Below are 50,796 nucleotides of genomic sequence, written 5' to 3'. Positions count from 1 at the left end.
TCGTGTCCGGATTTTTAGGACCATATCAGGTGGCTCAAGCAGGCAGTCTGGACGTTGAGAAATCCGGTCAATAAGTTGGTCAATTTCTGACATAACTACAATTTTTTCGCCTTAGGGGGGCGTTTCTTCTGTCGACTGAGACCCCCTAAAAGCCCTCATGCCGAGACGTGCGCCCTGTCGCCCGAAGCCCGCAAACGAGCACTACTTTTTCGTTACACCCAACCTCAGCGAGGGCTGATGGAGAGCGAACAAGTTGGCTCAACCGAACGTACTTTAACCTTTACACACTCATCATGTTGGGCTGCTCCTTGCTCACGGGACGTGCAGCCTGTCGCCGGAAAGCCCCCACTTATAACTTATCCATTAACACACCAGAATGATTAAACATCAGATGCAATGTAGCGTGCAAACGAGAGAAATTGGACTCATCAACTTCAAAACCAACCTCTATCCAATCGCAACCCAATCTCGCAACCCCTTCTTTATTGAGTTCAATTCTAAAACCTGTCCGCCTCAATTCAGCACGTTGAATACCGTCATAACAGCCTTGGCTTTGGCCATTTCGTTCACAATAAACCGGCTGGTCCGGTTCTTCAAATAGAGCGCACTGAAGCATAAAGACCTCTGTCGGTTGAATTGCGTCATCGGCAAAAGCCACTATCGCAACTTCATCTTCTTCCTGGACTACAACTGTATTTGCCTGAAACTGAACTTTCATTTAAAACAAGTTTGGCTTGTCGCACTAATGCCTGGACTCAACAAAGGAGGCTACTCACTCACCCGAAAGGTTAGTGGCTGTTGCACAACGTCAAATGATTACATTTTAAACCATTCCTTGAAAGTTTTAGGACGCTTTTCCAGGTAGCTATAAACTAATCCCAGCAGCACATTGAGACTAAGGCCAATGAACCAGCCCGCCCGGCGACCATTAGCATGGGTAGCAAACGCTCCCATAAAGAATGTCCATCCCCAAACAAGGACCATACTGAAAGTCAGTAGTATTTTGGTGAGTTTGATCATCTACTTTGTGAGATTTTATTACTCTTTATAAGTACTGCTTTAAAAGACATATACCTGTCGCCAGAAAGTCAACCTATCTATAAGCCAGAACTACCCTAACCGGGGCGTTTAGAGCATTCCTCGTGTCAAGGGGAGCCGGACCTGGCAACCTCAAAGCTGCGTGTACGAGCCGTAACTTGTGTCAACCGACAACGGCCAACACGCGCGGCTTTTACGCACCACCCAACGAGCGAAAGGGCTGATGGCCCCACGAGTTACTTGCCTGAACAGACGTACCCGCCTGCCTTTACACCCTTTCTTGGTTGGGATGAAAAGCTGTGCGTACCCAAGTGCGTCCTGTCGACCGAGAGCAGCCCCACGCGGAGCGTAACAACCTTTAACCGAGCTTTAGACCCCGCTTGCAAAAGGACCCATTTTCACGTTTTCAAATGGAATATCCTGCTCTAAGGCTTGGTCAATAATCTTGTATTCTGAACTGTGGGCCAGAATTTTATACGCGTCTTCATCTGATAAACTGCTTAATCGTGAACGTAGCACGACAACAATTTGCCGATAAACCTCAAGACTGTCAAGTCGAATGGTTTGGCTATCACCACCTTCCCTTGATTTAAGATACGTTTCAGATAATTTGATAGGCTGTTGCTCAAACCAAATACGTGTTAGCGCAACGGGGATGAAGACGTATAGCTGATTTGTTAATTCTTCATTGCGAACGTGTTCAAAAATCTGGTCGTAGATATAATCGTCTGCGCTTTCCTGGTCAACTTCACCACGATTATACCACTCATCAAAACCTTCAATGAACTTGTCGATAGTAAAAAGAATGGCTTCACTGTAAGAGGTAAGTTGCGGTTTGTCTTTCTTACCGAAAAGGTTTTTGAACATTATTTATAAATTTTTCAGACTTGACTAACTCAGGCGCTCCTCATGTCAACCGAAGCCGCCAAACGTACCGAACCGCTTGACTTTGAGACGCGCTGCCTGTCACCCGCACGCCCGACTTTGAGGCACTCGCTGTTACGTACCACCCAACGACCATGAGGGTTGATGGATGAGAACGCTACGTGCCTGAACACAAACCGCTGCCAACCTTTACACCCTCATTTGGTTGGGCTGCCTCGCTTAACTGCGGGACGTGCTTCCTGTCACAGGTGAGCGCCCTTGATAACTCATCAAAGATTTGCTAACCCTCAAACGGCGTTGTTCCACTACCGCTTTTATAAATAGTGAATGTGTGGCTTAGTTTGTCCAAAGCAAAAAAGCTAAACCACCTATACTTTTTGTCAATTACAAAAAAGCTGGTTTGAGTAGTTGAAGCCAAAGCCGCTAATGCATTGGGCTTGCAATCATAAACCCAATGCTTCGTAGAAGCCGACTCATCAGTAGTGATGACCATCCAGTAGTTCGCATGTGGATCAAGTTTGTCAAGCCAGTTGCTACAATCAGCACTAGGTAGTGAGATGACTTCCGCCTTGTTTTTGATGTTACTACTCCAGTGAACAAATCGTTGGCTTAGCTTATTCAGATCCTCCTGTACGTCTTTTACTTTGATGAATTTTGATTCAATCATCTTCAAAATCCTTGTTGCATCAGTAAAGGGCACTCGAAAGTCCGTTGGAGAAAACTGACGCTTAAGATAGTCGATCTTTTCTTCTAAAAACATTTCTCAGTCATGTCCAGTAAGTTGTTGGAATATAATCTCTGTCGCAGGGAACTCTACGCTAATCACTTTCAGCCTGCCAATCAGTGCATTTCTGGTGTCGACCGAAACCCGATCAACGAGCCAAAACCACCTTGTTACGGGATGTGCCCACTGTCGCACGCCAGCCCACCGCTACGTTACAGTCTGTTCTGTCCACCCAACGCCAACGGGTGTTGATGGTGGGCTCGAAACTTGCCTGAACACACGTAGCTGAACCTTTACACACCCGTTTGGTTGGGCTGAAACCGTCCTCAGGGACGTGCTGCCTGTCGCCCAAGACCTGCCCACGCCGAGCACACAACGACGCACTTCCGCTAAATTACATTTTCATTTTTACCCCTTTAGGTAAAGTAAATGCCGAATCGTCCAATTTCATTGGCTCCACCTTGACGGCTTCAGATTTCCAAGTGTATTGCGGATTTTCCACAATGAAGGCCAAAGGTAATGCACCACCAGAAGCCTGTAAATAGTCAATCCAATTGCCAAACTTGTGTTTAGAAAACGTAGCAATATTTACTTTCATGGATTCATCATAGTAGTACGTCGTCTTGGACGTATTACTTATCAGAACAACACCTTTGCATTTTCGGCCTAAAACGTCAAAAGTCCCATCCAACTTTTCAACTTTGGTAATTTTGCCAGATTCGGTGCTGCCATCAAAGCTTTGCGCTGTGTTGTTCCCATCAACGCTGTAGTATTTGTTTTCATCGCTGCGATAGAGTTGCATGGTCATCATTTGACCATTCATCAGCGATTTGTAATGTTTGGCATTGATGTAGTAATCTTGCTCAGTTCCCATCATCCTGGTAGCTGATGCTGTGACATCCTGACCGTTAGGCAGATAGAAACTGTTTTTGTACAAGATGCGGCCTTCAAAGTTTTGAGCTACCGCGCTGAATGTCAAAAAAGTAAAGGCAATTAGTAAAGCTATTTTTTTCATGTGTGATTGTTTGCATTGAATTTAACCTACTTGGACGGTTGGCCTGTCAGCCACAACCCGGAAATGAAAACCCAAACCTGCCTAACAGGGGCGTTTGCCCTGTCAGCCGGAACGCCAAAATGGAAGCTAAACGCTGCCCTTCGAAACGTGCGTCTTGTCGACCGAAGCCCGCCCTGCAAGCATACCAGGCCAGTTCACCCAACGACCGCGAGGGCTGATGGTGAGCGAATCACTCGACTGAATCCATACGAACTGAACTTTTGTACCCTCGTTTGGTTGGGCTGCAAACTCTCCTTCAAGACGTGCTACCTGTCGCAGGTAACCCGCCTAACCGAAACTTTTCTTACTCAAGTTTTTCAAATTGGTTAGTACCCTCTATTCGCATAAACTCGCTACCAATAGGCGACTCCAAATACGGAATGATGCTTGGGTCATAATTGGCAATTGTATTGACGGAGTAGTAAGCCAAGTTTTGAGCATCGTTAATGTAGTCGTCGGACTCTGTACCCGAGAAGAAACGCCATCCATTATCCTCAGCGATTTCAGGCTCTTCCCGGTACATATAACCAATCACTAAACCTTCAACAACAATCTTGTCGCTGGACAAACAGCCACCTGCAAAATCAGTTAAAGACTTTATATCCTCCTTTTTAAGTTTGTATTCTTTCGTGTTCATAGTTCAAAGTTATTGCCTGTCGGGGCGTTCCCTATCTCACACGGAAGCTGAACAACGAGCCAAGACTTGCCTCTTGGGCGCGCTATCCTGTCGCCGGTAGCCCGCCTTACACGCCCATTTTGTTTGGTTTTACCCCTACCACATTCAATTTAGCACAACAGCTCGATTATAAGTTACTGTACTGTATATCAATTTATAATATTCCCAGACACATTCTAAAAAGTATCTTGTCTAGTAGGCTTTTCTACGTATCCAGCCATTAAGAAATAAAATTGATGCTTTTATTACTTGTTCAGCTTGGCCCACTATCCAAACCAGGGTATTTTTCCCGTATTTTCAGGCTTACTTCAAAATCCCTCTCCCTCCCCCCTACACCTCAATCACCGCTGATTCGCAGATGTACGTCGGGATGATGCCGGTGCTGCGGACGCGGACCTCAACGTCGTCGGCAAGGGTGTTGCCGGTCAGGACGAGGGCGGTGTCGAGGCCGAATTTGTTGCCGCCCAGGATGTCGGTGTGCAGCGTGTCGCCGACCATCAGGATGTCTTTGCGGCCGACCGCCGGATAACTGTTGATGTGCTCATAAGCGAAGATAAACATCTGGGCATCGGGCTTCCCAAAGCGCATAAACTGCTTGCCCACAATGGTTTCAATCATTTTGGCCACCCCGCCGATGGCAATCGCAATCTGGTTTTTCGAGACCGGATACGTGTTGTCGGTGTTGGCCACAATCACCGGAATGTTCCGGCGACGGAGCAGATTCACGGTCTTGTTCAGGTCGGTGTTCCAGTCGAACCCCTCGTCGTCCAGAAACACCAGGGCATTTACCTCGTCAATGTCGTTGAGATCAAGTTCGCGGATCGACAGCGTTTTCAGACCCGCCGTTTCAATGTAATGCGCTGACTTTTCGGTGCCCAGATAGGCCACCGTCCCGTGGCTGACCTTCAGCTGCAGGTACTCCCGGGCCAACATTCCCGACGAGATAATGCACTCGGGCACAATGTCGTACATCTCCAGCTTGTGGTACGACTGCGCCAGCGCCTCGGGACTCCGCGACGCATCGTTCGTCAGCACATAAAATTCCTTTTTAGTTTCTTTCAGGTAGGCAAATGTTTTCTCAATTCCCGGAATCAATCCGTTGGAGTTTTTCAGCACGCCGAAGGCGTCGAAGAAAATTACTTTGTACTGGTCAACAACATCTTTAAACGACTCGAACTGCGACATATGGAGGTAGAATTCGGTAACTACGGCTTATTTTTCGGGGATATACAGGTAGGCTGGCGGGTGAAATGTTCACCCGCCAGGATCAGATTTTCAGCGCTTTCAGGATTTTATCGGCATCGAAGAGCTTATCGATTGATGGCAGATAAATATCATAGGCTTCGCGTTGCAGCTTCGTGGCATAGGTCCGGTGAAAGAAATACCGCCCGTACTTGACCACGTAGTTCAGGATAAAGAACCGGTAGGCTTCTTTCATAAACCGCACCTCGTTTTCGGTCAGCGGATACACCTTGTGGTATTCCTCCAGAAACATCAGAAAACGCTCTTCCATCATCGGCCCGATCAGGTAGCTGAACACGGTACGGTCGCCCGCATCCGACACCACGCGGCTGAAAAAGTAGAAGTCCATGACGCGGTAGCTGATCCGGAACCAGTCATAGTCCCAGCGCGAGTACAGCTTCAGATCGTCGGTCACCGAAAAATTGCCGATGTTCCAGTCCACGAATACGGGCATGGTCTCCACCGACCCGTGCACCAGTTTCTGGCGGTTTTTCAGGAACGTTTCACACTGCTTTTTCAGGTAATCGACTTGATTCCGGTGTTCATACTGACCGGCTTCGGTATCCAGGATATCCATAAAGCTCTGGATATCGCTCCGCAGCGTTTTCGACGACTTCGGCAGCACGTTGGCCACCCGCGAGCACGCCTTATGAAAACGCCCGATCTCGCCGCCCAGCTTCCGGATATGCTCCTCGTCGAGGCGGCGCGGCATCCGGTGCATCGTCCGGATCGGGTTATAAAACACAACCCACGTATCAATAAACTCGTCTTTGAACCGGTACGTAAAGACCTGATTATTCTTCAGCAGCGACTTAGCCAGCACATTCTCAAACGGATAGAGCAGGTTATTGGCCAGGGCATGAATAATCCGGTGATCTTCCTTAAAGTGTTCGTATTTACCAAAGTAAGACAGCTTGGCAATGACAATATCGTCGTTATCGAACCGCACGCGGAACACGTGGTTGGTCGATACCTTTGCGCTGATATCTTCAATGGTATGAATGGTTTGCGAGGCATCAAAAGCCGCCCAGGCCTGTCGGATAATGGCCGGGTAATCAATCATTCGCATGAATATGTTTTGTTGTACTAGATGATTTCGAAATAACGCCGCAGTTCCCAGTCGCTTACCTGACGGGCATATTGCCGCCATTCCCATTCGCGCGTCTGCGTAAAATGGTCAACAAAGCCTTCGCCAAACAGTTCCGCCGCCACCGGTGATTGTTTCATCACGCGGGTGGCCTCCCACAAATTCGCCGGAATTACCCCGTTTGTTTTGTTGGCATACCCGTTGCCGACCGTAGCCGGGATGTCCAGCGTCAGCCGGTGGCGGATGCCGTACAGCCCCGAAGCCAGCGAGGCCGCAATGGCCAGATACGGGTTGGTATCCGAGCCCGACACCCGCTGCTCCAGCCGCGTGTAGGCTTCGGCATGGTTAAGCACCCGCAGGGCCGTCGTCCGGTTGTCGACGGACCAGGTCACCGTTGTCGGGGCCCATGCCCCTTCGACCAGCCGCTTGTAGCTGTTGACGGTCGGGGCCAGCATCGGCAGGATGTGCGGCAGGCAATACAGCTGCCCGGCCAGATACTGGCGGAACAGCTCGCTCATGTTATCGGGTTGGCCCGGGTCGTAGAACAGGTTCTTCGACCCGTCGGGTGTCCAGAGGCTTTGGTGGATGTGGCCGCTGCATCCCGGCAGGTCGGCGTTCCACTTTGCCATGAAGGTGGCCATGATGCCGTGTTTGTAGGCAATTTCCTTTACGGCCGTTTTAAACAAGGTCGCTTTATCGGCAGCCCGTACCACTTCGTCGTGGTGAATGGCGGCCTCGTAAACGCCCGGGCCGGTCTCGGTGTGCAGGCCTTCGAGCGGTACGTCAAATTCGGTGAGCAGGTCGAAGAGGTCGTGGTAAAACGCCGTTTCGAGCGACGGCCGCAGGATGGAGTATCCGAACATGCCGGGCGTCAGCGGCTCCGGATTCCGGAAATCCTTTTCGTGCAGTGACTGCGGTGTTTCGCGGAAATTAAACCACTCAAACTCCTGGGCAATTTCGGCCCGGAACCCCATTTCTTCGCTTTGCCGGGCGATGCGTTTCAGCAGGCTGCGGGGGCAGGCTACCAGATCGTTGCCGTCTTCGTGGCTGAAATCGGCGATAAAAAACGGCAGGTTATCCTCCCACGGAATCCGCCGGAAGGTCGAAAGGTCGATGCGGGTGGGGGTGTCAGGATAGCCAGAGTGCCAGCCCGTGAGTTTTACCTCGTCGTAAGGGTTGTCGGCACTGTCCCAGCCAAAAACGACGTTGCAGAAGCCGTAACCGGACTTGAGGCCCGCCTCAAACTTCCGGCGGCTGATGACTTTGCCCCGCAACACCCCGTCGATGTCGGCAAAGGCAAACTTTACTTTCTGTATGCTATGTTGATCGAAGTATTCCCTAATCTCGTGCTGCTCCATAACTGTAGCGGTATGCAATGAGCAGCAATCTACTACATTTACCCAAACCGCAGCCACCGGATCAACAGATTTCTTTCGACAGGATGACGGGACCCTTACAGAACGTCCTGCAAGTACGTCATCCTGTCGAAAGCGCGCTATATTCCGAACTTACGCAGGTTATAGGTAAAACTCAGCAGAAAGTAGCGGCGCAGGATACGGTTCTGCACATCCTCTACGTAGGTATCCGTTACGTTCCGGATGATGCTCTTGTTCTGATTCAGCAGATCATAGACCTGTAGTTTCAGTTCACCCTGCTTGTTTTTGAAGAACTGACGGGCCAGACCGGCGTTCCAGAGCGTAACATTCTGGTTATACCCCGCCGACCGGCCGGTGTTGTTCAGGTACAGCACATCCGTGGTCAGCACAAACCGGAACGGCAACTGCCAGTGAATGTTCGCATCGGCCATGTTGGTAAAAAACGCGTTGTTCTGCGCCGATTGCAGCGAGTAGGTCGCCCGTTGGTAGGTCACGTTGCCCATCAGGCCGAACTCAAACTTCCCGTTGAACGCCGAATTCAGGCTCAGTCCCTGCCCCAGTGTCATGTTGCGTGAATAGTTGGTCTGCCCGTTTACGAAGCCGATACCGCGCGAGAAACCCAGATTTGTACTCAGGTTCAGGTTGATTTTCCACGGCATCAGCCGGCGGCCGAACGACACGTAGCTGTTGACGGCATAATAGCCGTCGGCGTTCACCGGCTGTGTGGTCTGTACACCCGAGGCATTAAAGCTTGTCGAGTTTACAATCCGGTCGTTTACCTGATTGACGTTCATCATGGCAAAAAAGCTCTGTGATCCTGCCGACCGGTAGGTATTGTAGCTCAGAGACAGCGTGTTGTAGTATTCAGGCCGCAACCCCGTATTCCCCAGCCGGATCTGCAACGGATTGGTATTGTCCGGTACCGGCTGTAACTGACTTACCGACGGCGCATTGATCCGGGTCCGGTAGTTGATCCGGAGCGTGCGGTTGCGGGTCCAGTTGTAGTTAAACATCGCTACCGGCAGCAGGTTGGTAAAGCTGCGGCTCAGGGTTGTGTCGGTGGTCCGGTTGTTGCCCTGCAACGAGGCCTGCTGCACGTCGAAACCCAGTGAGTAGGTGTACCGTAACCGGCGGTTTTGCAGCGTTGTTCCAACCCGGTGCGTCTGGTATTCGTTGCGGAAGTTGTTGCTCAGCAACGCATTCCGGCGCGAATAAAGCCCCGTCGCTTCGTCGAAGTCGTCTACTTCGCGGCGGGACAGGTTCAGGTTATTGGCAAAGTTATACCGAAGTTCCAGCTTCTTGCTCAGCGACAGCGGTTCGGTAAACGACAGCATCAGGTTATGGGCCCATACTTTGTTGCCCTGCCCGTTTTGCTGATTGATGCGCGTCGTCCGGTCGCCGGTTGTACCACCAACGAACATGTTCGTTGCCTGGTTGATGCCACGGGTATCCTGCTGGTTCAGTACCGTATTCAGGTTCGCCGAGAATGTCCGGCCTTCCTTCCTGAATTTCCGCATCAACAGGATGTTACTCATACCATTCAGCCCGTTGCCGGTCATGCCGTAATCGGTATTGTTCCGGCTCAGCGCCGCCCCCGACTGGTTCTGTACCTCCTGATTGGTCAGGCTGTTGAACCGCGAACCATTATACGACACATTGGGTGTAAACCGCAGGCTGGTCAGGCTGTCGAGTTTCCAGTCGAGGCGCATGTTGAACCGGTGGTTGGTATTCCGGCTGGTCGATGTAAGGGCCTGATTGGTCAGAAACGACCGGTTGGCGGTAGCCTCTCCTCCCACCGATTGCGCCGGCAGGACATTTTGCCGGCGGCTGGTCTGTTCCGTCCGGACACTGACATTATTGATAAAATAACTGGCCGCCACTTCGGCTTTTTTGCCCAGTCCGTCGCGGAAATTCATCCCGGCCGCCTTTGAACTGGTGATGTTGGTTGGTTGCTGATTGCCGCCGCTTCTTCCGCCACCGTCACTGCTGGCCATAAACGTTCCGCCACCGGCAAGCCCGCCGCCGGCGTTAATGCCCGCGCCGTCCTGCGCCGTAAAGCCCTGATTGTTCAGGTTATTGCCCATCCCCACCAGCGACATCTGTCGGCCGTTGTTAAACCGGTTCAGGTTGAGGTTAGCCTGATAGCGGTCGTTGGTACCGCCACCCAGTGAATTGCGGCCAAAATAGCCTTTGCGCTTATCCCGTTTGGTGGTCAGGTTGATAGTCCGTTCGCGGTTGCCGTCGTCAATCCCCGAAAACGACGACTGATCGGATTGCTGGTCATACATCTGCACTTTGTCAATGACATCGGCGGGCAGGTTGCGGGTAGCCATTTTCGGGTCGTTGCCGAAAAACGGTTTGCCGTCGACCAATACCTTGTTCACCGTTTGCCCCTGTGCCTTGATCGTACCGTCGCGGCTGACTTCAACACCCGGCAGTTTTTTCAATAAGTCCTCAACGGCGGCGTTGGGCTGGGTTTTAAACGAATTGGCGTTAAACTCAAGGGTATCCTGCTTAACGGTAATGGGTGCCCGCTCCTGCACGACCGTGACCTCGTTGAGGGTTGTCATTTTCTGGTTCATCCGGATGGTACCCGCCTCGGTCGCAGCCCCTTCTGCCGTTACCGGAAGCGAGCCGTTTTCATAACCGACGAAGGTCACCAGCAGCCGGTAACGGCCCGGCGCCACGTTCCGGAGCAGAAAGTTGCCATCGCCGTCACTGATCGTATAGGCGATGTAGGCCGAATCGCGGGCCTGAAGCAACGATACCGATGCTTCGCGGAGTGGCTTCCCCGTTACCGAGTCGATGACCATCCCGCGAATAACGCCTTTACCAGCCTTACTTAGCGGTGTTTGCTGCCCGTGAACGGCTCCGGCCGCACCCATAAGCATCAGAAAAATGTACAAGTAGCGCATCCCTGACTATGATTTACTATGATTGAATGATTTAATGACTACTATGATTAAAGGATTTAGTGATTAGTATGATTATTGTTTACTGTAATTCCTGGCTGCTACAATAAATGCGCTATGAAAAACCAGACTATTGACCTGAACGACTAAGTGATAACACCAAGATATTCAATCACTTAACAACAAAATCAAATAAATCATAGTACGCATTTAATCACATTAATCATTTAATCATACGAATCATAGTCCTAGTTATTCCGTTCAAACATCCGGGCGCGGAAGTCAGCCATGGCCTTTTCCCGCAGCTCTTTCATTTCTTCCGGCGATACAGCTTTAGCGGATGCAGAAGGCAACACATCCTGCTCCGAAACCGACGCTTTCAGATCTACCTTTATGGCTTTATAGGCTTCTTTACTGCCCTCAACAGCCAAAACAACCCCTTTTTCCGGCATCAGGTCGCGTACGGGCGAGTAGGTCATAGGTAGCTCGGTTGTGTACCAAACCGTATAGTTCTCATTTTTATAGGGTACGGTCGCCTTTTGACACACGTAACCAGCAATTTTTTTCGTCTGATCGGTCACTTGCCAGCCAGCCGGTTTTTTAAATGGCGTCTCTGACTTATAAACTTTTGCATCGGCCTCTTTGCCGACGGTAAGGACCGTGATGAGTTTCTGACCGGCCAGGTCGAGGTAGTTTTTTTCGCTGAACGGTGGCTCTATACGCATTGTCTGCCCGGGGGCACCCTCCCCTCCGCCGGGGCCATCAAATGTTCGCCGGATCATGGTAGCGCCACCGGCCCCTTCGCGCTCTTCTTTCGCATTTGAGCCGTTATAGCTGGTTTTGATCTCAAAGGTGCGGGTATCCGGAATCTCGGCCGGAAACCCCGGATCGCCCGGCTTCATGTCCTGGCCGTTGATGTTGATCCGCATTTTCGACAGATCGACTTTAACCATCGCTTCGTATGAAATCCGGCCGCTGTTCTGGGCTTGTGTTGTTAGTCCGGCAATCAGTAAGGTAGCGGCAATCAGTAGTTTTTTCATGGAATGTCAGTGCTTGATTTATGTGCAGCAAAGGTCAGCGGAAGTACTGTAAAGAACCGTTATGTAGTGTTAAACAGTGTTAAGATGACCAAACAAGCCTATGTAGTAGAAAGTGACCTCTTTCGGGTTTTGGTAGAAATAAACCCGTTATGAACGCCCGCAACCTTTTTGTCAGCAGCCTTTTAGCGCTTTGTCTTTCATTTACTCTGGCTATTGCCCAGACCGACCACCTGCAATCGGTTCCTGCACCCGGCAGTCACCCGCGTCTGCTCCTGCCCGCCCGCGATGAAGCGGCGATACGGCAGGTTGTTGGTACCGACCAGACCTGGGGAAAGGTACACAAGGCCATGCTGACCGAATGCGATGCCCTGCTCAACACCCCGCCCGTCGAACGGATTCAGATCGGCCGCCGGTTGCTGGATAAGTCGCGGGAAGCGCTGCGGCGGTTATTCCTGCTTTCCTACGCGTGGCGGATGACCCGTCAGGACACCTACCGGCAGCGCGCCGAAAAGGAAATGCTGGCCATCGCCGCGTTCAGCGACTGGAACCCGTCGCACTTTCTGGATGTGGCCGAAATGACTATGGCCGTTGCCATCGGGTACGACTGGCTTTACAATGATCTTTCGCCGCAATCGCGGGCAACCATTAAGGAAGCGATCCTGAAAAAAGGCATCGAACCCTCCCTCGACCCCAAAAACAACAGCTGGTTGAAGGCTTCCCACAACTGGAATCAGGTCTGTAACGCCGGCATGACTTTCGGTGCGCTGGCCATCTACGAAGACGAGCCTGTACTGGCCAAACAGATTATCAACCGTGCCATCGACACCATCGTACTGTCGATGGGCGACTACGGACCGGACGGGGCCTATCCCGAGGGCTATGGCTACTGGGGCTACGGAACCAGCTTTAATGTCATGTTTATCAGTGCCATGGAAAAAGCCTACGGGCAGGATTTCGGTCTGAGTAAACAACCGGGCTTTCTGCAAACCGCAGCCTACATGGAAAATATGACGGGGCCATCCGGCCGTTCATTCAATTATTCTGACGCCGGAACCGGCAGCGAACTGCAGCCGGCCATGTTCTGGTTTGCCAACAAAACCAACAACCCGTCCCTGCTTTGGATTGAACGCGAACGGCTGCAAACAAACGAAGGCAAATCGTTCGTCAAGAACCGGTTGCTACCGGCCATTATGGTCTGGAACGGGGGCCTCAGCCTTGATAAAATCACGGCTCCTCAAGCCCTGGCATGGACCGGAAACGGCAAAAACCCGTTAACGCTGATGCGCACTTCCTGGACCGATCCGAATGCCATTTTTGTAGGAGCCAAAGGCGGCTCTCCGTCAGTAAATCACGCCCACATGGATGCCGGTTCGTTTGTAATGGATGCCAACGGCGTCCGCTGGGCCATGGATTTCGGTATGCAGGATTACAATTCCCTTGAATCTAAAGGTGTCAAAATCTGGGATAAAGGCCAGAACGCCCAGCGCTGGGAAGTGTTCCGCTATGGCAACGCTGTCCATAATACCCTGACTGTCAACGACGGCCTGCAACGGGTAGACGGTTTTGCGCCCATCAAACGCCACGGCAGTTCACCCGATTTTATGCAGACGACCATCGACCTGACCGACATTTACAAAGGGTCTCTGGCAGAAGCGACAAGGGGCATTGCCATTGTAAAAAAAGCATACGTTGCCGTGCGGGATGAACTGAAAGCGGGAACTACTGACGCCACCGTGCGGTGGACCTTGCTCACACCGGCAACGGTTAACATCCTCGGGCCAAACCGCGCCGAACTGGTGAAAGACGGTAAGAAACTGCTGCTACAGGTGCAGGAACCTGCTACCATTACCCTGCAAACCTGGCCGACTACGCCAACACACGATTACGATGCGCCCAATCCGGGCTCTGTCCGCGTCGGTTTTGAGGTTAAACTACCGGCCAATACGTCGGGGAATCTGACAGTTTTGCTGATCCCGGAAGGCAAAACAACCGGTAATCCGGCAGTTGTCCCGCCCCTGCGCCAGTGGCCGTAGATTCGCTGCGGTTAAGCTTCGTTATATAGTGTTAAGCAGTGTTAACGTCCTGCGGATTGTGTCAGAACGTGCGTTACTTTTGTGTTGTAGAGCGTAGGGCAGCGTGCTTAGGGGAATTTTCTATGTTTTATACATTAGGCACGTTGCTCCCTGCTCTCTGCCCTACGCGCAAACATGAAAACACGAATCCGATCTATATTCTGGCTGATGACCGTCTGTATCCTGGGCATAAACCTGTTCCAGGCCTACTGGCTGTTTCAGACCTACCAGCTGACGCTGGAGCAGTTTAAACGGGCCGTACGCGAGGCGCTGTTTGAAAGCTTCCAGAATAACCAGTTATCGGCGGTTGAGAAACTGGTTGGCCAGCGGCATAAGGGACAAGTTACCACCCGCGTCACGTACCAAGCTTTGTCCGATAAGGACTCCGCCGGTCCTAAAGCCTTTTTTTACAGCGAGCAACATAGCGAAGCCTCCCCCTCCCGCCTGAAACACGAACTGGATACGGGCAAAAGCATCCGCCGTATTGTTATAAACCTGAACAGCAAGTCGGCCAAACCATCCAAAAATGCGGATACACTGGCCCGTAAGCTCTCCGACCTGTTTATTTACCGCTGGTCGGGAAAGGATCAGTTTAACCTCAGCCAGTTTACCAAACAATACGAAGCCGAACTCGCTAACTGGGGCATTACCGACCCCGATTTTGTGCTGGATACGCTCTCGCGGCGGGCACGGTTTATCCAGACATCCGACCAGCCGGCCATTCAGCGGCCGGGGTATCGCGTACAGACGCCGCTCGTTCCGATCAATCCGGTGCGGGGGCAGTTTATCCAGGCATCGTTCAAAACGCCTACCGTCTATATCCTGCGGCGTATGGGCTGGTTGCTGGCGACATCGGTCCTGTTACTGATTCTGACAACGGGCTGCTTTCTGTTTATGCTGTCGACTATTCTACGCCAGAAAAAGCTCTCGGACATCAAAAACGATTTTATCAACAACATGACCCACGAACTGAAGACGCCCATTGCCACGGTGTCGGCGGCGGTGGAAGCCATGCAACATTTCGGAGCGCTGAACGACCCGAAGAAAACCCAGACCTACCTGACGATCTCGCAGAACGAGCTGCGCCGGTTGTCAGACCTGGTTGAGAAGGTGCTGAACATGGCGGTGGAAGAGCAGAAAGAGATGGTGCTGCAACCCGACTGGATTGATCCGGCCGGACTGGTGCAGGAACTGGTTCAGCGGCATCAGCTCAAAGCCCCGAAACCGGTAACCTTTCAGGTGGACATTGAGCCGGAGATGATCAAAGCCGATCCGATGCACTTATCCAATGTAATCAATAACCTGATCGACAATGCCATCAAGTATTCGGCCGATGAAGTAACCATCCGGATCAGCGGCGTATCAACGCCGGATGGCTGGCAGCTGACCGTTGCCGACAACGGACCGGGTATTCCGAAAGGCTATCAGGAGGCTATTTTTGACCGGTTTTTCCGCGTTCCGACTGGTAATCTGCATCCGGTAAAAGGTTTCGGGCTGGGATTGTACTATGTCCGTCAGGTGATTGAACGGCATGGCGGTACCATCCACGTACAAAGCGAAACCGGCGCCTCTGACCGGCGTGGCAGCGAATTTTTTATCTGGCTTCCCCTTTAACATGGCAACCGTACTTTTAATCGAAGATGAACAGGCCCTCGGGATGATCGTGAAAGACAGTCTGGAGGTGCGTGGCTTTACCGTAAACTATGCCTGCGACGGCGAAGAAGGGCTGGCACTTTTCCGGCAGCAGCCGCCGGATATTATCGTAGCAGACATTATGATGCCCAAACTCGACGGGTTCAGCCTTGCCGAACGTATCCGGCAGGAGAATGCTCACATTCCGATTATCTTTCTGACCGCCCGTTCGCAGACTGCCGATGTGGTGCGGGGCTTCGAACTCGGCGGCAATGATTACCTGAAAAAACCCTTTAGCATGGACGAGCTGATTGTCCGGATGAAGGCCCTCCTCAACCGCCAGTACACGACACTTGTCCCGACGGGCGACCGGGTCAGCATCGGGCGTTACGAGTTCGATTATCCCAAACAGAAGCTTATTTTCGACGGGCAGGAAACCACCCTCTCCCACCGCGAATCGGAGTTGTTGAAGCGCCTGTATGAGCAGCGGAACCAGGTGCTGGAGCGCACCACGGTGTTACTGGAGCTTTGGGGCGACGACAGCTTTTTCAACGGCCGCAGCCTCGACGTATTCATCACCCACCTGCGCCGGTATCTTAAGCACGATACGCAGGTTCAGATTGTTAATGTGCGGGGTGTGGGGTACAAGCTGATTGTGTGAAATAACTGGCTATTTACCTACTGATTGATACTATTTAACTTGCATTATCTTTTGATTTTCTCATACGTCAAAGCAACACTTCTTCGGCCCTGATTGACCAACCCCGTGCTTGAGCGCGGGGATTCCAGTGAATAACACATTAAAACAGGCATAGCGCTGATTTAGGCACAGTAACGTGGTACTTCCAGTCAACACAAAAATTAGTTCAGGCCGGTTTAAGGAGTTTACTTCAGGCCCCAAACTGAAGTTTGGGGTTAAAAAAGGCCTGCTAGTCTTGTGTCACCATCACCTTAATTACAGATTTATCCCCCCGTCCACAACGGAATTAAAATCAAAATTCTTACTTACCTGTTGCGGCGGGAATTTTCGTTCAAGATCAGCAAGCTGCTGTAAAACCGGGTGTACAGATTGTGTTTCCTGTATGCTATTAACTGCCCGTCTGGTTTGCTCAGGTATATGTTCCTCACGTACATTGAGACCAAGTTTTTTAGCAAATGCCTTAACTTGCTCCAATGCAGTGTCATTTTGCGTTTCTATTGTGATGATATGTACCATAGCATATTGACACGTGTTACATTACGCACAGCTAATCTGCCTTCTTGCTGTTGCATTGTCTATCAAATATAAGACATCTGTTATTTTCATTCAACGCTTTTAATCGAATGCAAATTCCTTGTTGTTCAAATTATCGCTTATACTGTACATATCGATATTACTATTTTCAAATCACCAGCCCCAGCACCAGACCGCCGATAATCAGGATATAGGGCGGCATTTTGGTAAATTCGAGCAGCAGGATGGTGGCAACAATCACCAGCAGCATCTGCCAGTCAAGCGCCATTGGTTCAAAAAGCACAACGGCCGCCGCTGCCGTCAGACCGGAACTGGCCGCATTGATGCCTTCCAGCGATGCCCGGACGGCCCGATAACGCTTCAACTGATCCCAGAAATGAAAGACAAAGAAGATGAGAAATGTGCCCGGCAAAAAAATGCCGAGAGTCGAGGCCATACTGCCCAGCAGCTGACCGTGAAAGCCCTCCTGCCGCATTGACAGTGCACCGATGTAGGACGCAAACGAAAACACCGGCCCGGGTATGGCCTGGACAAGACCCAGTCCCGACAAAAACTCTTCCGGGGACAGATACTGCTTAAACTCTACAAACTCGTTATACAGCATGGGCGTTAAGACCTGCCCACCCCCAAACACCAGACTGCCATTCCGGTAAAAGTTCTCAAACAGGCGGATGGGCAACCAGTTCGTCAATGCACCCAAAATCGCGGCAACGACCAGCACCCCGATCCAGAGAATGAAATTTGACCACTCGATATGAATCGGCTTTTTGTCCATTACCTGCTGCTTTTCGTAGGTAAACGCCGTTGTAATCCCCCCGACCAGCAACACTACGGGGGTCATATACGGCGACCGGAAAACATAGGCTGCGACCGCCGCCAGCACCAGCAGGACCAGATCAACGCGGTTTTTGACGACCTTCTTCCCGATACGGTAGCCGGCCGATACCAGAAACCCGACGGCCATCGGCTGAATAAACCGTGTAAAGGCTAACGACAGGTTATGCCGCTCCAGGTAGTAGACACCCATCGCCGCGATCGTCATTACGGTTACGCCGGGCAACGCCCAAATGAAAAGCGACAGATAGGCCAGATTCGGGCCGCCGATCCGGAAACCCAGCGCGGTTATGGTCTGCGTTGACGTCGGGCCGGGCAGAATCTGGCAAAGTGCATTAAGCTCAAGTAACTCATCTTCAGTGAGGTAATGTCGCTTTTTAACAAATCGCTCGTACATCATGACCAGATGCACCTGCGGACCGCCAAACGTGGTTAACGCCAGAATCAGCACATCTTTCAGAAAGATGAGATACCGGATTTTGCGTACGGGCTTGACGTGAGGTAAGTAATTGGCCATTAATGAAAAAAAAAGAGGGTCAGAACCCTCACTTATGGCCACAAAAGTGCCAAAAAGCCGAGTTCTAACCCCACGAAGTAACAAAAATATTACGGAACTACGCTTTCTTCAGGCCCAGTTCCCGTAAACGCTCATCCAGAAACTCACCGGCCGTCATGTCGGTATATAATTTAGGATGCTCAGTATCAACGCAGCTCGCCAACGACGTCAGATCCATGCTGCCACGCGGATGCATGAAAAACGGGATTGAGAAACGGGATGTATTCATTTTCTCCCGCGGCGGATTCACAACGCGGTGAATGGTAGACTTCAGTTTGTGGTTGGTTAACCGGTCCAGCATATCACCTACGTTCACGACTACCTGATCCGGCAGGGCCGTAATCGGAATCCAGACACCGTCGCGGCGCAACACTTCAAGGCCGTCGGCGCTGGCGCCCATCAGTAGCGTAATCAGGTTAATGTCGCCGTGAGCGGCCGCCCGTACGGCTCCTTCCGGAACCGTATTCGGGTCAAGCGGGAAATAGTGAATCGCGCGCAGGATACTGTCGCCGCTTTTCACCTTATCCTCAAAGTAATCTTCCGGTAATTCCAGATAAATAGCGATGGCACGCAGCAGATTTTTCCCGGCAGCTTCAAGCGTCTGGTAGGCCGTCAGTGTATTTTCTTTAAAATCCGGGTATTCGTCCGGAAATACGTTGTCGGGCATATCACCAACCGGCTCCGGCTGACCAACGTGGTAAAATTCCTTTAAGTCAGCCACTTTAAAGCCCTTGGCCGTTTCCCGCCCTTTACCAACGTAACCGCGCTGACCGTTCAGCTCTAGGTGTTCGTATTTGCGTTTTACCGCATCCGGCGCTTTAAAAAACTCCGTTACCGAACCGTACAGCTTATCCGTCAGATCATTGGTCAGGCCGTGGTTGCGGATAGCCACAAAGCCGATATTGTTGAATGCGCTGCCGAGTGCCTCGACAAACGCCTGTTTACGGGCCGGATCGCCCGATGTGAAATCCGCCAGATCGAGCGACGGGATTTCATCATATAACACTTGTTCTGCCATAGTAGTCTTGTTTCAGGAGACTTCGCCGGGGATGAAGACCCGCTTGTCCCGTGCATCACACCAGTTGATAGACGAAGTTACGACAAGGAAAGCCCCCTTTGCAAATTATCGGGTAGTTTGGTTATCTTACGATTGCGGTTCACCCGGACAACCTGCTTACTAATACGCTCATCTGTAACTTATTAACAAAACGGGGCATCACCCTGCCGGATGACGCCCCGTTTTGACTTATTCGGCAATCCGTTTATTTGAAATTCTGACCGATTTTGTTCCAGTCGAATACATTCCAGGCCGCCGCTACATAGTCGGGGCGTTTGTTCTGGTACTTCAGGTAATAGGCATGTTCCCATACATCGAGGCCCATGATCGGTGTACCCGGCTTCTCGGCCAGTTTCATCAGCGGGTTGTCCTGATTCGGGGTTGATACGATTTCGATGTCGTTGCCACTTTTAATCAGCCATACCCAGCCCGAGCCAAAGCGGCCGGTAGCTGCCTTCGCCCATTCTTCCTTGAATTTATCGAACGAGCCGAATTTCTTGTTAATTGCGTCAGCCAGCGCTCCTTTCGGCGCACCACCACCGTTGGGGCCTAAAATGCTCCAGAAAAATGTGTGGTTCCAGTGACCACCCGCATTGTTGCGTACGGCCGCCGGTGTTTTGCTGTCGACGCTGCGTACGAGGTCTTCAATCGACATTTTGGCCATATCCGTACCGGCAACCGCCTTGTTCAGATTGTCGACATAGGCTTTATGATGCTTACCGTGGTGAATCTCCATCGTCAGTTTGTCGATATGAGGTTCGAGGGCACCCGCGTCAAAGGGCAGCGGTGCTAATGTAAATGGCCCGCCGGCCTGACTTGTTGATGATGCAAATGAACGCAGGGCGCTCATACCTACCGTTATGCCAAACGTAAGCTTCAGAAATTCTGAGCGATTCATACGCGTGAGATGGTTAGAGTAAAAAGTCTTTTTTGTAAGAACGGCCAATACTACACATTGTTTCGCTTTCCGGCAACCTAAACGGGCAGAACAAGGCAAATTCGGGCGTTTTCTTACTTGTGTCCCCTATTCATATTTCCGCATAATCTGCCTCAGCGCCGGTTCAACAGCCAGTGCGTGCCCATGCCCGAAAGTGACCATCACCCGGTCATGCTGCGCCAGAGCAGCATCAATTTTTGTTAACAACACACTGTCCCGTACCATTTTCGACGCCCTGCCCACAGCACAATAGTAGCATTGATCATTGATGTAATCAAACTTCTCAACGTCATCAGTCAGGGCGATCTGTAGCGGATGACCCAACTTCCGGCGGTAAAGCTGCTGATAAAAGGCAAACGATTGTTCCTCTTCTGGTATACGTAAACCCTTTTTGACAAACCATTCCGGCAGTTTTTGGTCATAGAATGTATTAAACGGAATCTTTCCGTAAGCTCCGTACAGATACGGAATTACCATCCGCTCCATCACATAATATAGCAACAGGTCATGCACCGGGTATTTTTGCTGCATCAGCACAAACTCCAGACTATCTGTCAGGTCACCGTTCATCATAGGAATACCGGCCCGGTCGCAGGCGAATTTCAGGCAGCCGGTTTCTCCGTTGTCCAGAATAGCTTCCTTACGCGACGGGTATCGACGGCTTACCTGTCCGCCTTCATTAAAGGCAAGCTGCGGCTTTAAACCGGCAAATAGTTGGTCAATCAGTGTAAACTGCCGGTGTGTTGTATCCTGTGTGTGCTCGCATCCGACGAAAATCAGCTGTTTGTTTTTTGCCTGGAGATCAATTATATAGGGTGTCTCTGTGGAATCCATTCGCTTACCGACAGCTACATAATTAACCGTATCCCAATGATTTATAGTCGTTTCTTTCTCTTTTGTGCACGCCTGACCGGCAATCAGAAACAGACCCAGCACGCACACATAACTGTGGATTTTAGTCATTCAGGTATAGGATTTACATTAAGCGCTCTAACATACAACAATATTTCGGGTCTGCCGGAACTTAACATGCTACAAAAAAGTTAACACTGTTATAAAGACTAACACACATCAATCATGGGCGTATTAGAACGAAAACAACGGCAGAAAGAAGAGGTACGAAACAGTATTCTGACAGCAGCCTGGAGCATTATCCAGACCGAGGGCTGGCAGGCTATTTCGATCCGGAAAATTGCCGACGCCATTGAATATAGTGTGCCGGTCATTTACAATCATTTCGAGAGCAAGGAAGCCATCATGCTGGAGTTCGTTAAAGAAGGATTCCGGCAGCTGAGAGACCACATCCAGGCACAGCTCAGCGACGAAGACCGGTCGTGTCAGCAACTGGAAATTGCCGGAAAAGCCTATTGGCAGTTCGCCTTTGCCAACCAGGCAACCTATCAGCTGATGTTCGGTATGGGCCTTCCGCCCTGCGAACGTGCCCGGCAGGTGCCTGAAATTCAGTCGTTTTCGGCCATGCTGGTGTCACTGATCCAAAAGGTTATTGACCATAGCAAACAACCCGATACGAACGCGTTTCTGAAATTCCATACCTTCTGGTCAATCCTGCACGGGCTGGTTTCGATTCAGATGATTAACCGTAGTGCAACACCCGATGAACTCAGTGAACTGGTACTGGAAGATGCGATCTATGGGTTCATTAAGGCGCTGGCCGTCTAATTTTTTTGCCTGTAAGTTAACAGTGTTATTTTTTGTAACAACGATATAAATCAATAAACTCAAGCGATATGGCAGCCATGGAAGTAGAAATCTGGAGCGACGTTATGTGCCCCTTTTGCTACATCGGTAAACGTAAATTTGAGCAGGCGCTCAGCCAGTTTCCGCAGCGTGACCAGGTTAAAATTACCTGGAAAAGTTTTCTGCTGAATCCGGACATGCAGACAGATCCGGACAAAACCATTCACGAATACCTGGCCGAAAACAAAGGTTGGAGCGTGGATCAGGCCAAAGCCATCGGCGCGCAGGTGACCGAAATGGCCCGCGAAGTCGGCCTGACCTATGATTTTGACCGCGCCGTAGTGGCCAATGCCATCAATGCGCACCGAGTCATTCAATTGGCGAAAACCAACGGCCTGGGCGACGCCATTGAAGAACGCCTGTTCCGCGCCTATTTCACCGAAGGCCGTAATATCGACGACTTTGACACCCTTATTGAGCTGGCGACCGAAATTGGCCTGGCGAAGGACGACGTCGAGGCGGTATTAACCTCTGACCGCTTTATGGAAGAGGTTCAACGTGAAGTCTATGAAGCACAACAGGTTGGTGCGCGTGGGGTACCGTTTTTCGTCCTGAACCGCCGCTATGCGGTTTCGGGCGCACAACAGACCCCTACGTTTCTGAACGCTTTGCAGACCGCCTGGTCGGAATGGGAAAAGACGCAGCCGAAGCCCGTTATCCTGAACGATGACGCCTCCACCTGCACCCCCGAAGACGGATGTGCTATTTAAATGAATAATGGATAATGTAAAATGGATAATGCATTGGCTTGATACTGTGAGCATAGTAGCTATTCACCATTGTTCATTAACCATTAACCATTGTTCATTAACCATTCACCATTGTTCATTAACCATTGCTCATTATTCATTAACCATTATACATTAATCCCACGCCCCCCCATAATTCATATTACCTGGAAAACATTTTAAGAACTCATGGAATTAATTGACGCATTAAACTGGCGGTATGCTGCCAAAAAAATGACCGGTGAACGCGTACCGGACGAAAAAATCAACACCATTCTGGAAGCCATCCGGCTCTCCGCTTCATCCATTGGCCTTCAGCCTTATAATGTGATTGTGATCGACAATCCGGAACTGAAAGGCTTAATCCACGAAAAAGCGTGCCCGCAGCCGCAAATTGTTGAAGGCTCGCACGTGCTGGTTTTTGCGGCATGGACTACGCTGGAAGAAAAACAGATTGACGATTATATTCAGTTGATCGCTGATACCCGCCATCAGGACCCTGAAAAACTGGCTCCTTTTGCGACATCGATCAAAGGAAACATCCTGAACCGCACGCCGGAGCAGAATGCCGACTGGATGGCCCGTCAGTCTTACATCGCTTTAGGGACTGGCCTGGTTGCTGCGGCAACCGAAGGTGTTGACGCTACCCCGATGGAAGGCTTCAACAACGCCGCCCTTGACGACGTTCTGGGCCTGCCGGCCAAAGGCCTTCGCAGCGTGTCAATTCTGGTATTAGGTTACCGCGACACTGAACGCGATTTTCTGGCAAGTGCCCCTAAGGTACGCCGTCCGGCCGAAGAATTGTTCATTGCCGCATAACGTAGAGCCGCAATATCTTGCGGCTCTTTTTTTTGATACCATTGTAGTGCCGCAATATCTTGCGGCTTTTTTTGTGCCGTTTCAACAGACATAAGCCACAAGCTATTGACAATGTTATTTCTGCATCCTACCGGCATCTGAGCCGCAAGATATTGCGGCTCTACGATACACATTACCGCCGTCCTGACCGCACCGCGCATAGGCAACCGTCAAATTGACACATTTCATCGCAAGAAACCGCTATTTCTGGTCAAATTGTCAGCAAAACACCCCTGGCCTGAGATTTGTTTGTATAGCTGTAACAAACAACAAATCCATAAAAATTAAGGATACCCAAGGCCATGAACTTTAATAACTATACGATAAAAGCCCAGGAAATTATCCAGCAGGCGGCACAGATTGCGCAGGGGAACCAGCAGCAGGCCGTTGAACCCGGGCATGTACTGAAAGCGATACTGGACGAAGATCCGAACACCATTGGTTACCTTGCCAAAAAAACAGGTATTACACCGAACCGGTTAACGCTGGCGCTGGATGCCATCATTAACGGCTATCCGAAAGTGTCGGTCGGTGCCGGCGGCGGATCAAACACTATTTATCTGGGCAACGACCTGAACGCCGCCCTGCAGCGCGCAACCGGTTTAACCAAAGAATTCGGCGACGATTATGTCAGTGTCGAGGTTCTGCTGGTCGGGCTGGCAGGCGGAAAAGATTCCGTTGCTACGCTGATGAAAGATGCCGGATTCAGCGAAAAAGCGATCAAAGAAGCGATCAAAGAACTTAGAGGTAAAAATAACCCTGTGAAAGACCAAAATGCAGAAGCTAAGTATCGCTCACTCGAACGATACAGCAAGAACTTAAACGAACTGGCGAAAGCAGGTAAAATTGACCCTGTTATTGGCCGGGACGAAGAAATCCGCCGGGTACTCCAGATCCTGAGCCGCCGGACCAAAAATAACCCGATGCTCATCGGTGAGCCGGGTGTCGGTAAAACGGCGATTGTGGAAGGCCTGGCTCAGCGGATTGTACAGGGCGACGTGCCGGAGAATCTGAAATCGAAAATCATTGTTTCCCTCGACATGGGCTTGCTCGTGGCCGGGGCAAAATATAAAGGTGAGTTTGAAGAACGGCTGAAAGCCGTTATTAAGGAAGTCACTGATTCAGAAGGCGAAATCGTCCTTTTCATTGATGAGATTCACACCCTGATTGGTGCCGGAGCCGGTGGCGGTGATGGCGCTATGGACGCAGCCAACCTCCTGAAACCGGCCCTCGCCCGTGGCAAACTGCACACAATTGGTGCCACTACGCTGAAGGAGTACCAGAAATATATTGAGAAAGATAAAGCCCTGGAGCGCCGTTTCCAAACCGTACTGGTTGATGAACCGGATGTAGCAGACGCCATCTCGATTCTGCGGGGCATCAAGGAAAAATACGAGCTCCACCACGGGGTCAGGATTAAAGATGATGCTGTCATTGCCGCCGTCGAACTATCGAACCGGTATATTTCCGACCGTTTTCTGCCCGACAAGGCCATTGACCTCATGGACGAAGCCGCAGCTAAAATGCGGCTCGAAATTGACTCGGTACCCGAAGAGCTGGACGAGCTGAACCGCCGGATCATGCAGCTCGAAATTGAGCGCGAAGCCATCCGCCGCGAACATGACGTAGACAAGGAAACCGTTCTGAATAAGCAGATTGCCGATCTGAACGAACAACGGAATAGCCTTAAAGCCCGCTGGGAAACAGAAAAAGAGTCGGTCAACGAAGTACGTTCGCTGAAGGAACAACTGGATCAGCTGCGTCTGGAAGCCGAGCAGGCTGAGCGTTCGGGTGATTACGGCAAAGTGGCTGAAATTCGGTACGGTCGTTTGCCGGAGGTACAGACCCGGCTGGACAACCTGACGAAGCAGGATAAAGATACAGATGCCAAAACCCTGCTTCAAGAAGAGGTAACGGCCGACGATATTGCCGAGGTCGTTGCCAAATGGACCGGTATTCCGGTGAGCCGGATGATGCAGAGCGAGCGTGAGAAACTGCTGCATCTGGAAGATGAACTTGGCAAACGCGTTGCCGGTCAGGAAGAAGCCATTCAGGTAGTGGCCGACGCTGTCCGCCGGAGCCGTGCCGGTATGCAGGATCCGAAACGCCCGATTGGTTCATTTATCTTCCTCGGAACAACCGGGGTTGGTAAAACTGAATTAGCCAAGGCGCTGGCCGAATTCCTGTTCAACGACGACAACGCCCTCGTGCGGATTGATATGTCGGAGTATCAGGAGCGCCACGCCGTAAGCCGGCTGATTGGTGCGCCTCCGGGCTACGTGGGTTACGACGAAGGCGGTCAGCTGACCGAAGCCGTTCGCCGGAAACCATACAGCGTCATTCTGCTGGACGAAATTGAAAAAGCCCACCCCGACGTGTTCAACATCCTGTTACAGGTACTGGACGACGGCCGTCTGACAGACAACAAGGGCCGGGTGGCAAACTTTAAAAATACAATTATCATCATGACCTCGAACATTGGTTCACACATCATCCGCGATCAATTCGCCAAGATAGATGCCCACAACCAGGATCAGGTCGTTGAACAGGCGAAAGACGAGGTGTTTGAGTTGTTGAAACAAACCATCCGTCCTGAATTCCTGAACCGGATCGACGAAATTGTGATGTTCCAGCCACTGACCCGGAAGGAGATCCGAAAAATTGTCGGTATCCAGTTCAAACAGATTCAGCAGCGCCTGGCCGAACAAGGCATTGCGATTGAGGCCGACAACGAAGTACTCGATTTTATCGGTAAAGAAGGGTTCGATCAGCAGTATGGGGCACGTCCGCTGAAACGGGTGCTGCAACGCCGCATCCTGAATGCCCTATCGAAAGAGATTCTGGCAGGCCGGATTCAGAAAGACGCCGTGGTAGGCATGATGATGAACGAAGACGAAAACGGCAACCCCGATATCATTTTCTACAATCTCAATAAAATAGTACCGGAATTAAGTTAGTATTTGTTGTTTGTGTTCTATAAAACCCGCTCCGCCATCCGGCAGGGCGGGCTTTTTCAGGCTACATGGCCTGAAACACAACAACGCCGTTATGACCGCCAAACCCGAATGCATTGCTCATGGCCGTTCTGACTTTTGCAGTACGGGCTTCGCCCAGCACAATCGCCTGTTTATTGGGCAGTTGCGGGTCTATCTCAGTCGTATTCATGGTCGGTGGAATCACCTGATCACGGATCGCCAGCAGACAGACGATGGCTTCAATAGCACCCGCAGCGGCCATCAGATGGCCGGTTGTCGATTTGGTCGCACTGATCCGGCAGCGGGTTTCCCTCCCCCCCGTCAGCCGGGCGAGAGCGTTCATTTCTGACAGGTCACCAACCGGCGTCGACGTGGCGTGGGCGTTGAGGTAATCCAGCTGATCAATGGATAGTCCGGCTTCGCGCAGGGCCAGTTCCATGCCTTTAGCCGCCCCCGCCCCATCCGGATGCGAGGCCGTCATATGGTATGCGTCGGATGTCATGGCAGCCCCTGTCATTTCGGCATAGATGGTGGCTCCCCGCTTCACCGCGTGTTCGTATTCCTCCAGAATCAGCGCTCCGGCTCCTTCGCCCATCACAAAACCATCGCGGTGTATGTCGAACGGACGCGAAGCCGAGGCCGGATCATCATTGCGGGTCGACAAGGCTTTGAGTACGCTGAAGCCGCCGAACGATGCCGGTGTAACCGGTGCTTCGGACCCGCCAGCCACAATCACCGTTGCCTTGCCCAGACGGATGTAATTAAACGCATCCATCAACGCCGTATTCGACGAGGCACAGGCCGAAACGGTGGTGTAATTAATCCCTTGAAAACCATGCCGGATCGAAATCATACCCGACGCCATGTTCGGAATAAACTTAGGAATCAGAAACGGGCTGTAGCGTGGCGGTCCGCCCCCTTTTGTGTGTTCAACTACCTGCTCTTCAAACGTTTCCATCCCTCCCTGGCCATTTCCCCAGATCACACCCACTTCATACGGGTCCATGTTGTTGAGGTCGAAACCGGCATCGTTGATGGCCTCTTCAGCCGCTACCAGCGCATACTGCGTAAACAAATCCGTCCGCTTACTATCCGGGCGTCCCAGCCGCTCAACGGCATTGAACTCTTTAACTTCGGCGGCAAACTGCGTTTTGTATAGCGACGCATCAAAATGTGTAATCGGCCCGAATCCGTTGCGCCCTTCAACCACATTTTGCCAGAATACCGGTACGTTATTGCCTACGGGTGTGATAGCCCCAATTCCCGTAATCACTACTCTATGTAACATTGTATCTATCCTCTACCTGCGTTTTACCAGCCTGTCTGAATTGTACAGGCTAAAAATGGGCGTAAAAGTAGGAAATAAAAATACCAATCAGTATTTTTAACGCATGAAAAATGAAATTTCTAAAGCAGAGCGCACCCGTCAGCTGATTATTGAGAAGACGGCCGGTATCTTTAACACGAAAGGATACGCCGGCACGTCCTTATCCGATCTGACCGATGCTACCGGACTGACGAAAGGAAGTATCTACGGAAATTTCGAAAACAAGGAAGAGGTAGCCCTCGCCTGTTTTGACTATAATCTGGCAAAAATCAATACGGCTGTTCAGCAGCTCATTTCTGAAGCCGGTAGCTTTACGGATAAACTGTTAGTATATACCCGGGCCTATCACAGCATGACCGGGATAGAGTTTCCGGAAGGCGGGTGTCCGATACTGAATACGGCCGTTGACGCCGACGACACCAACAACCTCCTGAAAGACCGCGTGGCCAAAGCCATTCTGGCCTGGAAAAAGCGGCTCATTGACCTCATTAAAGGTGGTATCGAAGCCGGTGAGTTTACGGCTGATACACACCCCGAACAACTGGCTCTTTCCCTTATTGCACTCATTGAAGGCGGGATCATGATTGCCAAAGCCACCAACTCCCCCAACAGCCTGAATAAAGTGCTGAAAACGGTTGAGTTTTTGATCCGTCATCAGAAAAGTTAAAAAAATTTGAACTAAAATATACCGATCGGTATTTTATTGAAAAACAAGAACAATTCCCATGAACACGACACAGCATACCATCCTGATTACCGGCGGCAGTGCCGGCATTGGCTTTGCCTTTGCGAAAGCCTTTGATGAACAAGGCCATAACGTAATTATCACCGGCCGTGATGAAGCCCGCCTGCAACAAGCGGCAGCGCAGCTCAAAAACGCGACGGCCATTGTCGGCGATGTTACGAAGGAAGACGATGTAGCTCATTTGGTAGCCCGGATTGAGCAGGCATTTCCGCAGCTTGACGTGCTGATCAACAACGCCGGGAAAGCGTTTGCCTACAATCTGGACAGCCAGCCGGATGCCTATACCAAAGCAGGTGAGGAAATGTTGACCAACTACCTGTCAACGATCCGGCTGACCGAGAAACTGTTACCCCTCCTGAAGCAGCAGCCGGAAGCGGCCGTGGTCAATGTCTCGTCCATTGCGGCCTTTGTCCCCATTAGTCAGCTATCGACCTATTCGGCCAGTAAAGCGGCGCTGCATTCCTACACGCAGTCGCTCCGGTTTGCGCTCGGGCGTACATCGGCTGTTAAGGTGTTTGAAGTAATGCCGCCACTCGTAAACACGGAGTTTTCACAGGATATTGGCGGCGAGAAAGGTATTTCGCCGGCTGTGGTGGCACAGGAACTGCTCAACGCCCTCGCCAGCGACACCTATGAGGTGCACATCGGCGACACGGCTGCCGTATATGCCCTGTCGCGGTCGGCGCCTGCCCAGGCCTTCGCCGCGCTGAATGCGTAAGTAGTATAGTGGTGGCACGACTGTCTGTCGTGCCACCACTGATCACCTCAATGCAGCATCGACAGACTGGCCTCGTCGAGGTCCATCTGGGCTTCCTGTTTGCGGATTACTTCATCGTCGAGCTCAGTGCGTTTACGCATTTTGTAGAGCTCACGGCGCTGGATTTTCAGCAGATCCGCGTGAATTTCGCGGTACCGGCTTACAGCCTCCTTCTGCTCAGGAATACAGGTTACAGCGGCCAGATAGCCTTCGGCGTGGCTGTGATCGGCGACCATACGGCGGCGCAGGTTTTTTACCCATTCGTTGCTTGCCATGTCGTCGGCATACTGTGATTCCAGCGCCTCAATGGCCACCTTTACCAGCCGCACCCGGATTTCGGCCTCCTGCTCTTCTTCCGGTGCCATATCCTGTTCTTTTAGATTCACAAAGTTGATGATCGCCGGCAAGGTCAGCCCCTGCACAACCAACGTCAGCAGAATAACCACAAACGTGATAAACAGAATCAGGTTTCGTTGCGGAAACGGCTGCCCATTGTCGAGCAAGGGCGGAATAGAGAGCGCCGAAGCCAGCGACACCACACCCCGCATACCGGCCCAGCCAATTACCAGCGGGTATTTCCAGCCGGGATTCGCATCGTTCACCCAGATAAAACGGCTCATGAACCGCGTAAACAGCGACGTGCCCATCGCCACCGCCATGCGGGTCACAATCAGAATGCCCGTAATCAGCACCCCATAGCCGATTGCCTCCCATTTCGAATATTCGCCCAGTTCATCCACGATAACCGGCAGTTCAAGGCCAATCAGGATAAATACGGTCCCATTGAGGACAAACCCCAGGGTAGCCCACAGGCTGTAGGACTGCATCCGGGTCTGATACGAAAAAATCTCATGGTTGCGGTACGACAGGAATAACCCGCCGCTGACCACCGCCATCACCCCTGAAAAATGAAATTCTTCCGCCACCAGATACATCAGGTAAGGCGCAATCACTGTCAGGGCGGTATCAATGCTGGGCGTAGTCGGCAGCCAGCGGTGTATCACATAAAACACATGGGCGATAGCTACCCCGATAATAATTCCGACGCCCGTCACCAGCACAAAGTCGGCAGCCGCCTTTTCCCAGATAAACGTTCCGGACAGCACCGCCGCCAGCGCAAACCGGAAGATAATCAGGCTGGACGCGTCGTTGACCAGACTCTCGCCTTCCAGTATTGTCACAACCCGCTTCGGTACTTTCAGTCCTTTAGTCACCGATGTTGCGGCCACCGCATCGGGCGGTGAGACAATCCCGCCCAGCAGAAAGCCCAGCGCCAGCGTAAAGCCCGGCAAAAAGGCCTGTGCCGCGAAGGCAACCACACAGGACGTGAGCAAGACCAGAATAAAGGCATTCGTCGAAATAACCCGACGCCACTTCCAGAAGGCTTTCCAGGACGTAAACCAGGCCGCTTCATAGAGTAATGGCGGCAAAAAAATCAGAAAGATTAACTCATGGTCAACTTTGATGACCGGAACCCCCGGGATAAAGCTGATCAGCAATCCGCCCAGCACTAAAAAAATGGGGTAAGACACCCGCAGGCGCTGGGCCAGCATAACCAGCACCATCACTAATAACAGGAGCGATAAACAGAGCAGTAATGTTTCGTGCATACGTGCGTGGGAATCAACTTTCTACAACAGTGGCCTTTGACAACCCCGAAGATACCGCTTTAGCGGCAAAAAAGCAGTATCCCCAATCGGTTTGTCACTTAACGACCCGTTGAAGTATCTTCTTCAGCTCGTCAAATTTACTGCCGTAATGCCAGGCGACAATTGTTCCGTTCTTATCAATAACGGCAAAAGCCGGAAAGGTGGTCAGGTGCATTTTCTGATGAAATCCGGTCCCGTCCGGCACCGGAATAAATGAAAACGTTTCGGTTTCCATGGCTTTGCTAATCTCGTCTTTTCCATCCAGCAGGATACCCAGCGAAAGAAAGTCCGTATTCGCCAGAAACGGACCAACGGCTTCTGTAAACTTCTGGTTATTTACCGGTGACCAAAACGGTTTTTGCGTGGAAAGCCAGAAACTCAGCAATACAACCTTTCCCTGCTGTTCCGTCAGCCTGTATTCTTTTTTGTCGATTGCGTTAAACACCAGTTCGGGCATGCGGGTGCCTTCGTTGGGCCGCCGGGCCGGATCACGGTCATTGAAACGACGGTTTTGCTGCTCTTCTTCCGTCATCGGGCGGATGGTGTAGAAACCGATTTCTCCGTACTCATTAAAATCAGGAATCAGGCGGTACCCGTTGAAGTTGGTCCGGGCCAGTGTCCGGAACTCTTCCTTTGACAGACGTTTGCCCGTTCCTTCTTCAAATATCGGAGTAGTTTCATCAAACCGGCGGGTACTTTTGAATCCGCCGGTGGTCACTTTTACGGCCTCCTGCGCGTTTGCGTGCGGTGCCAATAGCAGACTACAGAAAACAGCATTGGTAAGGAACATAGCTTTTACATGGCGGATCAGTTTGACAGTGGTGTTCTTCATAAAGCAGTATTGGAGTTGGATTGAAAGCGGAAAGTTAACCAAAACCGGTGATACGGGAACTTTTACGGCCATTTTCAACTCTTCCTGATAAGCTGCCTCTGTATTACCTGTTCATCAACAGCTTCGGATACCGACGGTCAGGCTAGTAAAACATCTTCGCATGTGAGATTGACGTAAACCGGGATTTAATCCGGCGTTCACTAACTTCAAAACGCTTTGACAATCAGTGGCCAACAGCCACTGACACACCCCAGTGTCGGGCGGCAATTACGTTAAACGCATGTAATTCTTATTCTTCCGGAGTCTGCCCTCCCCTTCTCGCTGCCTTACCGGCCAGCGCCATATTCCTGTTTTCCAGTGTTCCACTTTATTCTCCGTTACGATCATGTCCATTATCGTCAACGCACTTACCTATACCCATCCCGACCGGGAATTACTGTTTGATAACCTGACTGTTGCTGTCAGTTCCGGGCATAAGGCAGCCCTCGTCGGCAACAACGGCGCAGGCAAATCAACCTTACTGAAACTGATTGCCGGTCGTCTACAGCCGGTAGCCGGCACCATCTCGCTGGCAGATACGCCCTGGTACATTCCCCAACATACCGGTCAGTTCGATGAGCTGACGGTGGCCGGCCTGCTTGGGGCCGACCAAAAACGAATGGCGCTACAAGCCATTCTGACGGGCGACATGGCCGAACACCACTTTGCCACGCTCAACGATGACTGGGATATTGACGAACGTCTGGAGGCCGCCCTGACTCACTGGCATTTAGCCCATCTTTCGCCGGATCAGCCGGTCCGTTCCCTATCGGGTGGCGAGAAAACCAGGGTATTGCTGGCGGGTGTGTTGATTCACGCGCCTTCTGTGTTGCTCATGGACGAGCCATCCAATCACCTCGATACGGAAAGCCGGCATCTTTTGTACGCCATGATTCAGCAGTTCAAAGGCACTTTGCTGGTGATTAGTCACGACCGGCTCCGGCAAGACCACATTGCTCAAGCTGATCACCGGGCAGTTATCGCCTGCATCGGGTAAGCTTTTTCTGGCCGGTATGCATTATGCGTATCTGGATCAGGAATATTCATTGATCCGAAACGGGTTGATGGTCGTTGAGCAGGTGCAGCAGTTTACTACACGCCTTTTGCCGGAACACGCCCTAAAAATGCTGCTGGATTATCATCAGTTTACCCGTGATTACTCGGCAGTGTGGCGACCTGAGTGGCGGAGAAAAAATGAAACTCGCTTTATGCTGCCTTATCGTAAGCCATCAGGCACCTGATCTGTTAATTCTTGATGAACCAACCAACAACCTGGATTATCAGAGCCAGGAAGTGCTCACACATGCCGTCAAAGCCTTTACAGGAACCTTACTGGTTATTTCGCACGATCATTATTTTATTCAGGATTTTGATGTACAATCCTCCATCACGCTCCACTGATTTAATGTACTCTCTGCGTTTTTTACGCTGATTATCACATAAATATATCCCGAAAAATGTATTTCGACTATACAATTTACTGTGGAGGCAATTTTAATTAACAACTCATCTGTAAATTGCATTTATTCACAAAAAAAGGCAACATGCATTTGTTTTTCAGCAGCTTACACAATCAACTTGTGCTATTTCTTTTACTAATGAGAGTGACAAAAATCCCATACATGAAAGTAATATAATTATATATTTATATTCTCATATGTATTTCATAAACTTACAATCCCTTAGCAAGTAGTTAAGCAAATTGAAAGCAATGCTGATCCTTTATGTTGATCGAACATAAGGTTAAGCAAAATACCCTTAGCTTCTCAACTTATTAACCATCATTGCTAGCAGGGAATAAGCAAGTAATCTTGGAAAAAGCCAGACCATATTGAGTCTGACTTTTTTTGTTTTATAGACTCGTCAAATCTACGTTAATTCACTTGCTGTTTATTCCGGTTTTAGCTCCATTCGTCTGATACGCAGGAAATTTGCTTTATTTGCAGCTTTATGAGCCTTGCGGCATGTGCTGAAGGGCTTTTACTGTGTGCTTACTCCGGTCATGTCTATCCCTGTTCTCCTGCTCAAACTTACCCTTATGCCTTCGGTTGTCGCCCTGATTACGTTAGCGATCCGGCGCTGGGGGCATCAGATCGGCGGACTGATTGGCAGTATGCCCTGGGTAGCGGGAGCCATTCTGCTCTTTTTTATTCTGGAACAGGGCACTCAATTCGGCATTAACGCCGTACAGGGCATCATGACCGGCATTGTCGCCCTGCTGGCCTTTTGCTTTAGCTATGCCTGGTTTTCTAAACGCTACCTGTGGGCGCTGACACTTACCCTGTCGTATGGCATTTATACAGCCACTGCTCTATCGCTCAACTACCTGGCGCTGCCGCTGGTAGCTAGTTATGCGGTTACCATGGTAAGCATTCTCGTTGCTCTTTACTTTTTCCCGGTTCCGGCAGCCGCTCCCAAAGCCGGGAAGCGACTGAAATACGACATTCTGATCCGGATGGCGGTAGCCACGCTGTTTACACTGGGTATCACCGGTCTGGCCGAATTGCTGGGACCAACGTGGAGCGGCGTACTTACTCCCTTCCCTATTCTAACGTCTATTCTGGCCATTTTCTCCCACCTGTTACAAGGCAGTGACGCCACCGTAGCCACCATGCGCGGCATCGTGATCGGCCTTTTAGGCTTTACTACATTTTTGTTTTTACAGGCATTTCTGCTGCGTGAATTTCCGGTTGGCCTCTCTTTTTTCCTGGCTTTTCTGGTTAATGCGATTATCAACGTAGCGGCTGCCCGCATCTATGCACCAGCCAGACGCGGAGTCGATTAAGCTACCGCAACCGGTTCTTCCTGCACGTTCACCCGCTCAATTTTACCGACCAGGAAGATATACGAGCAGGCCCCCGCTAAACCGAGTGCCCCGATAAACACCAGAGCGGGTTTAAAGTCACCGTCTTTGGCCAGAAAGCCAATTACAATCGGCACAACGATTGACGCAAGATTGCCCATAAAATTAAACACACCGCCGGTTAGCCCGATGAGGTGTTTCGGGGACAGTATCGATACAAACACCCACGAAATCAGCGCCATACCGGAGCCGAAAAATGCCAGTGCCATATAGAAAATGATCATCGCGGTATCGTCGGTATAATTAGCTCCGACAATACTGACAGACAACAGCAGACCGGCGATGATCGGGGTTTTGCGGGCAATACTGACCGATATGCCTTTGCGGGTAAAGTGGTCAGACAAGAAGCCCGACAGCAGCAGACCGGCGCAGGCCGACAAAAACGGCACCGACGCCAGATAACCGGATTTGATAAAACTCAGCCCCCGGTATTCGACCAGGTAGGTCGGAAACCAGGTCAGGAAGAACCACAGGGTAGCATTAACGGCAAACTGCCCGATATATACACCCCACAAGGTACGGTTACGGAACACTTGCCGCAGATTATGCCAGCTCCAGACCGATGTACCGGCTTTTTTCCGGCCCCGGAATAAACCGCCGCCGTCTTCGATGTACGTTAATTCGGCATCACTGACCGATGGATGATCAAGCGGATCCCGGTAAAAAAAGTACCAGACAACGCCCCAGATAATACCCGCCAGGCCGGTCACCACAAACAGGCCCTGCCAGCCGGCATAGACCTGAAGCGTAACCAGTACAGGCGTCAGAAAAGCCAGCCCGATAAACTGCCCCGACACATACAACGCGATTGATGAGGCCCGTTCATGCTCCGGAAACCAGCTCGTTACGACCCGGTTGTTAATCGGATAAGACGGTGCTTCGAACGTGCCCGTTGCCACCCGAAGCGCAAACAAACCGGCAAACCCGCGCACAAAACCCTGCCCGATCGTGGCAAGGGACCACGTAATCAGGCAAGCCGCATAAAGTACACGCGGCACTACCCGGTCGGCCAGTAAGCCGCCGGGCACCTGTAACAGCGCATAGGCCCATCCAAAGGCAGAAAAAATAAGCCCCATCTCGACCTTATCCAGCTGCAGGTCTTTACTTAAGGACGAGGCCGCTACGGCCAGGTTCGTCCGGTCAAGGTAATTGATGACTACGTTGACAAATACCAGTGCCAACATGCCGTAACGTACACGGGTCCGCATGATTATTTTGGTTAAAAAGCTTACTTATGGTGATACTGGATGTTCAGGATACTGGATACCAGATACGCGGTACCCTTCAGCATCTGGTATCCAGCACCCAGCCTTACCGCGCCGTCCAGCCACCGTCGACGGTCAGCATGGAGCCGACCATGTAGCTCCCGGCGTCGCTGGCCAGGAAAATGGCGGCGCCCTGAATTTCGCGCATGTGTCCCCAGCGCCCTAAGGCGGTTGCTCCTACGACAAAACGCCGGCCTTCTTCGGTATCGGCAATGGGCAGGTTCATTTCGGTCAGGAACGGGCCCGGACAAATGGCGTTTACGTTGATGTTGAACGGGGCCAGTTCAAGGGCCAGGGCACGGGTCATTTGTACAACAGCCCCTTTACTGGCCGTATAAGGCGTCCGGTTCGACAGGCCCACTAACCCCAGCGTACTGGCCAAGTTAATGATGCTCCCCCGTTGCTGTGCCTTCATAAACGGCGTCACAGCCCGGCTACATAACCAGGTGCCATTGACATTCACCTGCATCACCTTATTAAACTCATCCTGGGTCAGTTCGTCGATGGCTCCCCGGATATTGATACCGGCACTATTGATGAGAATATCGATGCGGCCAAATGCATCCATGGCCGCCTGTGCCATGGCCTCCGTTTGCGCCTGATCGGTAATGTCGGCGGCAAACGAGCGGGCGTCAACGCCGAAATCCCCGGCCAGCTGGTGCGCTGCCGTCTGGCCTTCAGCCGCGTTCCGGTTAACAAGCAGGATGCGGCAACCAGCCGATGCCAGTCCGGCAGCCATGGCCAGACCAAGTCCTTTCGAGCCGCCGGTAATAATGGCAGTCCGGCCTGTCAGGTCAAATTGTTTCAGTCCGGGCAGTGGTTCGTGGGTCATTCTTTTTACTGGATAATGAGTAATAAATAATAGCAGCTAACACTTAGTCATTTTACAGTCAACCGTTACCGCATCGCCAGCTTGTTTTTACTGTAAGTCAGGCAGGAGATGATGTTTTCCTCTTCCGTTGCCAACCGGGTTTCGGGCGATAAGGGGGTTGTTCGCGGCAATGCCTGTTTGGGTTTATGGGTTCTGACCATATGCAGGGTACGTGCCAGTTCTGTGGCTGGTACATCGGCAAATGTGGCCCAGTATCCTTCTTTCAGGCAGGGGATTTCGAGCGGATCACGGGTGATCATTTCGAGGTTGAAGGTTACCGACGGATTATGTTGTTTACAGATCGCCACCATCTTCGGCAAATCAAGGATACCGGTTCCAAGCGGCACCTCCGACAGCAGAAAGCCGTCTGTATATTCCTCAACGGCCATGTCTTTGATATGGGTACTCATCACATACGGCGCCAGCGCCTGCAGGACCTCCATCGGGTCTTCGAGCAAGGCAATGCTGTTGCCGAAATCGATGGTCGTGCCTATGTATTCACTGCTGACCTGTTTCAGGACGGCCACCAGTTCCGGAGCCCGCCAGTCTTTATGGTTTTCTACGGCAAGTTTGACCTTGTGTTTCCGCAACACGGGTTCGGCTAGTTGCAGGGCCGCCAGCCCCGCCTGCTGAAACTGCCGGAATTCACCCAGCGTCTTAAAGGTTTCATACCGCCGCCCCCCCAGACTAACCGTCCGCAGCACCTGTACCCCGGCCTCCCGGGCGCGCTGTACATCCTGCTCAAACGCCGGTACATCCTCCGCTTTTTTCGGCATCCCGATAGAGCCTTCGAGGTACATGCCCAGCTTTTCGCGCCGGTCGCGCACTTTACTGGCAAAATCGGTGCTCCAGTCCTTGACCACCACCTGAATGCCGCCGGCACCAATGTCGTGGCAATGCTCCAGCAGGTCAATGGCATTGGTAAACCCCGGATAGTTCCGGCTGCTCACCCTGGAGTTCCAGCGAAAGCCGTAGGAATGGACAACCACTCCCATCGGTACTTCGTTGGCAAAACCTGCCATCGGCCATGCGGGCACCGAGAACGCGGCGGCTCCGAGTGCTGATCGCTGTAGAAACGTTCGTCGATTCATCGGGTTATCTGGTTTTCGTTTTTGGGCGACCACGTGGGTCTATTATTGATTTGGGCGACCACGTGGGTCTATTATTGATTTGGGCGACCACGTGGGGTCGCCCGTACGGTTATTGCTGGTTTAATTCTTTGGCCGTCCACGGCATAACGCGGCCCTGCGACAAGACGCGGGTCATGCTCACCGTCCGCCGGTTAATTGGCCCGCCGTCGTTGCTCCAGGCATTCCGGATATACATCAGGACGGCAGAAATGGCAGCATCGTCCATCGTAGCCAGCGACGGCATAACCGGCAGAATCTCCGGCGAGTCATATGTTTTGCCCGCCACCTCAATCGGGCCTTCAAGGCCGTGCAGCACAATCAGGGCCAGCCGCTTTTCGTCTCCCGTGACCCAATCGGAGCCGTTGAGCGGCGGTGCAAACCGCTTCAGACCATTGCCGTCGCTACCGTGACAGCCTGCACAGGTGGTCAGGTAATGCTGGCGGCCAAGCACAAACAGCTTCTGCTCTTCACCCGATAACACGAAACGCTTCGCCGACCGGCTTTCCTGTACTGAGTGCCCCGGCCATTCGAACAGGCTGTTCAGGGCCGCTTGCTGTTCGGGTGTCAGCGCTTTTTGTTTTTGTACCAATAACGCAGGCGCAGCTACCAGTTTTGTGGGTTTGCGTTGTTTATCGTTTGCGTAGGCACTCATCCCGTTCCAGATAGCCAGTTGCTGCCAGCTGGCTGCGGGTTTATGGACATCCAGCAGGCTGAGCATCGCCGTCATTTCCGTCGCATCAGCTTTGCGGATAATTGCCGAAGTCAGCATTTCCAGCAGGATTTCCTTACCGGTTTCACGGGTCTGCCAGTGGGGAGATTCACGCAGTTTCCGCAGAAATACCAGCTCCTGATCCTGCAGGCTGCTCATGACAGCATCCCTGATCAAGGCCTGATCGTTGTATCGGGCGGCTACCTGCGCAAGCAATGCATGTGCCACGTTCATATCCAGCGCCCGTGCAGACAGCGCCACCTGAAGTGCCACCTCAACAGGTGCCGTTTTTATCCGGTTGGTCAGCTGAACCGCTACCTGTGCCCGAACGGCGGCATTTGCTGTCGCCAGAGGCTCCAGCAACCGTAAGGCCGTGGTCTGAATCAGCGTACTTTTATCCGTCAACAGCGGGATCAATACCGCGGCCTGGCTCATGCCCAGACCATCGAGCGTCCAGAGCGCATGCAACCGGCCTAACTCATTGGGTCCTTTCCGGGCCAGTTGTACCAGCGGAGTCAGACTGCTTTTATCCGCCCGCTCGACCAGCAGCCGCTGGGCCATGTCGCGATGCCAGCCGTCGGCACTGGCCAGTTCACGGACGAGCTCACCGGTTGCTGCCTTCGACAGCGTTTGTGGTAACCGGGCGTGCCAGTCTGCCGGAACGATGCGCCAGATGCGGCCACCGTGTACCGGGGCATCCAGCTTACGGGCAAGGGTTTGTTCTTTCAGATAAGGAGTTATGTATGCACCGTGCTGAATCAGACCGCGGTACATATCGGCAATGTACAAGGCTCCGTCGGGACCGGTCGCCAGATATACCGGCCGGAAACGCTCGTCGGTTGACGCCAGAAATTCCTGTCCCGGATGCGGATCGTGTCCCGCCGGCAGTAAGCCGGACACCTCAATCCTGTTTCGCTTGATGAGATTGCCTGCCGGTTCACAGACGAACGCATTTCCCTGAAACGTTTGGGGCAAGGCCGTGCCACGGTAGATAAACGGCGAACAGGCGGCGGTAAACTCCTGCAAACGGCCTTCCTTATCCAGTGTTCCGGGGATATACCCGCGATTGACGGCCGGTGTGGCACGAACCGGATACACGCGGCGTTCGGGAGTCACCCCGTAATCAATTCCGGTTGTCGGCGTATGGTGCTTGTTCCGGTTCAGATAATTGGGCGGTACCAGATCGGCGTGCAGCTGCGACCAGTTGTAATTGTAATACAGGTGTCCGCTGTTATCATGACTGATCCCCCATTGGCCCCGAAACTCGGTAGTATCGCGCTGCCATTCGCCATTGGCCGTCAGCCGGTAACGGATCCGCGACTTGGCATTGTAGTACCAGTTATCAATATTCCGCCACATGCCATTCGGCGCGTGCTCGGGTAACCCGCCCGCCGAGTATTTCGGATCGACCAGCGTTTTGCGGTCTGCTTTCAGGTCGCCGTCCAGATCCTGCACATACCAGAGCGACTGATAATCGCCGATCAGCGCGCCGCCAGGCACCAGGGCAAGGGCGCGGGGCATAACCAGACTATCCGCAAAGACGGTACTCTTATCCATCTGCCCGTCGCCGTTCAGGTCTTCGAGCACCGACACACGGCCGGTTGGCTGGTTCTCGCCTTTTCCGTCGATGGTTGCCATGAATCCCCGCATCCCGACAACCCACAGCCGGCCGTCGGCATCGAAGCTGATCACCACCGGATCCTGCACCATTGGCTCCGACGCAACCAGCTGCGCGTTCAGCCCGGGTTCGAGCCGGAACGTTTGTAACTCATCGGCCGGTGTCCGGACCGGCGATAACTCATCACTGACTGTTGTCCGGAGATTCGGGGTGAAACTTAACAGGCACCCTAATCCTACACCCAGTATCGTAAGGGATAAAACGGGCTTATTCATGCCATTTCCATGAGGCTACATATCACTGGATAAAGCGTACTTCCGGCGCCGGATACTCCTACAACTTCCTTAAATTTTACAATTTCTTACAGTATGCACCGGAGTTTTTCTACTTCCCGTAGCCGGATTAGGGTATATTATCCCGTTTTTTGCCTATACTACAATGACCTTGTAACAAAATGTAACGCTTAACCCAATTCGTTCATGCAAGCAACGCCTGCTGCGGTCGGCAAACCGGCCGCTTTTACTGAAAAAAAATACATTACTACCCTCGTGTTTGTCACGTCCCTGTTTATGCTCTGGGGGATTGCCATTACGATGGGCGATGTGCTGAACCGGCATTTTCAGAACGTACTCCACGTCAGCAAAGCCGAGTCCGGTCTGGTACAGTTCTCGATTTTCGGTGCCTATGCCGTTATGGGTATTCCGGCGGGTCTGTTTATGAAACGCTTTGGCTACAAAAACGGGGTCTTGCTGGGGCTGACGCTCTATGCGGCCGGGGCCTTCCTGTTTATTCCGGCGGCCAATGCCGAATCGTTCGGTTTTTTCCGGATTGCCCTCTTTATTCTGGCCTGTGGCCTGGCAACGCTCGAAACCGTTGCCCACCCGTTTGTGGCCGGTCTCGGCGACGTACGTACCAGCGATCAGCGCATCAACTTTGCCCAGGCCTTTAACGGGCTGGGTGCTGTAATCGGGCCAGCGATCGGCGGCTATTTCATTCTGGGCGGCAATACAACCGGCTCCGACGATCTGGGTTCGGTAAAACTGCTGTATGTGGTGATTGGCTCCGTAATCCTGGCCATCGCGGTATCGTTTGTGTTCGTTAAAGTACCTCCCGTACAGGATGCCCATGCGGTCGAAACAGAAGAAGCCGATGCCTATGCGGTTCCGACAACACCCGGCGACCTGAAAGGGTCTAAAGGCCTTTTTCAGCACCGGCACTTTATCTGGGCCGCCATCGCGCAGCTCTTCAACGTTGCCGCTCAGGGTGGTACATGGGCCTTTTTTATCAACTATGGGGTCGAAAAAATGGGCCTGCCCGAAACATCCGCTGCCTATTATTTCTCAGCCAGTATGGTCATGATGATGATCGGCCGGTTCGTAGGTACGTACCTGATGCGGTTTATCGCACCGAATCGCCTGCTTGCCGCATTTGCTTTGGCCAACATCATCATGTGCCTGATCATTGCCCAAAGCTGGGGCTGGCCCTCATTTGCGGCTCTGCTGATGCTCAACTTCTTCTTCAGCATCATGTTCCCGACTATTTTCAGTCTGGGGCTGAAAGATCTGGGCAAACACACGCAACAAGCTTCGTCCTTTATCGTAATGGGTGTTGTAGGGGGGGCCTTGTTCCCGCCGTTGATGGGCCGCGTGGCCGAAACCGACGTAGCCATGGCCTACTACCTGCCGATTATCTGCTATGCGGTGATCTTCCTGTTTGGTGCCCGGTTCTCAAAACCAAATTAACTTAATTAACCCTCTCATCCTCCACACGTGCTCTCCGCAACGGGAGCACGTTTTTTACGCCTATGAAACGTTTCTTTTCTCTGCTACTGGCCGGTGCCTGCGCGCTGAATGCCTATGCACAAAAGCCGGTAGCGATAACCAATAACAGCGAAACGGCCTTCACCGATGCCGTCGTCGATATTCCGTGGCCGACCGTACTCAGCGCCTACCCACAGGCCGATACGAGCCAGCTACAGGTGCTGCTGGGTGGTAAGCCCGTCCCCTGCCAGTTTGAACGCAGAGGGACAAAGACCGTTCAAAATCTGTTGGTTCAGCTTTCGGTAGCGCCTAAACAGACCATCACACTGACTTTCCGCAAGGGGAAACCCGCACCGGTGACCGATAAAACCTATTGCCGTTATGTGCCTGAGCGCTACGACGATTTTGCGTGGGAAAACGACAAGGTAGCCTTCCGGATTTACGGCAAGGCCCTGAACGGCCGCTCCGACAACGCCTATGGCAGCGACATTTGGGCCAAACGAACCAACCAGCTGATTCTGAACAAGTGGTACAAACAGAACGACTACCACAAAGATCATGGCGAAGGCCTTGATTACTACCATGTTGGTCTTACCCTCGGCGCTGGCGACATCGGTGTTTTCCTGAACGACTCTATCCAGTTTGTCCATAATTACCAGACCTGGGAGGTATTGGACAACGGTCCGCTGCGGTCGACGTTCCGCGTTACCTACGCCCCCTACACGTTCAAAGGCATCACGGTAAATACCACCAAAACGATTTCGCTGGATGCCGGTTCGCAGCTGAGCAAAATTGTGGTGGCAATGCAACACACCTACGGGAAACCGCTCCCATTAGTAGCCGGCATTACGCTGCGCCCCGAACCCGGTCAATTGCTGCTTAATGAGCAAAACGGTATTCTGGCGTATTGGGAGCCGCAACATGGCAAAGACGGCACCATCGGGGTTGGCTGCGTGTTTACCAAAGGAAGCGTGCCGATGCGCAGGCAATACCAGCATGGCCTCGCGCAAATCGCCGTTCCGTCGGGCGAAACCATCACGTATTATTCCGGTGGCGCATGGGATAAAGCCGGGCAAATTACCTCCGGCCAGGCCTGGATGAATTACCTTCATGCCTTCAGCCAGCAGATTCAGGCGCCCCTACAGGTTCAGGTGAAGCCTTAAAGCAGCCGGAAAAGCCGCTTTTTTCAGAGGCCGGACCAAATCTAATTTATTTCTAATTTTTTTGTAACGGTACTCTAACCCTGACCCCGTAATCTTGTACCATGCATTCTAAACGAAGGATATAGTGCCGTATAAACTTCGTACATAGGTGGTTAGCAATATGGTTAGCACAGTGGTAAACACCGATTACAAGTCAACTTTACTTACTGTCTGATTTGAATAGCCATCTGGCGTTTCCAGGTGGCTATTTTCTTTTTCTCACGAATCATCATTCAGGTTATAGATTTTTAGGTGTTTTATAATAGCTGCCGGGGTCTTCTACGGCAGCTATTTTTGTTTTCTCGTCCGGCCCGTTCGCTCATTTATTCTTCTTCTCAAAAACTATCGATTCTACAGACTGTTCTGTTTCCAGACTCAACAAAACAGATATGACCATGAAACGAGTGACCCTCTTATTCATTTTTTCGCTTGGTGTTTTCACATTCCAGGCCTGTAGTTCAGAATCGAAGAAAAATGAAGATAGTGTTGAACAAGCCGAGGACATGAACGAGGCTAAAGAGCCGACGCAGGATGATGATGATTCAGAGTTTGCGGTAAAAGCGGCCAGCGGCGGGATGATGGAAGTTGAACTGGGCCGTCTGGCACAGGAAAAGGCTCAGAGCCAGGCCGTAAAAGACTTCGGAGCCATGATGGTTGAAGACCACTCAAAAGCAAATGAAGAGCTTAAAACACTGGCAACCAGCAAAAACATTACCCTGCCATCGACTATGGGCGAAGATCACCAGAAACACGTTGATGAACTGAGCAAACTGTCAGGCGCTGAATTCGACAAGAAGTACGTGAAAATGATGGTGGATGATCATAAAGAAGACATCGACCATTTCAAGGAAGCTGCTGATGATGCCAAAGATATGGAAATCAAGGCATTTGCGGCTAAAACACTGCCTACGCTGCAGAAACATTATGATGCCATCAAAAACATCGACAAAGCGATGTAATCAGGCAGGGATACCAACCGGACAGGCCAGCACAATCGACGTGCCCTGTCCGGTTACCGAAGTAATTTCCAGAACCCCGCCCAGTGAGTCGGCCCGCTGCCGCAAAAACTGAAGCCCGTTCCCGCCACGAGTAGCCGCCGGACTGAAGCCAACTCCGTCATCTTTTATGTCAAGCCTCAGTCTGTCTTCTGTCAGCGACAGGCTGACACACACATTAGCCGCTTGTGCATGCCGCAGAATGTTGTGTAGCGACTCTTTATAAAACAGAAAAATATCCCGTCGCTGATCAACCGGAATAATGTCGTCCGGTGTAATCGCCAGAAAGTCAAAATGAAGCGAGGTTGTCGTATTTTCAAAAAGACTATACGCCATTTCCCGCATCCGGAACGTCAGGTTCTCGTAGGTACGCTGCGACGAGTTCAGGCTCCAGACAATATCCCGGATAGCTCCCAGAACCTTTTTCGACGTCTGACCGATTGTGTTCAGGGTATCCATTACCTGTTCGGGCTGTTCGTAAACCTGTTTTCGGGCCGACCGGCTCAGTAAGGTAATGGCACTCAGGTCAGAGCCCACCTCATCGTGCAGATCGCGGGCAATTTCGTCGCGCAACCGGCTGATTTTCTGCTGTTTCTTCTCATTTTCCTGCAACTGATCGATCAATTGCGCCTGCACACTGATTTTTTCCAGTTCGGTCAGGTGATTGAGCCGCGAAATACCCAGCGTGAAACAAAGCACTTCGGCCACTACGCCCAGCTCAATGTACGTGACCGGATAACCGAAGGGCAGATCCGGCCGCCGGATAAAAACAGACGGGAAGAAATTGGTCGATAACGCAAAAATGCAGGCAAAGATGAAAAAGAAGGATCCGACAATAAAATAGACCATGACCTGATGCCGTAACCGGATAATACGCGGTACAATAATCAGGGCGCCGATACCCAGCAGATAGCGGTCGAGCGTATAGATCTCACTCCGGATGGTATCAGATACATGGGTCAGCACAAGAACCGTATCAAGCAGCAGATGCACAACCAGGAGGCCGGTCATTCCCCGCAGAAGCCGGAAACTGAACAGATCATTTTCGCGGATATTCATCAGCAGGATCGCAAACTGCATGTAAAAACTAAAGGCGAATGTCTCCATGAACACTACCGTATAGTTCATGCCGGGCAGGTAGTTTACCTTGCCATAGTCCTGATCCAGCAACCGGAATGTAACCATCATACAGACAATATAGAGCGCATATTGCCAGTAAATGGCTTTACGCTGCTGCCAGTACGACAACAAACCGTATAGCACCATCATGATGAGCATCCCGTCCAGCAATACCCGCAACTGCGAATAGCTGTGCCACACATCCTTCATCCTTACTTGCTTTTGCTGACAGACAAGATTAATATAAAAAGGGTTCTATGATCCGGGAGGTCAGGTCTGATCTTACCTGTCCCTTTTCAACAACCGATCAATTTCTGTCGTTACAATCTGCCAGCGTGCCTCCCAGCTTCCTGCAACATGTACGTAATCAAGCCCCCGCCGGATTAATGCCTCCTGAAACATCGCGTAAATTTCTTCACGCCGGTGTCCGAGATCACGCAGGCCGTCGGCAATCCAGGGGACATCGATGTCGAGCAGAAAATGCCGGTCATAGCCTATTTCCTGCTCCAGCTCATACAATACCGGCGGTACTTCGTTCAGATAAATCTGCGCATACAGTTCGGTTGTAATCAGATCCGTATCACAAATTACTAATTTATTGGCCAACGCTATCGCATTTTTTACAGCATCGGTTTGTGCTTTGCCTATACGGATGTAATCGGCTGGTGTCAGGTCGTTGGAAGTAATCAGATCACGGGCGACTTCCGGCACAAAAACCGTCTGGTAATGTTCGGCCAGCTGGCGGGCTAATGTGGTTTTTCCGACGCTTTCCGGTCCGTATAAACAGATTAATACAGGTTTTTCAACAGTCATTAAACAGGTTGTTAGTTGTCATTATCGAATATGCAGGGCCGCTAACAGCTCCCTGCGGCCTACCTCCTGCACGTCGCCGGGGCGCATGCCCGCAGCCGTAACCTCCTCAATGCTCCAGCGCACAAGCCGCAGGGTCGGAAACCCGACAGCAGCCGTCATCCGGCGGACCTGCCGGTTTTTGCCTTCGTGGAGGGTTAGGGCAATCCAGCTGGTAGGAATACTGGCCCGGTACCGGATCGGCGGATTGCGCTCCGGTATGGCCGGTTCGGGGATGCGCACGGCATGAGCCGGCAACGTGTGGTATGCCTTGCCGTCGACCGAAATAGTTACGCCCGCCGACAGTTGCCGCAGGGCTTCGTCGGTTACCTCGCCTTCGACCTGCGCATAATAGGTGCGCTGATGCCTGAACGCAGGGTCCAGTAAGCGGTGATTCAGGCGTTTATCACTCGTCAGCAGTAGCAGCCCTTCGCTGTCGGCATCCAGCCGCCCGACCGGATATACATCTTTGCCGAACACAAACGGCAGGTCGGCCAGGGTCGGCTTGTCCCCTTCCCGGCTAAACTGCGACATCATCAGATACGGCTTATAAATCAGGTAATACATAGTTCTATTGAGTGATTGAGCGGTTGAGTGATTGAGTAGCAGCAATTTGCTCCAATCACCTGTTACTACTTCAATTGCCCGGAACCATCCAGTATCCAGAACCATCCAGTATCCGTAACATCCGGTAGCTACAAAGGTAAAAGTCAATCTTTGTATGACAGTAAACAAAGTACAATTAGCGGGGTAATCCAAAAAAATAGTACTTTGCAGTGATTTACCCTTCATCAGCCACCGTTCTATACATTAGTAAAGTTTTTCTTTTTATTCTACAATAATAACCTACTATGAGCGAAGTAACTCCGCGCTTCCAACCTGGCGTTATTACGGGTGATGGCGTTTCTGAGATTTTCCGTCACGCTAACGAAAACAACTATGCGTTACCAGCCGTAAACGTCGTCGGTACGAACTCGGTAAATGCTGTTCTTGAGACGGCTAAAGCGGTAAATTCACCGGTAATCATTCAGTTCTCCAATGGTGGCGCGATTTTCTACGCCGGAAAAAGCCTGTCAAACGAAGGTCAGAAAGCCGCTATCGCCGGTAGCATTTCGGGTGCACTGCATGTACACAATATCGCTGAATACTACGGTGTTCCGGTCATTCTGCATACGGATCACTGCGCCAAGAAACTGCTTCCGTGGCTCGACGGTCTGCTGACTGCCAGTGAAAAATACTTCGACCTGCACGGTAAGCCGTTGTACTCGTCGCACATGATCGATCTGTCGGAAGAGCCATTGCACGAAAACATCGAAATCTGCTGCCAGTACTTCGAGCGGATGGCGAAAATGGGCATGACACTGGAGATCGAATTAGGGGTAACCGGTGGCGAAGAAGACGGCGTTGACAATTCTGACGTTGATGATTCTAAACTGTATACACAGCCTTCAGAAGTAGCATATGCCTACGAAGAACTGAAGAAAATCTCTGACCGCTTCACGATTGCCGCTGCGTTCGGTAACGTGCACGGTGTATATAAGCCAGGCAACGTGAAGCTGTCGCCGATCATTCTGAAAAACTCACAGGATTATATCCAGGAAAAATACGGAACAGGCCCGCTGCCGGTTAACTTCGTATTCCACGGCGGATCGGGCTCAAGCCGCGAAGAAATCCGTGAGGCGATTGAGTATGGTGCGATTAAAATGAACATCGATACGGACATGCAATGGTCGACATGGGAAGGCATTAAGGATTACTACCAGGCGAAAGAAGCGTATCTGCAATCGCAGCTGGGTAACCCTGAAGGTCCGGATTCACCGAATAAAAAATATTACGACCCGCGCGTATGGCTGCGTAAAGGCGAAGAAAGTATGTCTAAGCGTCTGAAAGTTGCGTTCGAAGACCTGAACTGCATCAACCGTCTGGCGTAACCGCAAAGGCTGCGCTGAAAACCAGCGTTTCATACCTATCATCCCCGTCTTTAGCCGAGACGGGGATTTTTTTTAACATGTTTTAAGAATACCGGCAGGCAACCCGCACCGCCAAAACGGCATCTACAAACAAACGGCTCCACTTAACCGGAGCCACGGCCTTTCACTGAAAAGGAGATGATTTAACCATCATTCTGTCGTATTTTGTCAACGCACTAACACCGCATAACATGATTCAGCGTTTAACCATCGTATGTATTTGCCTGTTTATTCAAACCATTGCCCTTGCCCAGACGGGTATCCGGGGAACGATTAAAACCAAAGGGGGGGACCCGCTACCCTACGCCGCCATCGCCGTAAAGGGTACTCAGAACGGAACCATCTCTAACGCAGAAGGCCGGTACGAGCTGACGCTGGCACCGGGTAAACACCAGTTATTGTTTCAATACCTTGGTTTTCAGAGCCAGCAAAAAGCGGTTGAGATTGACAACGGATTTATTAACCTGGATATCGTCCTGGAGGAACAAGTCTATAATCTTCAGGAAGTCAACGCCAAATCAAGCAACGAAGACCCGGCCTATACCATCATGCGCCGGGCCATTGCCAAGGCTAAATTTCATCAGCTACAGGTTCAGAGCTATACGGCCCGTGTCTATACAAAGGCGTCAGTAACCGTTACGGAACTGCCGATGGAATTTTTGTATAAAAAGCAGTTAAAGGAGGCAGAAACCGAAGCCAACTTCAAAAAAGGCGTCCCGATCCTGAATGAATCGGTGTCGGAAGTGACGTTTAAGCAACCGAATACCTACCGCGAGCACGTGATTGCCAACCGCAACACGCAGGGGGTTAAAGTAGCCGTCAATGGCTTTTACCAGAGCAGTTTTTACCAGCCGGAGGTGGCCAATGTGGTTTCACCGCTTTCACCGAAAGCGTTTGCCTACTACAAATTTGAGTACGAAGGTACCTTCCGTGAGCAGGGCGTTGACATCAGCCGGATCAACGTTATCCCGCGATCGTATGGTGAAGGGGTATTCAGAGGCTTTATTTACATCATCGAAAATACCTGGGCCATTCACAGCCTTCAGCTGGAAACGCACATCCCGCCGGGCATTAACCTGAGCATCAAGCAGATTTATAACCCCGTCCGGAATGTCTGGATGCCAACCAACCAGCGGTTCGACGCGAAAGGCTCTTTCTACGGTGCTAAGTTTACCGGACAGTATGTGATTAACCTGACGTACAAGGACTTCACGATCAACCCTGCCTTTGTGGAAGAGGTACAGGTAATCGATGAGAAAATCGACAAACCGGCGAATGTGCTGGCGAACCGGGACATTAAGGGTAAAAAGCTGGATGAACTGGTAGCGAAACAAAAGGAGTTTTCGACGAAGAACCTGCGGAAAATGGTCCGTGAGTACGAAAAACAGGAATACAAGGAGCGGAAAGAAAAGAAAGAAGACGTGGCTGTTACGCGGAATGACTCTGTCAGCATTGACACAATGGCCTATAAACGGGCCAATTCGTTCTGGGACTCGCTCCGGTCGGTGCCGCTGACCACGGCCGAACTCAAAAGCTATGTCCGCAGCGACAGCGTCCGGATTGTCCGTGAAGTGAAGGCCAAAACCGACAGCGTAAAAAAGGAAAACCCGGGGATGAAAAACCCGAACCGCAAACACAAGTTCTCACCGTTTGACCTGGTGACCGGTAATACCTGGCGACTGAGCAAGACCACCTCGCTGCAATGGAGCGACATCCTGACATCGGTTAATTACAATACCGTTGAAGGGTATCACGCCACGGCCGGTTTACAGCTCAACTATCATCGGCTACGCGTTGATTCGACAAAAGCGCGGCAAGTAAACGGGAAAACGGTGTATCCGTATGCCGCGACACCCAACTGGTATATCGGCGGCAATGCCCGTTACCAGTTGGGCAGGGAGCAGGTTGTTGGTTACGGTAAAGCAGGGTATGCCTTCAAAACGACAAACGTCGATCTGACAGGCGGCCGGTTTATGTCACAACTGAATCCGGAAAACCCGATCAGTCCGCAGATGAACTCGTTCACCACGCTGCTCTTTGAGCGCAACCTGATGAAGCTCTACCAGAAGGATTTTATCCAGCTCAGTGTCTCGGCCAAACCCATGGAAGGCCGGCTTAAACTCAATGGCAGCCTGGAATATGCCAACCGTACGGAGGTTGCCAATTACCGCGAGAACCTGAAGCCCTGGATCGACTGGAAAAATTATGCCTACACACCGAACCGGGTACCGAATAATGAAATCGGAACCACGGCCTTTCCCAACCATGAGGCTCTGGTGCTGAACCTCTCGGCCACGATGCGGCTGGCATCCCCGCACTACTACATCCGCAACGGCCGGAAAATTACCCGTACCAACCGCGATGCGCCGGAGCTGACGGTCAACTACCGGCGCTCATTTGGCAGCCTGCTCAACAGCAATG

At 51.6% G+C, this 50,796-nt stretch carries 44 protein-coding genes (1 of these 44 running past the window's edge); 18 read left to right on the top strand and 26 right to left on the bottom strand.

Going from position 1 to position 50,796, the window contains the following annotated elements:
- Positions 1-349 precede the first annotated feature (349 nt).
- The 11 genes from BLX24_RS15830 to BLX24_RS15780 all read right to left on the bottom strand — a co-directional run bounded on the left by BLX24_RS15830 (position 350) and on the right by BLX24_RS15780 (position 12,034).
- Positions 350-718 carry an Imm10 family immunity protein gene (locus BLX24_RS15830; protein WP_071504123.1) on the bottom strand — a complete coding sequence of 123 codons (369 nt, stop codon included), beginning with the start codon at positions 716-718 and terminating at the stop codon, positions 350-352.
- 98 nt (positions 719-816) lie between these two features.
- Positions 817-1,020, bottom strand: a complete 204-nt coding sequence (locus BLX24_RS15825) for a hypothetical protein (RefSeq protein WP_071504122.1) — start codon at positions 1,018-1,020, stop codon at positions 817-819.
- A 387-nt stretch (positions 1,021-1,407) separates the two neighbouring features.
- On the bottom strand, positions 1,408-1,905 hold the full coding sequence (locus BLX24_RS15820) for a hypothetical protein (RefSeq protein WP_071504121.1): 498 nt from the start codon (positions 1,903-1,905) through the stop codon (positions 1,408-1,410).
- Positions 1,906-2,203: 298 nt separating this feature from the next.
- Complete coding sequence (locus BLX24_RS15815) at positions 2,204-2,683, bottom strand: DUF6756 family protein (protein ID WP_071504120.1); 480 nt, start codon at positions 2,681-2,683, stop codon at positions 2,204-2,206.
- Positions 2,684-3,041: 358 nt separating this feature from the next.
- The gene (locus BLX24_RS15810) at positions 3,042-3,662 is read right to left on the bottom strand and encodes a hypothetical protein (RefSeq protein ID WP_071504119.1); all 621 of its coding nucleotides are present in this window, start codon (positions 3,660-3,662) and stop codon (positions 3,042-3,044) included.
- Positions 3,663-4,005: 343 nt separating this feature from the next.
- The gene (locus tag BLX24_RS15805) at positions 4,006-4,338 is read right to left on the bottom strand and encodes a DUF2185 domain-containing protein (protein WP_071504118.1); all 333 of its coding nucleotides are present in this window, start codon (positions 4,336-4,338) and stop codon (positions 4,006-4,008) included.
- Between the two features lie 369 nt (positions 4,339-4,707).
- Positions 4,708-5,562, bottom strand: a complete 855-nt coding sequence (locus BLX24_RS15800; RefSeq protein ID WP_071504117.1) for an HAD-IIA family hydrolase — start codon at positions 5,560-5,562, stop codon at positions 4,708-4,710.
- A gap of 82 nt (positions 5,563-5,644) precedes the next feature.
- The gene (locus BLX24_RS15795) at positions 5,645-6,688 is read right to left on the bottom strand and encodes an aminoglycoside phosphotransferase/kinase family protein (protein ID WP_071504116.1); all 1,044 of its coding nucleotides are present in this window, start codon (positions 6,686-6,688) and stop codon (positions 5,645-5,647) included.
- Positions 6,689-6,705: 17 nt separating this feature from the next.
- Positions 6,706-8,064: a glutamine synthetase family protein gene (locus BLX24_RS15790; RefSeq protein ID WP_071504115.1), complete on the bottom strand. Its 1,359-nt coding sequence runs from the start codon at positions 8,062-8,064 to the stop codon at positions 6,706-6,708.
- A 137-nt stretch (positions 8,065-8,201) separates the two neighbouring features.
- Positions 8,202-10,997, bottom strand: coding sequence for a TonB-dependent receptor (locus BLX24_RS15785; RefSeq protein WP_071504114.1), 2,796 nt, complete (start codon positions 10,995-10,997; stop codon positions 8,202-8,204).
- A 245-nt stretch (positions 10,998-11,242) separates the two neighbouring features.
- On the bottom strand, positions 11,243-12,034 hold the full coding sequence (locus BLX24_RS15780) for a GLPGLI family protein (RefSeq protein WP_071504113.1): 792 nt from the start codon (positions 12,032-12,034) through the stop codon (positions 11,243-11,245).
- A gap of 149 nt (positions 12,035-12,183) precedes the next feature.
- Here BLX24_RS15780 and BLX24_RS15775 point away from each other — a divergent pair, with 149 nt between their 5' ends.
- From BLX24_RS15775 to BLX24_RS15765, 3 genes are all read left to right on the top strand, one after another.
- The gene (locus tag BLX24_RS15775) at positions 12,184-14,067 is read left to right on the top strand and encodes a heparinase II/III domain-containing protein (protein ID WP_071504112.1); all 1,884 of its coding nucleotides are present in this window, start codon (positions 12,184-12,186) and stop codon (positions 14,065-14,067) included.
- 174 nt (positions 14,068-14,241) lie between these two features.
- Complete coding sequence (locus BLX24_RS15770) at positions 14,242-15,720, top strand: sensor histidine kinase (RefSeq protein WP_071504111.1); 1,479 nt, start codon at positions 14,242-14,244, stop codon at positions 15,718-15,720.
- 1 nt (position 15,721) lies between these two features.
- The gene (locus tag BLX24_RS15765; RefSeq protein ID WP_071504110.1) at positions 15,722-16,399 is read left to right on the top strand and encodes a response regulator transcription factor; all 678 of its coding nucleotides are present in this window, start codon (positions 15,722-15,724) and stop codon (positions 16,397-16,399) included.
- Positions 16,400-16,693: 294 nt separating this feature from the next.
- Here the strand turns inward: BLX24_RS15765 and BLX24_RS15760 are convergent, their stop codons facing one another.
- The 5 genes from BLX24_RS15760 to BLX24_RS15740 all read right to left on the bottom strand — a co-directional run bounded on the left by BLX24_RS15760 (position 16,694) and on the right by BLX24_RS15740 (position 21,319).
- Positions 16,694-16,954 (bottom strand): hypothetical protein, encoded by a 261-nt coding sequence (locus BLX24_RS15760; RefSeq protein WP_071504109.1) that lies wholly within the window; start codon positions 16,952-16,954, stop codon positions 16,694-16,696.
- A gap of 166 nt (positions 16,955-17,120) precedes the next feature.
- Positions 17,121-18,323, bottom strand: coding sequence for a chromate efflux transporter (gene chrA, locus BLX24_RS15755; RefSeq protein ID WP_071504108.1), 1,203 nt, complete (start codon positions 18,321-18,323; stop codon positions 17,121-17,123).
- Positions 18,324-18,420: 97 nt separating this feature from the next.
- Positions 18,421-19,380: an isopenicillin N synthase family dioxygenase gene (locus BLX24_RS15750; protein WP_071504107.1), complete on the bottom strand. Its 960-nt coding sequence runs from the start codon at positions 19,378-19,380 to the stop codon at positions 18,421-18,423.
- Positions 19,381-19,624: 244 nt separating this feature from the next.
- A complete protein-coding gene (locus tag BLX24_RS15745) occupies positions 19,625-20,317 on the bottom strand; it encodes a superoxide dismutase (protein WP_071504106.1) in 693 nt (230 codons plus the stop codon).
- 126 nt (positions 20,318-20,443) lie between these two features.
- Entirely contained in the window at positions 20,444-21,319 is an 876-nt protein-coding gene (locus tag BLX24_RS15740; RefSeq protein WP_071504105.1) for a hypothetical protein, read from the bottom strand.
- Positions 21,320-21,433: 114 nt separating this feature from the next.
- Here BLX24_RS15740 and BLX24_RS15735 point away from each other — a divergent pair, with 114 nt between their 5' ends.
- The 4 genes from BLX24_RS15735 (at position 21,434) to clpB (ending at position 26,657) form a co-directional block, all read left to right on the top strand.
- The gene (locus BLX24_RS15735; protein WP_071504104.1) at positions 21,434-22,036 is read left to right on the top strand and encodes a TetR/AcrR family transcriptional regulator; all 603 of its coding nucleotides are present in this window, start codon (positions 21,434-21,436) and stop codon (positions 22,034-22,036) included.
- 77 nt (positions 22,037-22,113) lie between these two features.
- The gene (locus tag BLX24_RS15730; RefSeq protein WP_071504152.1) at positions 22,114-22,824 is read left to right on the top strand and encodes a DsbA family oxidoreductase; all 711 of its coding nucleotides are present in this window, start codon (positions 22,114-22,116) and stop codon (positions 22,822-22,824) included.
- Positions 22,825-23,031: 207 nt separating this feature from the next.
- Positions 23,032-23,661, top strand: a complete 630-nt coding sequence (locus BLX24_RS15725; RefSeq protein ID WP_071504103.1) for a nitroreductase family protein — start codon at positions 23,032-23,034, stop codon at positions 23,659-23,661.
- Positions 23,662-24,002: 341 nt separating this feature from the next.
- Positions 24,003-26,657: an ATP-dependent chaperone ClpB gene (gene clpB / locus BLX24_RS15720; RefSeq protein WP_071504102.1), complete on the top strand. Its 2,655-nt coding sequence runs from the start codon at positions 24,003-24,005 to the stop codon at positions 26,655-26,657.
- Between the two features lie 61 nt (positions 26,658-26,718).
- On the opposite strand, the gene fabF is transcribed toward clpB, so the two are convergent.
- Positions 26,719-27,948: a beta-ketoacyl-ACP synthase II gene (fabF, locus tag BLX24_RS15715; RefSeq protein ID WP_310590784.1), complete on the bottom strand. Its 1,230-nt coding sequence runs from the start codon at positions 27,946-27,948 to the stop codon at positions 26,719-26,721.
- A gap of 118 nt (positions 27,949-28,066) precedes the next feature.
- On the opposite strand from fabF, the gene BLX24_RS15710 reads away from it, so the two are divergent.
- Complete coding sequence (locus tag BLX24_RS15710; protein ID WP_071504100.1) at positions 28,067-28,669, top strand: TetR/AcrR family transcriptional regulator; 603 nt, start codon at positions 28,067-28,069, stop codon at positions 28,667-28,669.
- Positions 28,670-28,727: 58 nt separating this feature from the next.
- Positions 28,728-29,465, top strand: a complete 738-nt coding sequence (locus BLX24_RS15705; protein WP_071504099.1) for an SDR family oxidoreductase — start codon at positions 28,728-28,730, stop codon at positions 29,463-29,465.
- A 47-nt stretch (positions 29,466-29,512) separates the two neighbouring features.
- Here BLX24_RS15705 and BLX24_RS15700 read toward each other — a convergent pair whose 3' ends face one another.
- Both BLX24_RS15700 and BLX24_RS15695 read right to left on the bottom strand, forming a co-directional pair.
- A complete protein-coding gene (locus BLX24_RS15700) occupies positions 29,513-31,114 on the bottom strand; it encodes a Na+/H+ antiporter (RefSeq protein WP_071504098.1) in 1,602 nt (533 codons plus the stop codon).
- A gap of 94 nt (positions 31,115-31,208) precedes the next feature.
- Positions 31,209-31,985 (bottom strand): TlpA family protein disulfide reductase, encoded by a 777-nt coding sequence (locus BLX24_RS15695; protein ID WP_071504097.1) that lies wholly within the window; start codon positions 31,983-31,985, stop codon positions 31,209-31,211.
- 385 nt (positions 31,986-32,370) lie between these two features.
- Here BLX24_RS15695 and BLX24_RS33650 point away from each other — a divergent pair, with 385 nt between their 5' ends.
- From BLX24_RS33650 to BLX24_RS15680, 4 genes are all read left to right on the top strand, one after another.
- Positions 32,371-33,021: an ATP-binding cassette domain-containing protein gene (locus tag BLX24_RS33650; protein WP_071504096.1), complete on the top strand. Its 651-nt coding sequence runs from the start codon at positions 32,371-32,373 to the stop codon at positions 33,019-33,021.
- The gene (locus BLX24_RS33920; RefSeq protein ID WP_262482992.1) at positions 32,978-33,265 is read left to right on the top strand and encodes a hypothetical protein; all 288 of its coding nucleotides are present in this window, start codon (positions 32,978-32,980) and stop codon (positions 33,263-33,265) included. Before BLX24_RS33650 ends, BLX24_RS33920 begins: the two co-directional genes overlap by 44 nt.
- The gene (locus BLX24_RS33915) at positions 33,219-33,425 is read left to right on the top strand and encodes a hypothetical protein (protein WP_071504095.1); all 207 of its coding nucleotides are present in this window, start codon (positions 33,219-33,221) and stop codon (positions 33,423-33,425) included. The genes BLX24_RS33920 and BLX24_RS33915 overlap by 47 nt, the downstream gene beginning before the upstream one ends.
- 601 nt (positions 33,426-34,026) lie before the next feature.
- On the top strand, positions 34,027-34,809 hold the full coding sequence (locus tag BLX24_RS15680) for a hypothetical protein (protein ID WP_310590783.1): 783 nt from the start codon (positions 34,027-34,029) through the stop codon (positions 34,807-34,809).
- Here the strand turns inward: BLX24_RS15680 and BLX24_RS15675 are convergent.
- The 4 genes from BLX24_RS15675 to BLX24_RS15660 all read right to left on the bottom strand — a co-directional run bounded on the left by BLX24_RS15675 (position 34,806) and on the right by BLX24_RS15660 (position 40,755).
- On the bottom strand, positions 34,806-36,095 hold the full coding sequence (locus BLX24_RS15675; RefSeq protein WP_071504094.1) for an MFS transporter: 1,290 nt from the start codon (positions 36,093-36,095) through the stop codon (positions 34,806-34,808). The two genes, BLX24_RS15680 and BLX24_RS15675, sit on opposite strands and share 4 nt — an antisense overlap.
- A 103-nt stretch (positions 36,096-36,198) precedes the next feature.
- The gene (locus BLX24_RS15670; RefSeq protein ID WP_071504093.1) at positions 36,199-36,984 is read right to left on the bottom strand and encodes an SDR family NAD(P)-dependent oxidoreductase; all 786 of its coding nucleotides are present in this window, start codon (positions 36,982-36,984) and stop codon (positions 36,199-36,201) included.
- Positions 36,985-37,049: 65 nt separating this feature from the next.
- Entirely contained in the window at positions 37,050-38,114 is a 1,065-nt protein-coding gene (locus BLX24_RS15665) for a sugar phosphate isomerase/epimerase family protein (RefSeq protein WP_071504092.1), read from the bottom strand.
- A 109-nt stretch (positions 38,115-38,223) separates the two neighbouring features.
- Entirely contained in the window at positions 38,224-40,755 is a 2,532-nt protein-coding gene (locus tag BLX24_RS15660; RefSeq protein WP_071504091.1) for a DUF7133 domain-containing protein, read from the bottom strand.
- Positions 40,756-40,959: 204 nt separating this feature from the next.
- Here BLX24_RS15660 and fucP point away from each other — a divergent pair, with 204 nt between their 5' ends.
- The 3 genes from fucP (at position 40,960) to BLX24_RS15645 (ending at position 44,401) form a co-directional block, all read left to right on the top strand.
- Positions 40,960-42,222 carry an L-fucose:H+ symporter permease gene (gene fucP, locus BLX24_RS15655; protein ID WP_071504090.1) on the top strand — a complete coding sequence of 421 codons (1,263 nt, stop codon included), beginning with the start codon at positions 40,960-40,962 and terminating at the stop codon, positions 42,220-42,222.
- A 62-nt stretch (positions 42,223-42,284) separates the two neighbouring features.
- Entirely contained in the window at positions 42,285-43,403 is a 1,119-nt protein-coding gene (locus BLX24_RS15650; protein WP_071504089.1) for a BT3233 family polysaccharide utilization protein, read from the top strand.
- A gap of 434 nt (positions 43,404-43,837) precedes the next feature.
- Positions 43,838-44,401, top strand: coding sequence for a DUF4142 domain-containing protein (locus BLX24_RS15645; RefSeq protein ID WP_071504150.1), 564 nt, complete (start codon positions 43,838-43,840; stop codon positions 44,399-44,401).
- On the opposite strand, the gene BLX24_RS15640 is transcribed toward BLX24_RS15645, so the two are convergent.
- The 3 genes from BLX24_RS15640 to BLX24_RS15630 form a co-directional block, all read right to left on the bottom strand.
- Positions 44,402-45,766, bottom strand: coding sequence for a sensor histidine kinase (locus BLX24_RS15640; protein WP_071504088.1), 1,365 nt, complete (start codon positions 45,764-45,766; stop codon positions 44,402-44,404). It abuts the gene before it with no gap.
- A 72-nt stretch (positions 45,767-45,838) separates the two neighbouring features.
- The gene (locus tag BLX24_RS15635) at positions 45,839-46,369 is read right to left on the bottom strand and encodes an AAA family ATPase (protein WP_071504087.1); all 531 of its coding nucleotides are present in this window, start codon (positions 46,367-46,369) and stop codon (positions 45,839-45,841) included.
- A gap of 21 nt (positions 46,370-46,390) precedes the next feature.
- Entirely contained in the window at positions 46,391-46,972 is a 582-nt protein-coding gene (locus BLX24_RS15630; protein ID WP_071504086.1) for a pseudouridine synthase, read from the bottom strand.
- 284 nt (positions 46,973-47,256) lie between these two features.
- Between BLX24_RS15630 and fbaA the strand changes: the two genes are divergently transcribed.
- Complete coding sequence (gene fbaA / locus BLX24_RS15625; RefSeq protein ID WP_071504085.1) at positions 47,257-48,336, top strand: class II fructose-bisphosphate aldolase; 1,080 nt, start codon at positions 47,257-47,259, stop codon at positions 48,334-48,336.
- 230 nt (positions 48,337-48,566) lie between these two features.
- Positions 48,567-50,796: the 5' portion of a DUF5686 and carboxypeptidase regulatory-like domain-containing protein gene (locus tag BLX24_RS15620; RefSeq protein ID WP_083422005.1), read on the top strand. It continues 497 nt past the right edge of the window; 2,230 of the gene's 2,727 nt are visible here — the first part of the coding sequence; it begins with the start codon at positions 48,567-48,569; the stop codon falls past the right edge of the window.

The organism is Arsenicibacter rosenii (assembly GCF_001870735.1).
Taxonomy (GTDB): domain Bacteria; phylum Bacteroidota; class Bacteroidia; order Cytophagales; family Spirosomataceae; genus Arsenicibacter; species Arsenicibacter rosenii.
Note: the sequence above shows the minus strand (reverse complement) of the source record. Positions and strands in the feature narration are given on the sequence as shown.

What these genes read in the sequence shown, in the direction of transcription:
- BLX24_RS15830 (WP_071504123.1), bottom strand. Translation starts at nt 718, where the DNA reads ATGAAAGTTCAGTTTCAGGCAAATACAGTTGTAGTCCAGGAAGAAGAT.
- BLX24_RS15660 (WP_071504091.1), bottom strand. Translation starts at nt 40,755, where the DNA reads ATGAATAAGCCCGTTTTATCCCTTACGATACTGGGTGTAGGATTAGGG.
- BLX24_RS15645 (WP_071504150.1), top strand. Translation starts at nt 43,838, where the DNA reads ATGAAACGAGTGACCCTCTTATTCATTTTTTCGCTTGGTGTTTTCACA.
- BLX24_RS15730 (WP_071504152.1), top strand. Translation starts at nt 22,114, where the DNA reads ATGGAAGTAGAAATCTGGAGCGACGTTATGTGCCCCTTTTGCTACATC.
- BLX24_RS15705 (WP_071504099.1), top strand. Translation starts at nt 28,728, where the DNA reads ATGAACACGACACAGCATACCATCCTGATTACCGGCGGCAGTGCCGGC.
- BLX24_RS15750 (WP_071504107.1), bottom strand. Translation starts at nt 19,380, where the DNA reads ATGGCAGAACAAGTGTTATATGATGAAATCCCGTCGCTCGATCTGGCG.
- BLX24_RS15815 (WP_071504120.1), bottom strand. Translation starts at nt 2,683, where the DNA reads ATGTTTTTAGAAGAAAAGATCGACTATCTTAAGCGTCAGTTTTCTCCA.
- BLX24_RS15775 (WP_071504112.1), top strand. Translation starts at nt 12,184, where the DNA reads ATGAACGCCCGCAACCTTTTTGTCAGCAGCCTTTTAGCGCTTTGTCTT.
- BLX24_RS15785 (WP_071504114.1), bottom strand. Translation starts at nt 10,997, where the DNA reads ATGCGCTACTTGTACATTTTTCTGATGCTTATGGGTGCGGCCGGAGCC.
- fucP (WP_071504090.1), top strand. Translation starts at nt 40,960, where the DNA reads ATGCAAGCAACGCCTGCTGCGGTCGGCAAACCGGCCGCTTTTACTGAA.
- BLX24_RS33650 (WP_071504096.1), top strand. Translation starts at nt 32,371, where the DNA reads ATGTCCATTATCGTCAACGCACTTACCTATACCCATCCCGACCGGGAA.
- clpB (WP_071504102.1), top strand. Translation starts at nt 24,003, where the DNA reads ATGAACTTTAATAACTATACGATAAAAGCCCAGGAAATTATCCAGCAG.
- BLX24_RS15680 (WP_310590783.1), top strand. Translation starts at nt 34,027, where the DNA reads ATGTCTATCCCTGTTCTCCTGCTCAAACTTACCCTTATGCCTTCGGTT.
- BLX24_RS15760 (WP_071504109.1), bottom strand. Translation starts at nt 16,954, where the DNA reads ATGGTACATATCATCACAATAGAAACGCAAAATGACACTGCATTGGAG.
- BLX24_RS15810 (WP_071504119.1), bottom strand. Translation starts at nt 3,662, where the DNA reads ATGAAAAAAATAGCTTTACTAATTGCCTTTACTTTTTTGACATTCAGC.
- BLX24_RS15770 (WP_071504111.1), top strand. Translation starts at nt 14,242, where the DNA reads ATGAAAACACGAATCCGATCTATATTCTGGCTGATGACCGTCTGTATC.
- BLX24_RS15700 (WP_071504098.1), bottom strand. Translation starts at nt 31,114, where the DNA reads ATGCACGAAACATTACTGCTCTGTTTATCGCTCCTGTTATTAGTGATG.
- BLX24_RS15640 (WP_071504088.1), bottom strand. Translation starts at nt 45,766, where the DNA reads ATGAAGGATGTGTGGCACAGCTATTCGCAGTTGCGGGTATTGCTGGAC.
- BLX24_RS15825 (WP_071504122.1), bottom strand. Translation starts at nt 1,020, where the DNA reads ATGATCAAACTCACCAAAATACTACTGACTTTCAGTATGGTCCTTGTT.
- BLX24_RS15820 (WP_071504121.1), bottom strand. Translation starts at nt 1,905, where the DNA reads ATGTTCAAAAACCTTTTCGGTAAGAAAGACAAACCGCAACTTACCTCT.
- BLX24_RS15800 (WP_071504117.1), bottom strand. Translation starts at nt 5,562, where the DNA reads ATGTCGCAGTTCGAGTCGTTTAAAGATGTTGTTGACCAGTACAAAGTA.
- BLX24_RS15740 (WP_071504105.1), bottom strand. Translation starts at nt 21,319, where the DNA reads ATGACTAAAATCCACAGTTATGTGTGCGTGCTGGGTCTGTTTCTGATT.
- BLX24_RS15635 (WP_071504087.1), bottom strand. Translation starts at nt 46,369, where the DNA reads ATGACTGTTGAAAAACCTGTATTAATCTGTTTATACGGACCGGAAAGC.
- BLX24_RS15675 (WP_071504094.1), bottom strand. Translation starts at nt 36,095, where the DNA reads ATGCGGACCCGTGTACGTTACGGCATGTTGGCACTGGTATTTGTCAAC.
- chrA (WP_071504108.1), bottom strand. Translation starts at nt 18,323, where the DNA reads ATGGCCAATTACTTACCTCACGTCAAGCCCGTACGCAAAATCCGGTAT.
- BLX24_RS15780 (WP_071504113.1), bottom strand. Translation starts at nt 12,034, where the DNA reads ATGAAAAAACTACTGATTGCCGCTACCTTACTGATTGCCGGACTAACA.
- BLX24_RS15765 (WP_071504110.1), top strand. Translation starts at nt 15,722, where the DNA reads ATGGCAACCGTACTTTTAATCGAAGATGAACAGGCCCTCGGGATGATC.
- BLX24_RS33915 (WP_071504095.1), top strand. Translation starts at nt 33,219, where the DNA reads ATGAAACTCGCTTTATGCTGCCTTATCGTAAGCCATCAGGCACCTGAT.
- BLX24_RS15790 (WP_071504115.1), bottom strand. Translation starts at nt 8,064, where the DNA reads ATGGAGCAGCACGAGATTAGGGAATACTTCGATCAACATAGCATACAG.
- BLX24_RS15695 (WP_071504097.1), bottom strand. Translation starts at nt 31,985, where the DNA reads ATGAAGAACACCACTGTCAAACTGATCCGCCATGTAAAAGCTATGTTC.
- BLX24_RS15710 (WP_071504100.1), top strand. Translation starts at nt 28,067, where the DNA reads ATGAAAAATGAAATTTCTAAAGCAGAGCGCACCCGTCAGCTGATTATT.
- BLX24_RS15665 (WP_071504092.1), bottom strand. Translation starts at nt 38,114, where the DNA reads ATGAATCGACGAACGTTTCTACAGCGATCAGCACTCGGAGCCGCCGCG.
- BLX24_RS15650 (WP_071504089.1), top strand. Translation starts at nt 42,285, where the DNA reads ATGAAACGTTTCTTTTCTCTGCTACTGGCCGGTGCCTGCGCGCTGAAT.
- BLX24_RS15805 (WP_071504118.1), bottom strand. Translation starts at nt 4,338, where the DNA reads ATGAACACGAAAGAATACAAACTTAAAAAGGAGGATATAAAGTCTTTA.
- BLX24_RS15745 (WP_071504106.1), bottom strand. Translation starts at nt 20,317, where the DNA reads ATGAATCGCTCAGAATTTCTGAAGCTTACGTTTGGCATAACGGTAGGT.
- BLX24_RS15725 (WP_071504103.1), top strand. Translation starts at nt 23,032, where the DNA reads ATGGAATTAATTGACGCATTAAACTGGCGGTATGCTGCCAAAAAAATG.
- BLX24_RS15795 (WP_071504116.1), bottom strand. Translation starts at nt 6,688, where the DNA reads ATGCGAATGATTGATTACCCGGCCATTATCCGACAGGCCTGGGCGGCT.
- fbaA (WP_071504085.1), top strand. Translation starts at nt 47,257, where the DNA reads ATGAGCGAAGTAACTCCGCGCTTCCAACCTGGCGTTATTACGGGTGAT.
- BLX24_RS15670 (WP_071504093.1), bottom strand. Translation starts at nt 36,984, where the DNA reads ATGACCCACGAACCACTGCCCGGACTGAAACAATTTGACCTGACAGGC.
- BLX24_RS15630 (WP_071504086.1), bottom strand. Translation starts at nt 46,972, where the DNA reads ATGTATTACCTGATTTATAAGCCGTATCTGATGATGTCGCAGTTTAGC.
- BLX24_RS15735 (WP_071504104.1), top strand. Translation starts at nt 21,434, where the DNA reads ATGGGCGTATTAGAACGAAAACAACGGCAGAAAGAAGAGGTACGAAAC.